A 53,032-nucleotide genomic window follows, 5' to 3' on the forward strand; every position below is an offset into this window, starting at 1 on the left:
TGTATTCCTGTTTCGGGATGCGCTTCATGTCGTTCTTCCTGTCTTTGCGTCGATCGTACGACGACTACGTTGGAAGACGAAATCCGTGGGGCAGCTCAGCCGCGAGTCGAACCGATCTTGCCGTGGATTCTCAAGCCGATGCCGGGTTTGCCACTGGATCTCGAAGCTGTCCCTCAGGCCCGGCGCGTGGGCGAGTTGGTCGGCAAGACGATGACCCGCATCGACATCGAACTCGACGACCCCGAGTATCTCTTCGCGCCGATGGTGCGGGGGGTACCCACATCGGGATGAGGAGCGCTCGGACGGCAGCGTCTGGTGTGCGGGGTTTCTGCGCGGGATCGCGCACGCGTGGGACCGCTGGGGGCCTTTGTGCGATGCGCCCGACATACAGACCCTGCTGTGGCCGGTCCATCAACTCGCCGCCGCGCCCCAGGAGCCCGCGCTCGAGGTCGATCAGAGGTTTCGCCATGCCGTGCCGAACAGGCCGCTGAGCCCGACACAGTGTGAGGCCCTCACCGATGTGCTGCCTCAAACTTTGGAGGCCATTGCCGACCGGATCACCGAGCATGAGGTCAGGAGCGCGATGGCGGCGATGGCGCGCGGGGAGGAGACTCCGGCGTGGCAGGAGGACGCGCCCTGTCCGTGTGGGAGCGGACGAGGCTTTTCGGTGTGCTGCGGCGGGAGCCGGGTGCTGCACTGAAGCGGCCTGGATGCCCGCTGGGAGTAAGCCCGATCCCGCATCACCTGACGACATCGTGGCCATGTGTTTGCAGAATCATGCTCCCGCGTCACAATACCCCCGGGTCCAGGGCCTTCATTGCCCCCCCTCTTACTCATGAGCGAAACCGGTTCGGCTTGAACCGGACGTGTTCGCTCATCCCTATTTCACGTAAGAGGAGTCGGACCATGTACAAGATCAAAGCCATGCCAGAGCGGGTGTGCATCTGCGACCGCTGCGGGCGCGTGATGCGCACGGAAGACCACGACGAGAACCAGGAACGGATTTCCATCGACTTCACGGCCGGCTACGGCAGTGTTTTCGGTGACGGCAATCGGGTCCAGGCCGATCTGTGCCAATACTGCGTCAGGAAAGTACTCGGGCGCTGGCTGCGCGTGACCGAACCCACTCCGCAGACACCCCATCGGGCCTTTCAGCCGCATCAGCACCCGGACTGGCACCGCCGCCGCTTGAGCAGGCCCGGCGTACGCAGCTTCTTGTCGGGGCTTGAAAACGACGGCTGAGAAAGCGCGTTCCAACTTCGCGACCACACCGACCTCTGCCCTGCCGACGATGTGCATGAGGGGGTGTGGTGTTCGATTGTTCGAAGCCCCCCGGCACACACATCCCCGGCCATGATCAGGGGGAGAGACCGTGTGCGCCACGCTCACGCTGGACGACGCGTTGCTGACCACGTTTCTGCTCCTCGGTCCCCGCCCGTGCCGACCCGTTGGTATGGACCGGTCAATCTGTGAGAATGCGACGTCTCTCCCACTTTGCAGTCACCATGGTCACATCCGAGCGAATCCCCAAAGTGATGGCCGAGAAGTTCGCCGCCATCACCGCACTGACTGACGCGTTCTGCGCACAGTACCTCAACGAGGAATATCGTCAGATGATCCACCGCGTCGTCGGTGCGCTCGCCCGCAAGCGTCCTTCGCCGCTGTCGAGCGGCAAGGAGAGCGTCTGGGCGGCGGCGGCCGTGCATGCGGTCGGCCGGGTGAATTTCCTCGACGATGCCTCTCAGACGCCGCACTGCAAGCCGAAGGCCATCTATGCGTTCTTCGGGATCGCCGAGAGCACCGGGCAGAACAAGTCGAAGGCGATCCGGGATGCGCTGAAGATGGGGCCGTTTTCACACGAATGGACCCTACCCAGCCGCCTCGCAGACAACCCGATGGTGTGGATACTGCAGGTCAATGGCCTGATGATGGACATTCGCACCGCGCCGCTCGAACTGCAGCGCCTTGCCTACGAGAAAGGCCTGATTCCCTTCATTCCTGCGGAACAGGGAGAGACGCCCGATTGAGTCAAGTCTCGGCCGACGCCGTGGCGAAAGCGCGCCCCCGTCTGCATCATCGCAAGGCCTTCAGATCAATGCTTCAAGGCCTTTGCGCTCAAGCAGGTTGAGCAGTTTTTGTGATGGACCACTGGGGTGCTTGCCGCCCAACTCCCACTGGCGCACCGCTGACGGACTCGTGTTGAGCAGCGACGCCAGGACGGTCTGGCTGATCTGATAGCGGTCGCGAAGGGACCGAATCTTCTGGGCGTCATAGTCGGGAATCGGGTCCAGACACAACGCGTCGTATTTGCGCATCTTGCGTTGGTCGATAAAGCCCAACCGGCTCAGATCCGCCGCCGTCTCGTGCACAGCCTCCAGGATTCGGCTCTTAGCCTTCGTCTTTGTCGTCATCGCAACCACCGCCGAGATCCGCGTCGATCAGCCCCTGAGCCATCTCGCGTACTGCGCCACACAGGGCCTCGTCAGTCAGTTCTGTCTTTCGCATCCAGCGGCTGAAGTGGCGAGTTTTGAAGACGCGATTCATCGTTGAACTATCACACTTGGTGATGGGTATCAGAAGGCTCTCTGAGCGTCGTCTCAAGCGCGAGTGTGCCCAGCATGCAGGCCATCCCCGCCAGGTGACCCAGCCCGCTACCATTCGGCTCGGTGAGCTGGATACCCAGCCACTTGGCGTAGCTCGACGCCTTGGCGAGTGAGGGTGGGCCGATGCGGCGGATGCGTACGGGAAGCTGAGCCTTGAGCGTGGAAGGAACCCAGGCCGGAGGACGGGCTTGGCCGTCCTGGGTGCGCAGCACGCACTGAAACTCCGACTCCTTGATCCCGAGTTCGCCCAGGAACTGGATATAGCTTGCGAGCGCATCGCCATGCTGGGGCCCGGTGAACACGACATCATGCTTCTGGCGATTGAAGTGCTTCAGGTGAAGTTGCAGGCCAGCACGGCACAACGCCGGTGATTTGCGTGCGAGCACCGCCAGACGCGCTTCGAAACTGGCCAGAAACGCGAGCTCGGCTGGCAAGCGCGGCCGGGGCAGCTTGGGCACGTTCGTGTCCGTGAGCGCAAGCCCCAGCAAGGGGGCATAGACCGGTGCTTGTGCGAGGATCGAGGCCACAGCGGCTGGCGCCATCTGCAACTGCTCGGCAATCTGGGCCTGTGAGAGGTCGGGCAACGCGGCCAGATGCAGGACGGCCCGGACCTTGTCGAGTGCGAGCCAGTGCGCGCTCAGGTGGGGTGGCGGTGCCTTGGGGCGCCCTCGGGGACGCTGGCAGGGGGCAGGCACCATGGGCGCCGTCGGCTCGATGGGTTCCTCGACTAAGGGCGCCGGCAACTGGGGTAGTCGCGCCAGCGTGCGCGCGACCAGTGCCAGTGCAGACGACTCGAGGTAGCGCATCGCCGTGCTCAAGGGCAGACCCGATGCGGCGGCGAGCACAGTGTTGGGCAGCGCACGCAGTTCGCGATCGGTGAGGGCGGCCATCACGATCTCGGTGCCATGGATATAGTGTCCCATCGACACGGTGGGGCTCGAATGCCCGAGCAGCCGCGCGACGGCAAAGCCATACACTCGGCTCGGCGCGCTGACATGGCCGAGCAACAGCAGGCGCGCTCGACGCCCGTTCGCAAGCCAGCGCGCGGTGGCGGGGTGCGCTGCGAAGAATTCCGGGATTTCGGGGGCGTCGGGTGCGCGAAGACGCAGCATCGTCCACGTCGCAAACGCGTGCCGCAAGTGGTGAATGAACAGCAGCCGGTCTCCGGTGGCGCGGCGCAGCGCCGCATAGACACGGTCCGAGATGCCCTCGTAGGACACACTGGTGCGGCCCGTCTTGACGCTCGCCAGGAGCAACGCGGAGCGTGTCACCCCCGATTCGACCGCGGCCGCATCTTCTGCTTGTCGCCTGCGAACCCAGGCTCTCAGCATCGTGCGCTCGCCCGGTGCAAGCAAGGCGTGAGCAGGGAGGATCCGTTTCGAGTTCTCGGTTTTGAGGCGATGGCCGGGATAGTCGCGGACCAGCACCGTGAGGCCGCGGCCGTGCAGGTGGACGTCCTCGATGCGCAGCCCGAAGATCTCCATCGCACGCAGACCCAGCCGAAACGCCATCATCAGGACGAGCTTGGCGATGCGCACGAGGTCGGGTGCAACCCCGCGGGCGAGTTCCTGATCCAGGCACGATTGCGCTGCCCAGTACTCGTCGATGGTGACCAGGTTGGCGTCGACCGGCATCAAATGGGCGTCATCACCGAGCACGAGGTCCAGCCGCTGGATGTGGGGCAAACCATGTTTGCGCACGAGGTAAGCGTGAAACTCGCGCAGGCCCGTCTTGAGTGCGAGCCGGGCCGACTCGATGTCGCACTCGTTGCTGATCTCTGCGTAGAGAGCCTGCAGGTCCTCGAGCGGCATCTGTATCGGATCGGCCGACCCCAGATGAGACAGCAAGCGGCGAAGAGACTCGGTCACCCGGTGACGAACTGTTGATAGGGCCAGCGGCTTACCGGTCGCGCTGTTGCCTTCGACGAGGAACTGGATGAAACCGAGATAGCAACGGGCGAGTGGCTCGTGCGGGTGACGCGCCATCAGGGCAGTGATGGCCGCGAGGGCCGTCGAGTGCTGATCGGTTTCCAGAGCGGCCAGCGCAGGCTCGAGCCACGGATACATGATCGACAGATTCTCTAGCAGGTCCGCGTAGTCGGCGTCTGCGTCTTCGGGTGAGACGTACGCGCTGGATCGCAGCCGCGCCGCGAGTGAGGACTGCGAAGCGCCAAAAATCTGCTGCCAGCTTCGGCGGTGAATCGCATGCGCTGGGAGCGCGCGTGTCATCACGCCGACGTCGAGCGAGGACGCATGAGCCCGCCACCAGGTGCTGGCGGATTCGATCAGGTCCTTGACCCCGGTCGGCTGTCGTTCGCGCGAGAGGCCTTGCGCGGTGAGGAAGCGCCGGATAGCGACCTGAGCCTTCAGAGCAGAGGGTGGCGCTGAAGCCGCCACGCCGGCCTGACGCTCGATGAGGCGGATGAGCAGAAGCGCGGTCAGTGCATCCGGAAACCAGCGCTGCAGATGCAGGTTCCCGAGTCCCTGGTGGGGGAGGTCGAACTCGAGGTAGCAGCGGGGGACGGTGCCGTGGAACCGGCCGCCTTGGCTGATGTGTTCGATCAGCCGGTTGAGCTTGACTGAATCGAGCAGCGCGCCGTGCAAGACCGCCGAAAGGAGGGTTGCGCCCCAGACTTGAAGGGGATCAATCGGGTTGCTACCGAGTGATTCGATCCCGCGATGAAGTGCTTCGCGCCATGCCGCGGTGCGCGCCGCGGCGGCCATGCTCGGTTCAGAAAACGGGCTGGGCGTGCTGGGCAGGGTCGCCGGTAGTCGTGTCTCGCCGACGCTCACCCCCGCAGTTCGCAGATTCCGGATGACCAGATACAGGATGCGAAGCCAGTCGGCCGCCTCAGCGCTTTGCAGCTCTTGTGTGCGGATACGGCTGACAATGCGCGCTTCGAGCGTTCGCGCGCTTGCGAAGTCGGTCGCGGCGGTATCGTCCTGCGACTCGCGACCGCTCAACAGCCGTGCGTGCGGATTCTCGAGTTGCGCGAGGAATCGCTTGAGCCCGGGCATCCGCTGGCGCGTGCGCGGTGAGAGGCTCCGTTCCGTATCCGACCACGCCGTCTCCAGCGTTACATTCAGGTTCATCGACTAACCCCGCCGGTCGAGGTGGTGAAGGAGTCGGCTCTTGATCGGAACGAGCTCGAGCGCCTCGTGCAGGGACTGCAACGCCGGCATCAGCTGGGCGCGATGCAAGCCGTAATCAAAACTGGAGAACCTCCCAAACGGGGACTCGCCGTCGTTGAAGTGCCCCAGGAACGCGTCGATCACTTCGCCGGTGACGCCGCGGGCGAGAAGCTGCGTGCGCAGAAATGCGCGATGGAAGTTGGCCGGCAGTGGCGCGCCACGCGCGGCAAGCTGACCGGCGACCCACGTGGGCGTCAGCGGCGCGAGCCGGCGGCGTTCATCGAGCACGACGAAGGGCTGCCAGTCAGCAGCCTGTTTGCGATCGATCTGCGGCTGCAGCCGCTGGAGCAGGTTATCGACATGGTCGCGGTAGTTCTGCAACTGAAGGCACAGCGACGCATCAACGATTGCCAGCCGTGCGCGGCTGCTGCGTTCGTCATCCTTGTCTGACAGTGCCGCGTCGAATGCATGCACTGCGTCATCTTCGCCCGCGAGAAAGAGCGTATTCGCGCGCGGGCTCGTCAGCGCGCGCATGCTAGTCGAGAGGGCCGAGTAGAGCCATGTGTAGAGGGTGTAACTCGCGTGATACGCAACGAGCAGTGCGCCAAACAGCGGCGTGCGGCGGGAGGTGCGGATCTCGGCGCTGAGGGTCCTGAGCAGGTCATGGACGACCCCGAGCGGTGCGACGAACCGGGCGCCGACCCTCATTCCCTGATCGCTCGTGATGGCCTCAGCGGGCACGCGTGGCAAGGCGGTTGCGGGTGTAATGCCGAGCTGCCGTGCGAGTCGATGACTGGCGCGCCCGTGCAAGCGAATGAGCGTATCGACACGATATTGGGTATAGAACATGCGCGGCTCATCGCTGCGGTCGGTCTCCGCGCAGAGCAGCCACGTGGCAGGGGCATCGGCGCCGAGGCTGCGTAGAAGGGTTGGCAGGGCACGGGCGACGCGCACGGGGGTGAGTCGCTCGAGCCCAGGCGCGCTGAGCAACTGCATCACCGCCTGCTTTGCAGTGCTCGGTTCGATGCCGAACACGCGCTTGTTCGTTCGATGCTCGCTTCCCAGAAAGCGTGTTAGCAGGACGCCGATACCCAAGCAGTCGGGTAGCAACAAACCGGGGGCCAATGGTGGCTCTTGCATCTTGCTCAGTGCCTCGGGCAAATCGGTCTTGTAGCTGGGCCCGATGGCTGGAATCCAGAACCCTCTAGTGAGCACCGCAGGCGCGCCCAGGGCGGCACCGAGCCCTGCTCCTGCGTTGAGAATGAGCGTGGTGTGTTCAGTTCTTAGCGACAGTTGCTCAGAGGGTTCCATCACCTCGAATCGCAACTCCCGCACCCGGCGCAGGGGTTGGCCGAGCGCAAGCATCGTGAGCAGGATCAGCGCGCCGATACACTCAAGCCTTGCTTGGGCCCGGTTTTTTGCGTTTCCGGCCAAGTGACGCTCGACGCGCCGCAATAGAAACCCATGGAGCGTGCGCAGTTCAACCGGGGTGGGTGTCGCATAAAAGAAAGGCAGCGGCTGTGCTTGCATCTCGATTGCAAGCTGCTGTCTGCGCAACTCAGCGAGCTTGGTGCCGATTTCCTGGCTGGCATAAAGCTGAAGCGTCGGCTCAAGGGATTCGGCGGGCGAGAGCCCTGCGGCTTCCAGCGCGCTCGTCTCTTCGTCTTCTTCAAGTCCGATGTCGATAAAAACCGTCGTCGCCTCAAAATGGGCAAAGTCGTCGAGATCTTCATCGAAGTCGGGTGCCTGCTGATGCTGCATAAAGACGCCGGCGACATCAGGCAGATTCACATATCCGGGCCGACGCTGTCGCCCGCCCGTGTTGTAGCGTTCGGAGCGTGCGCGACGGTACAGCCGGAACACGACACCCTGCGTCAACAGGTTGGCGTATCGCGCGAAGTAGCGTTTGAGGGAGCCGAGGTAACGACCGATCCGGTCGGGTTTGCCGTCCGCGCCCTCCCAGGCTGAGAGGTCGATGCCAGCCATGGCTTTCGCATAGTCCTGCGCCGTTTGCACCTCCGGCAGAAGCGACACGACTTGGTCATGCTCAGCCAGGCTCAGTTCGCGAATCGCGAGCCCGACATCCGAGGTGGGGGACGGCGCGATCGGCCATTCGCGCGGGCCGTCGTAGTGTTCGAAGTGCTCGAGTCCGGCGTATCCAGTCCCCGCCCGGGTCTGGTCATAGGTAAAGCGAGCCTGCATGTAACTCGCGAGGGTTTGCAGCTGAAGCTGAAAATACCGGAGCGCGGCGATCGGACGGCGCTCATCCGGTGGGTAGTCGAGCGCTGCATGATGGCAATTCCATAACGCAGCGACGAGGCCGTGACGTGATACGCCGTGACGCAACAGCGGATGGTCGTGCTCGTGCTGGGGTTTGCGGTCCAGGAGCGCCAGTGCGGGGGCTTGGGAGAGCGCGGAGCGTCGCTCGCTGATCCAACGGCACAGCTCGATCCATTGAGGCAATTCGTCCAGCAGCGCGTGCTCCCGAAAAATGCCGGGCAGTGATTGCGCCGATGCGAGCAACGCCCCCACATGCTCGAAAACTTGCGCGTGCGCGACCAAATCAGGGTGGGCATTGATGAGCCAGAGCAGCCGGCGCAGCGCCATCGGATCGAACCCGGCATCGGTACAGGCCGCGATCAGACTCTGGTGCGCTGGGGCCTGGACGGGGGCGCTGAACTTCACAGAGCGGGTTCGCTGTCGGGTTCATCGAACCCCTGTCGCTTCTGTCGCGGCAGGACTGCATCCAGGCTGTAGCCCGTGGCGATGGCAAAGCGCTTGGCGCTGGCAGGGCCGTATGTCTTCGTCTTGGGATCGGTTTCCGCGATCGCAATGAAGCCTGCCTCCGCGATTGCCTGATGCAGGCAATAGAGCTGGTGTGGAAGATGCGGGCGCGTGCGGGCCAGGGCGTGATGGATGATCAGGTCAGCCGCCAGGATCTGGAGCTTTTGCGCCTTACGCAGACGGCCGCTTTTGATCCGGAGCACCACCACGGCATCCTCCGGGCCGTACAGCTGCTGCGCGAGCCAGTACGCACGACCTGCGCCCAGGACATCGTAGCCCTCCTTGCGCCGGATCACGGTCATCGGGTTCATCGCGTAAGCGAGTTCCAGGAGTGCTCGATCGTGATGGCGAACCGCAAAACCGAAGTCCGGAACCACCCAGTGCTGCTCCATGAACGCTGCAAGGTCTGCGTCCAGCCCGAGTATCTCGGCGAAAGGGAGGGTGATGTGCTCCATCGCCGGCAGTGCAGGGGAGGTCGCGCTTGATTGGGTCATATCCGTGAGGCGCCGAGCTGGGACGGTCAGTATGCGGTGTGAGGGGGCTGGCGCCCTCTCGACTACGTTGTCGTGGCCTTGCGCGGCCGCCCTCCAAGCCGTCCGTTGGCGCGCGCCGCGGCCGCCTTGGCTTCCGAGGTCTGGCGTCCCCCGGCTCGCCCTGCTTCTGCGCTCATCCAGCGGCGGGAGCCGAGCATGCCTTCAAGCAGGGCAGGCAGGTAGAGATCGGCATCGAGCTGCGGGAAGTGCAGGCCGAGCCCTGAGGGGCTGATCTCGATTTCGCTCAGCGCTTGCGGTGCAGCCTGGCCGAGGCCCTCGGCCAAGCGAGGCTCGAACGACACCTCCAGCCCGGAGCTCAGCACGATCACGACGCGGCCACGAAGCGCATCAAAATGCGCCTCGGTCGCCACGGGGCCTTTTGCGCGGCGGTCTTGTCCGCGGCGGTTGGCCCGCTCGAATTCGGTCTCAGAAATCGTCATGAAGGTGCTCCCATTCATCACACAGCTTGCCCAACGCCTTCGTCAGGGCGGCGCTGAATTCGCTCAGGTCCTTTCGGGTGAAGCCGAAGTTCTCACGCAGCTCGGGCGGCCCGTCGGGACAACGAAGCTTGAAAACTGCCTCGCATCCACCCCCGATCACATGGACGTGGGCGGGGCGGTGATCGTTCGGATAGATCACAACCCGGGCGCTGGCGAGTCGCAGGATAGTAGGCATTATAGCAATTAACCCAAGCCACTTAGGTTTAATCCCTCGCGTGAGGGTAGGGGTCGTCTAGGTAGGACCATGTTACGTTTACATCTTAACCATATTTTTTGTATTTACTAGGGTTAGATCGTGGCCGGATGGTTTGTCAAATTTCGCCTGATGCCTGACGAAAGCCTTGTAGATACTGAATAAAGCCGATTGTGACCAAGGAAGACCTGGAGGCGCCGGTAGACTGGGCTAGACTCCGAAGGTGACCCATTTCCTTTTGTGCCCGGCGTAACGCACTGGGCCGCTTACTTGCGCCAGTAGTTGTTGGCGGCGGCGACGGTCTGGAAGTTGATCGCAATGACCTGTGAGGCCGCGGTCAGGGCTTCGGCGCTGTTGGCGTACTCGGGGCGCAGTTTGTGCAGCACTTCCGGGTCGGGCTGGGTGTATTTCACGCCGCGGCGGCTCAGGGTGATGGCCAGTTCATAGCCAGCCTGCGGGGTGGGGGTGATCAGTGTTTCAAGCCATTGGTCTGCCATGGTTCGGGCTCCTGTGAGGACGTTCGGGTATCGGGTCGATGCGGCTGCATCTTAGCGGAAAGTGCATTTTTTCCGCTGCACCTATTGCGCTTCTTGCGGGGTGGCCATGAGCTTGTCCGTGTCGAAGTCCTTGTAGCACAGCCGCTTCGGCAGCGCCTGTTGGTTCTCGGGCGGGTAATTTCGTACCCGCGCCCCATGTAGCGCGGAAGATCCAGGCTGGAGATCGTGTTCAGCGCCCGGGTGTCCCGTTTGGCGAGGCCGTCACAGGCATAGTGAGTTCGGACGCGAGCGTGAGCAGCAGCGCTGCGATCACGTTTCGGAGCCTGGGCGTTCCTTGGGGGTGAGAAGGGCTGAGGCCCTGTGCCTGCACCTTCTTCTCGCGCTGAAGAACGGCAGGGGTGTGGCCAGCCTGTTCGCCAATCGGCCGCTCACCGGCGCAGAAAGCGCAGCCAGGCCGCGATGTTGAGCAGCGTCATCAGCGATTGCCCGACGTAGGTCAGCGCGGCGGCCTCGAGGATCTTGCGCGCATGGGGCTGATCCGACGGGTGCAGGTAGCCGCCGCGCTCGAGCATCGGCAGCGCACGGCGGAAGCTGGCGTCGAACTCGGTCGGCAATGTCACCAGATGAACCACCGCAGCCAGGCCCATCGACAGCAGCCCCGCAAGCACGAAGAGTAGCCCGGGGGCGGGGTGACGGGTGAGGACGGTGATGACCGGCACCGCCACCATCATCATTGCGCCCAGGCGCTGGCCCTTGATGGCGAAGCGCACCAGGCGCTCGCGCAGTGCCAGCGGTGCGTAGCCTTCGGCGTGCTGCAGCGCGTGGCCAACCTCATGTGCGGCCACAGTGACGGCGGTCAGCGAGCGCTGGTGATAGGTATGCGCCGACAGGCGGACGGCGCGCGCCTCGGGGTCGTAGTGGTCGCCGGTCTCCGACTCTTCAACGCTGACCTGGGTGAGGCCGTGCTTGTCGAGCAGCAGGCGCGCGAGCACGGCGCCGCTGCCGTAATAGCGGTCGGCGGGCTCGCTGTAGCGCTGCAGCGTGCGCCGCACCCACCAGCCCGGCAGCCAGGCGGCGAGCATCAGGATCGGCACCAGCACGAACAGGATCGGGGACATGGCGGTCTCGGCGAAGTCGTCAGGCGTCTGACCATGTGCCGCCGCGAGCGTTTCGTGCGGGCCGTGCCGGCGCGGCTTGTGGCGCCTCTGCCATGTACGCGCTGGCCCGTGCGGCGAACGCAGCTCAACAGATTGCTGCCACCCGTGCCCCGATCGCCAGCGCCGCGGTCAGCCCCGGCGACTCGATTCCGTACAGGTGCACCAACCCCGGTACGCCATGCGCGGATGGACCGTCGATGCGGAAGTCGGCGTCCGCCTCGCCTGGGCCGACGATCTTCGGCCGCACGCCCGCGTAGGCGGGCTGCAGGCGGCCGTCGGCCAGCCCGGGCCACCAGCTACGGATGGCGGCGTAGAAGCGTTCGGCGCGCGCCGAGTCGACCTGGTAGTCCGGTTGCTCGATCCATTCCACGTCGGGCCCGAAGCGTGCCTGGCCGCCAAGGTCCAGGGTCAGATGCACGCCCAGCCCGCCCGCTTCGGGGACCGGGTAGATCAGGTGCGAGAACGGTGCGCGCCCGACGAGGCTGAAATACACCCCGCGTGCGTAAAAAGCCTGCGGTGCGTGCAGTGCAGCTGGGCCGGCGAGGGTATGGCCGAGCCGTGGTGCGTCCAGTCCGGCGGCGTTGATCACGCAGCGCGCACGCAGTTGCATTGGCGCGCTGCCGCCCACGTCCAGCACGATGCCGGTGCGGTCCGTCCGCCCGCCGCACACCGGGCTGGCCAGCGCCAGCACGGCGCCATGGCGTTCGGCGTCGGCCAGTAGCGCCTGCATCAGACCGTGGCTGTCAACGATGCCGGTGGACGGCGAGAGCAGACCGCCCGCGGCGTCGAGTTCGGGTTCCAGTGTGCGCACGTCTGCGGCGCCCAGCGGACGCAGATCATCCACGCCGTTTGCGCGCGCACGGGCGGCGATGGCTTCGAGCGCGGGCAACTGGGGCACGCGGCTGGCCACCACCAGCTTGCCGAGGCGGCGGTGGGCGATGCCGCGCTCCGCACAGTAGGCATACAGCGCCTTGCGACCGGCTACGCACAGCGTCGCCTTGAGCGAGCCGGGCGGATAGTACAGCCCGGCGTGGATGACCTCGCTGTTGCGCGCGCTGATGCCGCTGCCGAAGGCGGTCTCGCGCTCGAGCACGATCACCTCGCGCCCCGATTCTGCGAGGAACTTCGCGCATGCCAAGCCCACCACGCCGGCGCCGATCACCACCGCATCCACGTGCTCCATCATCTCCTTGCCCCTGCGGTACGGGTGGCCACTGCTCACACCAGGCCCAGCGCGCCCGCGGCGGCACCGACCAGGATCATCCAGATCGGCGCCAGCTTCGTCTTCAGCGTGGCCGCTGCGGTGAGTCCGATCAGCGCCAGCGCCCCGGCACGATGCGCGGGGTCGCCGATGAAAGGCAGCGCCAGCAGCCAGCCGGTGGCGAACACCAATCCCACCGTGACCGGCGCCAGCCCGGCGGTGAAGGCGCGCACCAGCGGTGTGTCGCGGCGCGTGGCGCCCCAGCGGCTCACACCGAGCGACAGCAGGGTCGAGGGCAGCAGGATACCCACCAGCGCCGCCACTGCCCCGGGAATGCCGGCCACCTGAAAACCGAGCACCGGCACGAACAGCACGTTCGGGCCCGGCGCCGCCTGGGCGAGCGCGATCGCGGTGGTGAAGTCGGCCTCGCCCAGCCAGCCGCGCTCCACCACGAGGTAGCGGTGCATCTCGGGCGCGGTCGACATCGCGCCCCCGATCGACAGCAGCGACAGCACCAGGAAGCGCAGGAAGAGTTCAAGCAGATCGGCCGCCGGCAGAGTGCTCACCATGTCCGGTCCTTGGCACGGGCGTGCGTATGGGCTCGCGCGATGCGCCAGCGGGCAAGCCCCCAGGCGGTGAGGCCCAGGCCGATCACGACCCAGGCGAGCGGCAGACGCAGGACCGCGATCGCGACCAGTGTCGTGAGCCCGAGCGCAGAGCACAGCGCCGGGCCGAGCACGTTGCCGCGCAGGGTGACGAGCATCTTCAGCGCCATGGCCAGAATCAGCCCGGCAGCGACGGCCCCCATGCCGCGCAGCGCGCCTGCCACGGCCGGATAGCGGGAGAGCTCCTGGTAGCTGGCAGCGAGCACGAGCACCACCAGCATCGGTGCGAGCAGCATGCCGGAAACCGCAGCCAGCGCACCGCGCCAGCCGAAGTAGCGGTCGCCGATCATCAGCGACAGGTTCACCACGTTGGGGCCGGGCAGCAACTGGGCGACGGCATAGAGTTCGATGAATTCGTGGCGGGTGAGCCAGGCGCGCCGGTCCACCAGCTCGCGCTGTGCAACGGCGAGCACGCCGCCGAAGCCCTGTAGCGCAAGCAGGCTGAAGGCGACGAACAGCGCGGTGAGCGAGGCGGGGCGTGCCAGGGTCGCTGTGGCGTCCGGCATCGCGGGCGTGGCGGCGGACCGGGTGCTGTGCTTCATGTCGCCTCCGTGCGCGCGTGTCGGGGGGCATGCAGCAGTCCAGGGTCCCGCGCCGCCGTGTGGTCCGACAGTGCAACATCGTGGTCCAGCAGGGCGGATGCGCTCGCATGCCAGTGCAGGTGGCCGTCGCCCAGACCATAGTCGGCGACCTTGAACAGCGTGCCGCCGATCTCCGCCGCGACATAGCCCATCAGGCTCAGGTGCGTGATCCGGCAGTGCAGGCGGGGTGTGTCGGCAAGCGGCTCGAAGCGCTGCGCCACCGCGGCCGTGGGCCAAGCATCGGCATACAGGCCGACGGTGACGTGGGGCACGTAGGGGCCCTGCGGGTGCGCAGCCTCGGCATGCAGGCAGCGGCGGAGGGTGGCGAGCGCAGTACCGTCGTCCTCCACGTGCAGGAAGGGCGCCGAGGAGAAGCTCTCCAGTCCGCCGATCTCGATGTCGAAGCCGCCCGGATTGGCCGTTTGCAATGCGGCAAGCTGCGCGGCGATCCGCTCGAAATCGAATTCGTCGTGTGCAGGGCGGCCGGACCTGGCCGGAAAGCCGCACAGCGCGAGCGTGACGTGCGGTTGGCGTGCGTAGCCGTCGAGCAGCAGGCCGGTCAGCGCGTGCTGCGCCGCGGCCACCCGTGCCCGCACTGCAGGGGTGTCCACGTCGAGCGCCCACAGCAGGTAGTGCGACCGGCCGCGTCGCCACGCGTGGAAGTCACGCCGCTCGTTGCGTATGGTGAAAGGCGTGGCGAGAAATTGTCGGCGCAGGAAGGCGGGGTCGGTCATCGGCCAGAATGCCCGGAGCGATGTGTATGCGCGCTCGGGGCAGCTAGAATTAAGACATGAACACGAATCCGATTGTCCCGGAAAACGACCCGGTCCGCATGTCCGACGCAGAGGGTTTCGCGCCGGTGCACAAGCCTTCCACGGTCGAGCGCGTGGCGGTGCGCGGCCTCGAGTATGCGGTGCGCCGCTGGGGGCCGGTGGATGCGCCGCAGCTCTTCCTGCTGCACGGCTGGATGGATTCCTCTCCCACCTTTCAGTTCGTGGTCGATGCGCTGCGCGAGGACTGGCAGATCATTGCCCCCGACTGGCGCGGATTCGGCGGCAGCACCTGGCTCGGGCACAGTTACTGGTTCCCCGACTACTATGCAGACCTCGATGCGCTGCTCGATCACTACTCGCCCGGGCGGCCAGCGCGCCTGGTCGGGCACAGCATGGGTGCGGCCGTGGCCGGGGCGTATGCAGGGCTGCGCCCGCCGCGGGTGGGGCAGCTGGTGATGATGGACTTCCTCGGCCTCAAGCCGCCCCCCGAGGCGGACGCGCCCCTGCTGCTCGGCAAGTGGCTCGACGCGCAGGCCCAGCCGCCGCGCCTGCCCACGCATGCGGACCATGCCGCGTTCGCGCGCCGGCTGTGCGCGGTCAATCCGCGCCTGAGGCCTGAGCGGGCCGAATTCCTCGCCCGCCACGTTGGCCGTGTGGCGGCGGATGGGCGGGTGGAGATGGCTTGTGATCCATGGCACAAGGTGCCTTCGCCCTTCGTGTATCGCATCGAGGACGCCATGGCGTGCTGGCGACAGGTCACCGCGCCGACCTTGATGCTGTTTGCCGGGCAGGGCTACGTTAACGATCGCTTCGGGGATGCGCCTGCCGAGCTTCGCCACCGCCTGGACTGCTTCGCCAAGCACCGGGTCGTCACCATCACCGATGCCGGGCACAACCTGCAGCACGACCAGCCCGAACAGGTGGCGGCCGCGCTGGAGGCCTTTTTGTCGCGCGCCTGAGGCCGGCGCGGCGGGAACGGCGTACCGGCGGCCGCTGTCTGTGCGGTGCGCGCCCTGCATGCTTCCCTTCGGCGCCAGGCTCATTGGAGGATTTTGATGTCGCAGCCCCCGGGTCCCACCCGTTTCGTCGCCAGTCACGCCGCGCACAACGACTGGCGCGTCGCGCTGCAGCGCGCGCTCGATACATTGCTGCACGATGCCCGGGTTGCGACCGTGCACGCCTTCGAGCGCACTGGCGAGACGCTCGAGTTCAGCCTCGGCCTGTGTTACCTCACCGATCATTTCGCGGTGGAGGCCGAGCACATCCTCGCGGCGCTGCAGCACCGCCTGCCGGGTGTGCACTGGGCTGGAACGGTGGGCGTGGGTGTGCTCGCAAGCGGCGCCGAGCATTTTGATGAAGCCGCACTGGCGCTGATGCTTGCGCCCTTGCCGCGGCGTAGCTTCCGCGTTTTTTCGGGGCGCCAGCCCCTGCGCGCCTACAGTGGCGACTTTCATCCGCATACTGCGCTGGTGCATGCCGATGGCCGCACGCCCGACCTGCAGGAGTTGCTCCCCGAGCTGGCCGAACGTACGACGGGAGGCTACCTTTTCGGTGGTCTAACCGCTTCGCGCGGGCGCAGTGTTCAGATCGCCGATGCGGTGTTCGATGGCGGCGGTCTGTCGGGCGTTGCTTTTGCTGCGGAGATCGGCGTGGTGTCGCGCGTGACGCAGGGCTGTCGCCCGATCGGCCCGCGCAGGGTGGTGAGCCGGGTGCAGGACAACCTCGTGCTTTCCCTCGATGGTCGTGCTGCGCTCGACTGCGCCATGGCCGACCTCGGCCTGCCGCCCGACATGGCCTTCGAGCCGGTGGCGCAGGCGCTGGCGAACACGCTTGCCGGGGTGCATCCGGCCGAGGACGACGGGGCGCAGGAAGAGGGGGATTTCGGTGCCGACATGCTCGTGCGTCACATTGTCGGCATGGACCCTGGGGCGGGACTGGTGGCGATCGCAGATGCGGACGCGGTGACGAAGGGGGCTTCGCTGGTGTTCTGCCGGCGTGACCCGCAAACCGCGCTCGCGGATCTGCAGCGCGCTGCACACGAGATCCGTGACGCCTTGGTCGACAGCGGCCGGGTCGCGCTGGGCGCGGTGTATGTAAGCTGTTCCGGCCGCGGCCAGCGCCATTTCGGCGCCCCGGCTGCCGAATCGGGCGTGATTCGCGATGTGCTGGGCGATTTGCCGATGGTGGGTTTCTTCGCCGGCGGTGAGATCGCCCGCAACCGGCTGTATGGTTACACCGGCGTGCTGACGGTATTCACCGCGCCTGCAGGCCGGTCTGGCGCACCAAGGTAGGGCGCCACCAGGCTGCCCACGTTCACCCGCGCCCGCAGCCGCGCGGCGAGCAGATACAGTCCGCCCAGCTTCCGGTGCAGGAACAGCGCGTCGGCTGGTGGGGTGTGCCAGAAGTCGCGCTCCATGCTCAGGGCGAGCCCGGCGTCGCGCAAGCGCAGCGCCAGGTCGCTGGTGCCGAAATCGTAGGGGCCGGCATGGCGCAAGGGTTCGCAGGCGGTGGAGAACAGGTCGATCACCGCTTCGCGCTGGGCGGCGTGGATATTGCCCTGGAAGTAGCCGATGGCCTCCGCCGCCTCGGCCATGGTTGCGCGGTCGCCGCCGATCGTCGCTGCGATCAAGCGGCGATAGGCCTCGACCACCGCTTCAGCGTAGGGCCGGGTGGCGCCGAAGTCGAGCAGCACCAGGCGCCCGCCTTCTGGCTCGAAGCGGTAGTTGGCGAAGTTGGGGTCGGTCTGGATCAGGCGGAATTCGAACAGCTCGCGGAACAGCAGCCCGATCAGGCGGCTTGCCAGGTGGTCGCGCACCGACTGGTCGGCGTCCGTGAGTGACTCCACCGCTACACCGTCCACCCAGCTCATCGCGAGAATGTCGCTGCGGGTCAGTGCGTCGACCGCGCGCGGTAGCACGAAGTCGGTCTCGCCTGCGAGCAGTCGGCCGAAGCGGTGCAGGTTCTCCGCCTCGCGCCGGTAGTCGGCTTCCTCGTGCAGCTGGCGCTTGGCTTCGGTGAGCAGTGGTTCGAGATCGAGCGATCTCGGTAGCAAGCCCGAGACGCGCAGCAAGGTCGCCACGTTGTCCACGTCGCTGTCGATGCTGCGGCGCACGCCCGGATACTGCAGCTTGATCGCCAGTTCCTGACCGTCGTGGGTGCGTGCCCGGTGCACCTGGCCGATCGAGGCCGCTGCGCAGGGGGTGAAGGAGAAGCGCTCGAAGCCTTGCTCCCAGCCCTTGCCCCAGTGCGTTTCAAGCACTTCGACCACCTGGCTCATCGGCATCGTGCGCGCGTCCTCGCGCAGGCGGGCGAGGATCCCGGTGAGCTCGGCCGGAAGCAGACTGCCGGCGTCCATCGACATCAGCTGACCGACCTTCATAGCCGCTCCGCGCAACTGTGCGAGCTGATCTGCGACGCGGCGCGCGTTGGCGGGGGTCAGGACCAGCTCGCGTGCCGTCGGGCGCTTGCCGGCGGCGAGCTGACGGGCCCCTTCGGCGAGCATGCCGCCCGCCACGCCGGTAGCGAGGCTGCCGAGGCGAGCAAGGCGCGATAGCCGGCCGCCGGGTACGGCGGTGCTTCGGGGGGTGGCTTCGGACTCGGTGGCGTTGGGGTTCATGAGGACCTTCATCGTGGGTGGGAGTACAGGGCCAGCTGGGTTCAGTATGGCCACTGCACGAATGCCCCGGCGACCAGCGCGATGCAGGCCACCGTGGTGAGCTGCAGCCGGAGTGGCAGGTACCACGCCGGGAGTCGCGCATGCCGGGCAAGGCGCCTGTCCTGCACATAATGCAGCACGAAGCCTGCCACGAGCAGGATTGCCGCATCGGCGGGCACGAGCAGCAATGCCGGCCAGGCGAGCAGCGAGGGCACCACGCTCCACAGCAGGGTGCGCGTGCGGCGGGTGTCGTCCAGTCCTGGGAGCGTCATGGCGAACCCCCAGTGCAGGGCGCACACGAAGCTGAGGATTACCGCGCCGTACGCGAACAGCGCATCGCTCCAGGTCAGGCCGTGGTTTGGGTCGAGCAGACTGGCGGGGGCCAGTATCACGAAGGGGACCAGGCCGGCATAGCCGAGCCGGTGGGCCGTGCTGCGAAGGGCGTCGGACGGAGCGTTCATGTGCGGTGACCGGTCGGGTTGCGTGGGTGCGGAGGAGGCGGACACGTTCCTGCGCGGAATCGGTTTGACGTGGACGAGGCGGTGACGTGCGCCACTAGATCACCTTCACGCGCCTCGATCGTTGCCGGATGCTAGCCGCGGGGACCTATGTTGTCCAGGACAAAAGGTGTATCTTTGGTGCGAGAAGAGACGATCCCAATCGCGGTCGTCAAATACCGTGGATGTGATCATGAAGCCTCCCTTGCATTACGCCGTGATCGGAGCCGGCATGGCCGGCCTGCGCTGCGCACGGGCACTTGTTGAAGCCGGTGTTCGCGTAACTGTCCTGGACAAGAGTCGTGGCCCATCGGGGCGCATGAGTACCCGCCGTGGTGAGGGCTGGGCCTGTGACCATGGCGCGCAGTACTTCACGGCGCGTGACCCGCTGTTCCAGGCCGAGGTGGCGCGCTGGCGGGCCGCCGGCGTTGCGGATGCCTGGCAGGCGCGGCTGACCGTGCTCGAGGCCGACGGCCGGCGCGCGGGCGGTGGCGACGAGGCTCGCTTCGTCGGCACGCCGCGCATGACGGCCCCGGCGCGCCTGCTGGCCGAAGGTCTGGACCTGCGCCTGCAGGCCACGGTGAATGCGCTGGACCGTTATCCGCACGGCTGGGAGCTCGCCAGCGCTGAGCGCGGGCTGATGCCCGAGGCCTTCGACGGCGTACTGCTCGCCGTGCCCGCGCCGCAGGCAGTACCGCTGCTGGGACCGGTGGTGCCGGCGCTCGCCGAGGTGGCTCGGGCCGCGCGCATGCAGGGCTGCTGGGCGTTGATGGCGCGCTTCGAGGCGCCGCTGGCGCTTGACTTCGACGCGGCCTTCGTCAATCACGGCCCGCTGCGCTGGATCGCGCGCGACAGCAGCAAGCCTGGGCGCGAGGGTCCGGAAACCTGGACGTTGCACGCGAGCGCCGAATGGAGCGAGACCCATCTCGAGGACAGCCCCGAGCAGGTGGCCGCGGCGCTGATCGCGGCCTTCCGCGCGCTCGGCGGCGAGGCGCCTCTGGCGTGGTCGGCGCACCGCTGGCGCTACGCGATCACCGAGTCGGCGGTTGAGGGCGGCTGCGTATGGGCGCCCGAGGACAGTATCGGTCTGTGCGGCGACTGGCTGAACGGCGGCCGCGTGGAAGGCGCCTGGCTGAGCTGCCACGCGCTGGCGCAGCGCGTGCTTGCGAGTGTGCGCGATGGACTTCAGCCTGGTCTGGTTCAAGCGTGATCTGCGCGTCGCCGATCATGGCGCGCTCGCCGCGGCGGCGCGCCAGGGTCCGGTGCTGTGCGTGGTCATCGTCGAGCCCACGCTGTGGGTGCAGCCGGATGCCGCGCGCCAGCACTACGAGTTCATGCTCGAGAGCGCACGCGAGCTGCACGCCGAGCTGCGCCGCGTCGGGGCCGTGCTGCCCGAGCCGTCGCGACTGCAGTTCGTGTCGCTGCCGGTGTCCTTGCAGCCGGGCGAGTGCGCGGCCTGGCCGCAGCAGGGCGCGGTCGTGGCGACGCGCGCGGCCAAGGCGCGCGTGCATGCGCTGCGGGCGGCCGTTCGCGTGGCGGAAGAAATGGGAACGGGTGTGGGACGAGGTGCGGTACTGCTCGGAGCGTTGCCGACGGAGTCGCCCAAGGGCGGAGCTGGGCTGATGGGTTCGGAGCTCGTGATCTTCTGGTTTCGCAACGATCTGCGCCTGGGGGACAACCTGGCGCTGGTCGAGGCGTGTGGGGCGGCTGGGCGGGTGCTGCCGGTGTATTGCCATGACCCGGCGGCCGAGGCGTCGACGCGCTGGGGCTTTGCGCGCCGAGGGCCGCATCGGAGTGCCTTCCTCGCTGCGGCACTGGCGGATCTGGATGAGGCGCTGCGTGCTCGGGGGAGCCGCTTGCTGCAGCTGCGTGGGGTGCCGGGCGCGGTTCTGCCCGCGCTGGCGCGGGCGCTGGGGGCGGAGCGGGTGGTGTGTGAGGCGATCGCCGCGCCGGAGGAAGAGGACGAGGTCGCGGCGCTGCGTGCGGCGGGGCTGCGGGTGAAGACGGTGTGGCAGTCGAGCCTGCTCGATCCGGCGGGGTTGCCGTTTGCGGTGGCGCATCTGCCGAAGGTGTTCACGGCCTTCCGCCAGGTGGTGGAGTCGGCGGGTGTGCTGCCGGCCGCGCCCCTGGCAGCGCCCGAGGCCTTGCCGCCTTGCCCGCCGCTCGCGTCGCTGGACGAGGCGCTCATCGCGGGCTGCGGCGATCGCAGCGAGCCCGTGGTGGAGGCGGGCGCCGAGCGTTTCGAGGAGGCGTCCTTCCCCTGGTGGCAGCCGGCGTTCGCCGGGGGCGAGCGGGCTGCGCTGGCGCATGTGGCGCGCTACTTCGCCGGCGATCTGCCGAGGTACTACAAGGCGACGCGCAACGGGCTGAGCGGGGTCGATTTCTCCAGCAAGCTCTCGCCCTGGCTGGCACTGGGGGCCTTGTCGCCGCGGGTGGCCCTTGCTGCGCTGCGCCGACACGAGGCCGAGCAGGGCGCAAGCGATGGGACCTACTGGCTGTGGTTCGAACTGCTGTGGCGGGACTACTTTCGTTTCCTACACCTTCAGCACGGCCGCAGGCTGTACCGGGCGCGCGGGTTGAACGAGGAGGCGCCGATGCCCGCGCACGACCCGGCGGCGTTCGCGGCGTGGTGCGAGGGGCGCACCGGGCACGCCTTCATCGACGGCGGCATGCGCGAGCTCGCGGCAACCGGCTGGCTGTCGAACCGGATGCGCCAGGTGGTTGCCAGCTACCTGATCTACGACCTGGGCTGCGACTGGCGCGCGGGCGCGGCGTGGTTCGAGGCGCAGCTGGTCGATTACGACGTCTACAGCAACCAGGGCAACTGGCTCTATATCGTCGGCCGCGGCACCGATCCGCGCGGCGGACGGCGCTTCGATCCGGACAAGCAGGCGGCCACATACGACGCCGACGGTGCCTACCGGGCGCGGTGGGCCGAGCCTGATCGGCGTGCTGGCGATTGAACGCGCGCGCCCGTCAGTCGCGAGCGTGCCGCGCGCAAGCCCTTCGATCTTGCCCGGGCCCCGCTCCGCGGCGACGGGCCACGCGTGCCGCCAATTGCGTGGCGGCCCTTTCCGGCGTTCAGCGTGAGCGGAATCCGCGCAAGCGCGAGAGCGCCGCAGGCGGCAGCGCGCCGAGCAGTGCGCCGGCCGACACCACCATGATGCCGACGATGGTGGTGAGGCCGAGCGCCTCGCCCAGGATCAGGAAGGCGCCCACGGCGGTGACGGCGGGCACCAGCGCCAGCATCATCGAGGCCTCGCTCGCGCCCACCTTCTGCACCGCGTAGCTGTAGAAGCCGCCGGCCACCAGCGCGGCGATCACGCCCTGGTACACGCCTTGCAGCGTGATCGCGCCCCAGCTCTGGGCGGCCAGATTGCCCGGCAGCCAGAGCAGATATACCGGCAGGTAGGCGAGCGCCGAGAATGTGGCGATTCCCAGCATCCCGTATTGCGGCTTGACCTGCCAGCGCCGCATCAGCAGGCCGAACACCGCCCAGCACAGCGCGGCAGCGAGGAAAAGCAGGTCGCCGACCCATTCACTTCCGTGCGCGGGCGCGAGCAGGCTCTCGAAGCCGATCAGCAGCAGGCCGGCGGTCGACAGCAACAGCGCGATAACGGTGGGGCGGGCGATGCGAAAGCCGCTCGTCACCGCCATGATCACGATGGTCCAGAACGGGATGCCACCATTGACGAACACCCCGGCGTGCGCGCTCGGCGCGAACGCGAAGCCGGAATAGACCAGGATGCCGTAGCCCAGCCCGGCCACCGCCGCGAGCACCATGTGGCGCGGCCAGTCCCGGCGCGGCACGAAATACAGGTAGAGCGGGAGCGCGATTGCGCCCGATACGCCGAAGCGCAGCGCGGCGATGTCGAAGGGCGTGAAGCTGGCGGTGGCGCCGAAGCGCGACACGATGTTGAAGCCGGACCAGAACACCACCACGGCGAGCGCGGCGAGCAGGCCGCGGACGGCGTCGGCGTGGGAGGGGTGGTTGTGGGGCAATTTGGGTCCGTGGAGCGTCGGGGGTGCGACTGTAACCGTTCGTTCGCCGGCAGCACAGTGCGTATCGGCGCTGACAGGGTGTGATCGGGCTGAGAGGGGCCTGTGGCCGGCGTGGCCTGGATGGTCAGAGCATCAGAATCGGCAGCCTTCTCACCGCCTTGATCAGGATCTTGTAGATGTCCAGGTCGAAGGTCGGGCGGCCGGACTCCAGAATGCTGGCGAGCATGGCTTCGTCGGTGGCGGTGCCGAGCCAGCGCCAGCCGTCGATGACGTGGAGTGCCTCGCCCTCGCGCAGGCCGATCGGGCCGGGCCAGGTCCAGTGCTCGACCTTGAGCGTGTGCAGGGCCTCGATCAGGCGCAGGGCGTGGGCCTGGGGGGATTCGCCGCCGTGGCAGGCACCGCGGCAGCGCTTCAACTGGAAGCCGAAGCAGCGCGCGCCCTGGGGTTTTTTTTCCAGGCCGAGCAGGGGTGGGCACAGGGCGTGGTCGCGCGCGAGGGCGCGCAGGCGGTTTGTCGCCTCGCGGCGGGTGCGGAAGAAGCCGTAGAGGTCGTCGCGGCGGCCGAAGTCGAGGTCGGCGGCGTGCACCAGCTCGAGCCGCCAGTCGCCGACGATGTCGGTGGCGAGGCGCCAGGTGCACAGCTCGCGGTTGCGGCGCAGCTGGCGGTTGTGGGTGGGCTGCAGGCGCTTGATGAGGCGGGCTTCCTCCAGCAGCGCGCCGATCTCGCCAGCGGTCTCGATCCACTCGATGTGGCGCACCTGCTGGGAGAGGCTCAGCTCGCGGTCGCTCTGGTGGTCGGCAGCGAAGTGCGACAGCACGCGGCTGCGCAGACGGGTGCTCTTGCCGATGTAGAGCGGCAGCTCGCCATCGGTCTCGCCGCCGCGTTCGCCGTAGAACAGATACACGCCGGGCGTTTCGGGCAGGCCGGCGATCTGTTCGGGGTCGAGGTGGGGCGGCAGGCTGGGGTGGCCGTGGTCGAAGCACGCGTTGTGGGCGACGAAAAGGCGGCCGTCGAGGCGGTTGAAGACCTCGTCGGCGATGTCGGCAAAGCGCGGCGCCGCCGGTGGTCTCGATGTCGACGAAGGCGAGGCCGCCGGGCGTATGGCAGGGAAAGGCGTTCAAGGTACGCGGGAGGAAGGCGCTGTGGGCACGGGCTTGCCGTTGCCATTCCGGCGGGGCGCGGTCGATCCGGCCGCGCTGCGGGTACTACTTCAGCGCACGCCGAAACCGGCGTCCTCGATGGCCTGGTGGATGTCGGACTCGGACACGAGGGCGCCGTGCTCGATGCTTGCGGCGCCGGTGTCGAGCGCGATCTCGAGATAGCCGATGCCGGGCAGGTCCTGGATGGCGTTGGTCACGAGGCGAAGGCACTGCTCGTCGCGCATGCCGGTGATGGTGAGGGTGGTGGTCTGCATGGTGCGAATCCGACTGTGAGGAATGAACTGGGTTCCCCACATCTTGTCTGTGGCGGTCGGCGGCGGCAAGGCCGCCGACAGGCCGCCTGGGGGTCAGGCTGACGTGCCTGCCGCCGAATCCGCGGTGTGGTGCGCGAGTTGGCGTCGATACAGATCGGCGAGGCGTGCGGCCATCATCTGGTCGCCCCACTCGGCGGCGTGGAGGCGCGCTGCGGCGGCGAGCTGTCTGCGCAGCCGGAGGTCGGCGAGCACCGCTTCGACTTCGGCTGCGAAGCCTGCCGGGTGATCGGGCGCGGTCCGTGTGCCGCGTTGGGGGGAGAGGATGTCGGTGGTGCCCATCGAGGCCAGCGCCACCACCGGCAGCCCCGCAGCCATCGCTTCGAGCAGGACCAGGCCCTGGGTTTCGGTGCGCGAGGCGAACACGAACACGTCGGCAGCGGCGTAGCAGTCGGGCAGCCGCTTGCGGCGCTCGAGATAGCCGACAAAGCGCACCGTGCGTGCGAGCCCGTCGCGCAGCACGCGCTGTTGCAGGCTTGGCGCGGCCGGGCCTTCGCCGGCGATGACGAGCACGAAGCCCGGGTGCCGGGCGCGGAGCAGGGCGGCAACTTCAAGCAGGAAGCCGATGTTCTTCTCGTGCGCGACGCGTCCGATGTAGAGCGCCATCGGGGCGTGCTCGGGGATGTCGTACAGACGGCGGAAGTGAAGCCCGTCGCCGGCAGCGAAATCGCGCACCGGAACGCCCGTGGGCAGGATCTCCATCGGCGTATGAACGCCGTAGCCGGCGAGCCGCTCGTGCATCGCGGTAGAAGGCACGACCACGCTGTCGACCGCGTTGCACTGGGCGCGGGACACGCGCCGTGCCAGCGCGCGCAAGGCGCCAGCGGGCAGGAAGGGGGCGTAGTGGTGCAGGTACTCCTCGAAGAAGGTGTGATAGGTCAGCAGCACCGGGCGGGCGTGGGCACGTGCGGCGCGCAGGCCGGCGCGGTGGGCGGCAAAGGGGGTCTGGATGTGCACAAGATCGCAGCCGGCTGCCTCGCGCAGCGCGGCCTTGTGCATTGCGCCAGCGCGAACCAGCCGGTCTTCCGGGTCGAAGGGCAGGCGCAGGCCGGGGATGCGCACGATCCCCGGGGCTTCGGCTTCGTTGCCGTAGCGTGGCGCGATCAGGCGCACCTCGACGCCGAAGGCGGAAAGGGCGTTGCGGAAGGTCGCGATCGACGTGGAGACGCCATTCACCCGCGGAAAGAAGACGTCGGAAATCATCAATACCCGGATCATGAGTGCAGCATGCGCGGCACGTGTTACCGGGCAGTGAATTGCACAGGGTGTGATCTCGTCGACACGGTTCGCGGCGTATCGGTGCGACAATGGAATTTTTAATGCCCGGGTCGTGGCGGGCCGGCCGTTGCCACCGGGTTCCGGGCCACACCGCACCTTCTGTCCGTCAAATGAATCACCCAGAATCCATCGACTCCCTTGTCGACGAGCGTCTCCCCTTCCCCTACGCGAAGGAAGTGCGCGTCGGCAACGTCATCTGTCGTGACCTGCTCGAATGCAGCCCGGATGTTCCGCTGCACGAGGCCGCGCGTCGCATGAGCGAGCGCCGTGTCGGCTCCATCCTGGTGGTCGAAGGCGACGCCGTGCTGGGAATCTGGACCGAGCGCGATGCGCTTGCGGTGGATTTCGACGACCCCGAGACCTTCGAGCTCGCCGTGGGCGCGGTCATGAACGCTCCGGTGCGCACGGTATCCGAGGCGGTGCCGCTGCATGATCTCGCGGTGCGCTTTCGTGAGGAGCACCTGCGCCATCTGCTGGTGGTGGATGAGGACGGGCGCCGCATCGGCATCGTTTCGCAGTCCGACGTGGTGCTGAACCAGGGCATCGAGCACTACCTGAAGCTGCGCCGGATCGACTCCCTGCTCAAGGGCAGGCTCAGCGCGCTGCCGGCCTCTGCCGGCCTGGGAGAGGCGGCGCGCTGCATGCGCGAGGCCGGGCTCGATGCGGTGGCGGTGGATTTTGGCGAGCAGGCCGGCGATAGTGCCGAGGGGCGGTATGGCATCCTCACCGAGCGCGACGTGACCCGCCTCGTCGCGAGCCGCGTGAGCGATTGTCCGCTGGGTGAGCTTGCCACCCGGCCTCTGGTGGTCTGCGCCGACACCGAAAGCCTGTACCGGGTGCGTGCCCGGCTCGCCGAACGGCGCATCCGGCATATCGGCGTGCTCGGTGCCGATGGCGCGCTGATTGACCTGATCAGCTTCAAGGATATTCTCAGTGGCATGGAGCTGGCGTACGTGCACGAGCTGCAGCACGCGCTGCGCGCACGCGACCAGGCGCTGAGCAGCTCCCAGCGCAACCTGTATCTGGCAGAGAAAGTCATCGAAAGCTCGCTCGAGGGCATTCTGGTGACCGACGCGGACGCCCGCATCCTGTCGGTGAACCCCGCCTTCACGCGCATGACCGGGTATACCGCGGAAGAGGTCATCGGGCTCAACCCCTCGCTGCTGAACTCTGGCCGACAGAGCCCCGCCTTCTATGCGCGCATGTGGGAGAGCCTGCTGCAGGAGGGCCAGTGGCAGGGCGAGGTGTGGAACCGGCGCAAGAGTGGCGAGGTAAGCCCGCAGTTGCTGCACATCACCGCGATCCGCGACCGAGAGGGGCAGCTGACGCACTACGCCGCGCTGTTCACCGACATCAGCCGGCTCAAGGAGACCGAGGCGCGCATCCGCGACCTGGCCTATTACGACCCGCTCACCGGCTTGCCCAACCGCCGCCTGCTCGAAGACCGCCTGCAGGTGGAACTGGCGCATGCCGCGCGGTTGCGCTGCCGGCTGGCGGTGATGTTCGTGGACCTCGACCGCTTCAAGCGTATCAACGACAGCCTTGGCCACGAAGTCGGCGACCGGCTGCTGGTCGAGATCTCGCAGCGCCTGCGCGGCAGTCTGCGCGAGGATGATACGGTGGCGCGCATGGGGGGGGACGAGTTCCTCGTCATTCTCAACAACCTCGCCGGGCCGGACGAGGCCGCGATGATGGCGCGCCGGCTGGTGGGCGCCCTGCGTCGCCCGGTCCAGATCGAGGGCCGTGAGCTTGTGGTAACGACCAGCCTGGGGATCAGCATCTACCCGGACGATTCGCAGGATGCCAACACCCTCATCAAGTACGCGGACGTTGCGATGTACCGCGCCAAGGATGAGGGGCGCAACAGCTTCCAGCTCTTCGAGCCGGCGATGAATGCGCGCAGTCTGGAGCACCTCGCGCTCGAGACCGCCTTGCACCGTGCGCTACCACGCAACGAGTTGCTGCTGCATTTCCAGCCGCTGGTGGAGCCGGCCACGGGCAGGCCGGAGGCGGTAGAGGCGCTGCTGCGCTGGCAGCACCCCGACCTGGACCTGGTGTCGCCCGCCGATTTCATTCCGCTCGCCGAAGACACCGGGCTGATCGTGCCGATCGGCGAATGGGTGTTGCGCAACGCGTGTGAGCGTCACCGCGAATGGCGCGAGTCCGGCGGCGGATCGCTGCGCATGATGGTCAACATCTCGGCGCGCCAGTTTCGTGATGAGGGGTTCGTGGCGATGGTGGGCAGCGTCATCGCCGAAACCGGCATGCCGCCGGAGTGCCTGACCCTCGAGCTGACCGAGAGCATGCTGATGGATGCCACTGACCGTGCGATCGCCCGCCTGGAGCAGCTGCGTGCGCTGGGCGTGGGGTTGGCGATCGACGATTTCGGCACCGGCTATTCTTCCCTGGCCTACCTCAAGCGCTTCCCGATCGACGAGCTCAAGATCGACCGCCTGTTCGTGCGCGGCATCGATCGCAACACCCGGGATGCCGCGCTGGTGTCGGCGATCATCTCTCTGGGGCACAGCCTGGGGCTGCGGGTGGTGGCCGAAGGCGTGGAGACGCCCGGTCATCTGAAGGTGCTGCAGAACGAGGGCTGCGATCTCGCGCAGGGCTTCCACTTCAGCCGGCCGCTGCCGTGGGCGCAGTTCGTGGAGGATTTTGGCGGGTCGGCCTGAGCGAGGTTCGCAGCCGGATCAAGGCCTCGCACCGCGTCCGCCCGCCGCGCTTCGCCCTGCGTGCAGCTTCAGCGCGAGGAGCGGGTGTGGAACGCGCGCCTTGCCTCGTGCACGCGCGCATCCTCGGCCTCCAGGCGCCGCCACGCCGCATGCACCGCGTCCCGGCCGTAGTGGCGCTCCAGCCTGCGTACGGTGAAGTGGCCACGGCTCACGTCCTGGAAGTGGTCCATGAACATCAGGTTGATCGTCGCTCCGGCTGCTGCACCGATGCCCGGCACCAGCATGCCGGCCGCTTTCTGCGTGAGCTGTACCTTGTAGCGCGCAGCCACCATGGTGATCAGCCGCGCCAGCGCGGGCGCCCCCTCGCTGCTCAGCCCCTTCTGCGCGAAATGGCGTGCCGCTTCCGACACCGTGCCCGCCAGCGCTGCCCGTACCGCGTAGTAACCCGATTCGGCAGCGTCGTCGCTGCTTGCGTTGCCGCCGAGCGCAAACACCTCGAGTGCGGCCAGCCGCACCCGCGCATCGGAGATGTCCTCGCCCTCGCCACGCGCGATGTCCAGGATGGCCCGCATGATGAGCACCGTCGACAGCGGGATCTCCACGGTCAGCCCGGCCACGCCGAAGGCGCCGCCGCCTGCGCCGCTCACCGAGCCGAGCAACTTGTGCAGCCGCGGAGAGGCCTCTCTGGGCGCGGGCTGCAGCGTGCGCGCAGCAGTGTCCATCGCCTTCATCAGCGCGTCGTGTGCGAGCGCGCCGACCTTGCCGCGCCAGCTCGCCGGAAGTCGGGCCATGCCCTTTTCGAGCGGGCTGCCGATGAAGCTCGACAGCCGCGCGGCCAGGCTGGGCCGTTCCAGCAGCGCCCTCGCCTCGGCCAGCGCGCGCAGATCGGTGTCGGTGAGAAGGGAGGAATTATTCATTGCGCTGCGGTTCCAGTCGGTGTGCTGCGTGGTCAGACGCACGCAAGCCGCGCGGCGTTCCCCGTGGTCAGGACGGTTTGCCCGTCTCGAGCGACTGCAGAACGGCTGCGCCCAGCACCGCGGCCGACTGCGCGCCCGAGACCGCCATGCGACGGTTGAGGATGAAGAAGGGCACGCCCTCGATCCCCTGCTTGCGTGCGCCGGCCGCCATGCGTTCGACGGCTTCGATGCTACCGCGACCGTCCAGCCACTCGCGAACCGTCTCGCTGCGCTCACCGCAACTGGCTGCGGCAATCCCGGCCAGCGTGTCGCGATCGCCGATGTCGCGGCCTTCCTGGAAGTGGGCGGCAAACAGCGCATGTGCCAGCGTCCGGATGCGCTCGGGCTTCTGCCCCTGGGCCTGGGCGCGGTACATCAGGCGGTGTGCGTCCAGAGTGTTCGGACGCAGTGTGATGCGCTCGAAGGCGTAGTGCAGCCCGTCGGCCGAAGCGGCTTCACGCACCTTGTCGAGCGCCGCTTCGGTCTTGATCGGCCCGCCGAACTTGCTTTCGAGGAATTCGCGATACGGCTCGCCTGTGGCGGGGGTGTCCGGGTTGAGGAAGAAAGGCAGCCAGTTCACCCTGGGCTCGAGGTCGGGGCGGGATGCCTTCAGTTCCTCCAGCGCACGGTCGAGCCTGACCTTGGCAAGAAAGCACCAGGGGCAGACGAAGTCGGAAACGAGGTCGATGTTCAGGATCATGAAGGGCTCCCGGATTTCAGGGGGGCTCCATCGCATGTGCCCCCGGTTACAGGAAGCGGGCGATGAAGCAGGGCTGGGTCGGATCGGCGTCCGCGGGCAGCGGCAGCCAGACACGACGGCCGCTGCCGGGAACGCGGTCGATGGCTCCACCGTCTGCAGCGAGCAGGCGTGCGAGCGGCTGCGCGAAGTTGCCGGCGGGTTGAACGAACTCGAGCCGGTCGCCTACGCCGAAGCCGTTCTTCACCTCGACTTCGGCCAGACCGCGCGCGGCATCGAAGCCGACCACCTCACCCACCAGCAGGCTGCGGCCGGACTCGGAGTGGCCGCGCAGGTAGTTCTGGTGCTCAGGGGTCGCGTGGCGCTGGTAGAAACCGTCGGTATAGCCGCGGCTCGCCAGGCCTTCGAGCTCGCCAAGCAGGCGTGGATCGAAGGGGCGACCGGCGGCTGCATCCTCGATCGCACGACGGTAACCCTGGGCGGCGCGGGCGACGTAGTAGGGGCTCTTGGTGCGGCCTTCGATCTTCAGCGAATCGACGCCGATCTCCACTAGGCGTTGCACGTGCTCGATCGCCCGCAGGTCCCTGGAGTTCAGAATATAGGTGCCATGCTCGTCTTCCTCGATCGGCATCAACTCGCCCGGGCGGGTGCCTTCCTCCAGCAGCCACACCTTGCTGCCACCGATGTGGCGCGGCCCGCCACCCAAGGCGAGGTTCGTCGCGGTGTGCTGCCGGTCGCGGGTTGCCGTGCCGACCGCGCCAGCTGCCTTCGGGTTGCCGATCGGCGCGCTGCCGCAGGCCTGTACGTCGCCTGCGCCATCTTCCCCGGCTTCATGCAGCGTGTAGTCCCAGCGGCAGGAGTTGGTGCAACTGCCCTGGTTCGGGTCACGATGATTGAAGTAGCCCGACAGCAGGCAGCGCCCGGAGTAGGCGATGCACAGCGCGCCATGCACGAAGACCTCCAGCTCCATGTCCGGGCAGGCGTCGCGGATCTCGGCGACCTCGTCGAGCGAGAGTTCGCGCGACAGGATCACACGCTTGACCCCCACCGACTGCCAGAAGCGCACAGACGCGTGGTTGGTGGTGTTGGCCTGCACCGACAGATGGATCGGCACCTCCGGCCACCGCTCGCGCACCATCATGATCAGTCCCGGGTCGGCCATGATCAGCGCGTCGGGCTGCATCGCGATCACCGGTGCCATGTCCTCCTCGAAGGTGCGCAGCTTGGCGTTGTGCGGGTAGATGTTGGCGACCAGGTAGAACAGCTTGCCGGCGGCGTGGGCCTCATCAATGCCCGCGGCGAGTGTTTCGAGCTGACCGAAACTGTTGTTGCGCACGCGCAGCGAATAGCGCGGCTGTCCGGCGTAGACCGCATCCGCGCCGTAGGCGAAGGCGGTGCGCATCATGTCCAGGGTCCCGGCGGGGGCGAGCAGTTCGGGGTGGCGCGGAGGTTTGGGCAGGGCGGGCATCGGGCGGCTGGAGCGGGCAAAACGGCATTCTACCCGTGCTGCCACGGATGGCCCGCGCGGCGGCGGGCTCAATCCGTCGGCTTCGGCCAGGCGGGCAGGCGCAGATCGAGCGCGACGGCGAGCAGGCGCGAGCCAGTCGCCGCGCCAATGCCGGAAAGGGTGGAAATCGGCAGCGGCAGGCCGACCGTGTCCAGGGCGATGAACACGCCGCATCCGAACAGCGCACACAGCGCATAGGGGCGGTGGTCGCTGTAGACCTTGGGGACTTCGTTGCACAGCACGTCGCGCGACACGCCGCCGAAGATCGCGGTGATCACGCCCATCATCATCGCCACCAGCACCGGCATGTCTGCGGCCAGCGCGATGGTGGCACCGGAGATCGCGAACAGCCCCAGGCCGCAGGCGTCGGCGAATTCCATCAGGTGGCCGCCGAACTTGTGGCGCAAGGTCTTCAGCCACAGCGGGGTGGTCAGGACCATGGCGAGCACCAGCCACAGGTATTCCTGGCTCTGGATCCAGAAGAAGGGCCGGCGATCGAGCAGGATGTCGCGTACCGTGCCGCCGCCGAAGGCGCTGACGAAGGCGACCGAAAACACGCCGACGATGTCCATGCGCTTGCGCGTGGCCTCGATCAGGCCGGACATGGCGAAGGCGATGGTGCCGCCGACTTCGATGGCGATGAGGAAGGGGTGCAGGTTCATGGACGCTTCACGCAGATGCGGGGCTGGTCATGTCTGCATGCTAGCGCGGCTGGGCGCCGCCGTGCTTGTTCCGTCTCGTCCCAGCCAATGCAGCATTCCCTGTGCCGCAGCCACGCCGGTGGCGAAGCAGGCCGTCAGCAGGTAGCCGCCGGTGGGGGCTTCCCAGTCCAGCATCTCGCCGGCGACGAAGACCCCGGGGCAGGCCTGCAGCATCAGGTGCGCGTCGAGCGTCTCGAAGCGCACTCCGCCCGCGGTGCTGATCGCCTCGTCGATCGGGCGGGTGGCGATCAGGCACAGCGGCAGGGCCTTGATGCCCACGGCCAGCCGTGCGGGGTCGTCGAAATCCGACTTCGCCAGGCATTCGCGCAGCAGGCCCGCCTTGACCCCCTTGATGCCGACCTGGCTTTGCAGATGGCTCGCCATGGAGCGACTGCCGCGCGGACGCCCGAGTTCGGCGGCGAGGCGTTCCGGACTGCGCCCGGGGGCTAGGTCAAGATGCAGCGTGGCGGCGCCGAGCGCGCGAAGAGTGTCGCGCAGGGGCGCAGACAAGGCGTAGATCAGCCCGCCCTCGATACCGGTCGCGGAGATCAGGCACTCGCCGGCGCGCTCGTGCACCGTTCCGCCCGCGTCCGTGCAGCGTGCGGTCACGGATTTCAGCGGTTGACCACGGAAGCGCTCGCCGAAATGCGCGCTCCAGCCTGGGCCGGCCGCGCCGGCGACGTCGAAGCCGCAGTTTGCCGGCAGCAGCTCTGCGACGTCCGCTCCGGCGCCGCGCAGTACCGGCACCCAGGCTCCGTCCGAGCCCAGCCTGGCCCAGCTTCCACCGCCCAGTGCCAACAGCACGGCGTCGGCTTCGACGATGCGTTCGCCGGTGGGCGTGGAAAAACGCAGCCGCTGGTCGGCGGCCGGCCCGGCCCAGCCCAGCCAGCGATGCCGCACCGCGAAGGCGACGCCGTGCGAGCGCAGATGGGCGAGCCAGGCGCGCAGCAGCGGTGCAGCCTTCATTTCGGTCGGAAAAACGCGCCCCGAACTGCCGATGAAGGTGTCGATGCCCAATCCGCGGGCCCAGATGCGCAGCGCGTCCGGGCCGAAGCGTTCGAGCATGGGCGCGATCAGCGCCTGCCGCGCGCCATAGCGCGACACGAATTTTTCCAGCGCCTCGCCATGGGTGAGGTTGAGCCCGCCGCGCCCGGCAAGGAGGAACTTGCGGCCGACCGAAGGCATGGCGTCGAAGACCGTGACGGCGAGGCCGGCCTGGGCGAGCGTCTCTGCCGCGATCAGCCCGGCCGGGCCGCCGCCGATGACGGCGACGTGCGGGCACGGGGCGAGCCCGCCGCAATGCGGGCGGACCTGCGGTCGGTCGCCGTCGGGTCGGTCAGGGCTCGACATGGGAACGTGGGGCGCGGACGGAACGGGGGGATCAGGCAAAGTGGCGATGGAAGCCCACAGGCACCGGCGCCTTCTGGCGGGCTGCGTAGTCGAAGAATACGATCCCGGTTTTGCCGCGCGCGACTTCACGCCCACTGTCGGCCTCCGACATGCGCCAGGCCAGGTCGCAGCCGTGGGCGTGGAAGTCCGTTGCGGCGAGCTCGATGCGCATCACTTCGCCATGGAAGGCTTCGGAGCGGTACTGCACGGCGGCATCGGCGACGATGATGCCGTAGCCTTCCACGTCCATTTCCGAATAGCCCAGGGACTTCAGGAAGCGCGCCCGCGCTTCCGACACCACGCCGAGCAGTTGCACATGGTCGAGGTGAGCCTGGTAGTTGATGTGCGAGATCAGCAGCGGGACCTCGGTGGCGAAGGGAAACTGTGCGGGCAGTTCGATACGGATGCGGGCCATGTCGGGCGGAGGCGTGAACGGAAAGAGGCCCGAGCGTACTGGTCCGGGCCTCTCGGGGGCAAGCGCCGCGCGCGGGCGCGACCTTTGCGCGGGGGTCAGGCCTGCGGCGGAATGCGCAGCACCTGCCCGGGGTAGATCTTGTCCGGGTGGCTGAGCATCGGCTTGTTGGCCTCGAAGATCACCATGTACTGGTTGGCGTTGCCATAGAACTTCTTCGCGATCGCCGAAAGCGTGTCGCCGCGCACCACGGTGTGGAACTGCGCTTCGGGCTCGGGGCGGGCAACCGACATGCGGTTTTCCACTTCGGCTACGCCGGCCACGTTGCCCGCGGCCAGCATGATCTTCTCGCGTGTCGCCTGGTCCGGAGCGGTGCCGGTGATCGTGACCAGCGACTGCGTCGCATCGAAGCTCACGCCCAGGTCGGCAGGTGCGAGCTTGAGCGCAAGGATGTAGTTGTGGATGGCCTCGGCTGCCTTTGCATTGGCAGCAGCGGGGTCGGTTGCGGGGGTTGCGGCACTGGCCGTGCCGGTGCCGAAGAGTTTTTCACCGGCTTCCTTGATGAACGCGAACAGACCCATTTGATTCTCCTGTGCTGGGGATATGCAAGATTGAGGATAACCCCCCAGCAGGGTGAAGATCCATCCAGCGCAGCATCCGCTCGCCCCGAAATGGTGCGCGCTCATCCATATTGGCTAATTCGTGCCTGTTTGATGCAGATCATGCACTGTATTGGTGGGTTTGATGCATAATTATGGCCAATCATTGCGATGGCTTCGGGTTATACCGAGGCCATCGCGTGCGCGTGTCCGTTAGTTTTCTCGTGTCCAACCAATCCATGGGTCCAACATCATGAAATATCAGTCCCTCGAGGAGTTTCTGGCCTACGTCGAACAGCGCAACCCTGGCCAGCCCGAGTTCTTGCAGGCGGTCAGCGAGGTCATGGAGAGCCTGTGGCCCTTCATTTCGGCCAACAAACGCTATGCCGAGCACTCCCTCCTCGACCGACTGATCGAGCCCGAGCGCGTGATCATGTTCCGCGTCTCGTGGGTGGATGACAAGGGTGACGTGCAGGTCAATCGCGGCTATCGCATCCAGCACAGTTCGGCCATCGGCCCGTACAAGGGCGGCCTGCGCTTCCATCCTTCGGTGAACCTGTCGATCCTGAAGTTCCTTGCCTTCGAGCAGACCTTCAAGAACGCGCTCACCACCCTGCCCATGGGCGGTGGCAAGGGTGGCTCGGACTTCGATCCCAAGGGCCGCAGCCCGGGTGAAGTCATGCGCTTCTGCCAGGCTTTCATCAGCGAGCTGTATCGCCACGTGGGGCCGGACACCGATGTGCCGGCGGGCGATATCGGCGTGGGCGGCCGCGAGGTCGGCTTCATGGCCGGCATGATGAAGAAGCTGTCGAACAATGCCGCCTGCGTGTTTACCGGCAAGGGTCTGTCCTTCGGCGGTTCGCTGATCCGCCCCGAATCCACCGGGTATGGCACCGTCTATTTCGCCGACGCCATGCTCCGTCACGCTGGCCGCGACATCAAGGATATGCGTGTTTCGGTGTCTGGCTCGGGTAACGTCGCCCAGTACGCGATCGAGAAACTGATGGAACTCGGCGCCAAGCCGATCACCTGCTCCGATTCGAGCGGCACCGTGATCGACGAGGCGGGCTTCACCCCCGAGAAGCTGGCGATCCTCATGGAGATCAAGAACCACTACTACGGCCGCGTGGCCGAGTATGCCGAGCGCGTCGGCGCTCGCTTCGAGCCGGGCGTTCGCCCCTGGCACGTGCCGGTGCAGGTCGCCCTGCCGTGCGCGACCCAGAACGAGCTCGACGGCAACGATGCCGCCACCCTGGTCAAGAACGGCGTCGTCGCCGTGGCCGAGGGCGCCAACATGCCGAGCACCATGGAAGCCGTGAAGATCTTCGAGCACAACGGCGTGCTGTATGCGCCGGGCAAGGCCTCCAACGCCGGTGGCGTGGCCACCTCGGGTCTGGAGATGAGCCAGAACGCGATGCGCATGTCGTGGACCCGCGACGAGGTCGACGCCCGCCTGAAGGAGATCATGCTCGGCATCCATGCCGCCTGCCTGAAGTATGGCGAGCGTGAGGACGGTAGCGTGAGCTACTCCGATGGCGCCAACGTGGCCGGCTTCGTGAAGGTCGCCGACGCGATGCTCGCCCAAGGCGTGGTCTGATCGAACGTCGGCTTCAGGTCGGCAACGGTGAGAGCGGGCTTGCCCGCGAAGCGGCTCCTGATCGGACGCTGCTTTGCGGGCAAGCCCGCTCCCGCGTTCACGCGCCGGACGTGTCCGCTCATCGGATAAACTCCGGGCCGAATCCACCTCTACAGGAGCTCTCCCGATGATCCAGGCCACCATCGTCCCGGTCACCCCCTTCCAGCAGAACTGCAGCATCCTGTGGTGCGATCGCACGAAGAAGGCGGCGGTGGTCGACCCGGGCGGCGACATCGACCGCATCCTTGCTGCGATCGACAAGCTCGGGGTCAGCGTGGAGAAGATCCTGATTACCCATGGTCACATCGATCACGCAGGGGGAACGGTCAAGCTTGCGCGCGAACTCCGCGTGCCGGTCGAGGGGCCGCAGGAGGAGGATCGCTTCTGGATTGAAGGCATGCCGCAGCAGAGCCAGATGTTCGGCTTTCCCGACGTCGAATCCTTCGAGCCCGACCGCTGGCTGCATGATGGCGACACGGTCACCGTCGGCGAGGAGACGCTGAAGGTCATCCATACGCCCGGGCACACGCCGGGGCATGTCGTCTTCGTACACGAGGGCGCCCGTTTGGCCATCGTCGGCGATGTGCTGTTCGCTGGTTCGATCGGTCGCACGGACTTCCCGCGTGGCGACCACCAGACGCTGATCCGCTCGATCCGCGAGAAGCTTTTCCCGCTCGGCGACGACATCACCTTCATCCCCGGGCACGGGCCCACCTCGACCTTCGGCGAAGAGCGCGACAGCAATCCCTTCGTCGGCGCCTACGGCTGAGCGCTGCCGCTCACGGCCGGCCGCGGGCGATGGGGGCGCGCGCATGCCCAGCCCGATTGTTCCCAGTCCAATTCCGGCGCAATATTCCCGTGTTGTGTGCGCCGTGGAAGCGCCCCGGTGCGCCTGGACAGGGAGAGTACGATGAGCAAGGACAAGAAGGGCCATCCGTGGCGGTTTTTCCGTTCGGGCGGTTTCGATCAGGTGCGTATCGAGACGGCGGACGACCTTCGCCACCTTGGCGAGCTCGACCAGAAGCTGTGGTCGGCGCTGGCCTGTCCCACTTCTGGGCTGGAGTTCGACTCCCGCACGCTGCAGTTGCTCGACGCCGACGGTGATGGCCGCATCCGTGTGCCCGAGATTGTCGCAGCGGCGAACTGGGTATGCGCAGTGCTGCGGGAGCCCGAGGTACTGTTCCGTGGCGTCGACGGCCTGCCACTGGCTGCGATTGACCCCGACCACCCGGAGGGCGCCCGCCTGCTCGCGACCGCGAGGAAGGTGCTGGCCTACCTCGACAAGGCGGATGCGGAGCAGATCGCGGTCTCCGATCTGACCGACACGAGCCGGCTGTTCGCTCCCGATCATCTCAACGGCGATGGCATCGTGCCCGCCGAACTCACCACCGACGCTACCCTCGTCAGGGCCATCGGCCTGATCATCGACGGCTTCGGCTCGGCTGACGACCGTAGCGGCAAGCCCGGCGTCGATGCAGAGCGCGTCAATGCCTTCTTCGCTGCGGCGCAGGCCTTGTCCGACTGGCAGGCGCAGGCCGAGGCAGACGCGGCGACCCTGTTGCCGCTCGGCGCGGACACCGGGGCCGCTGCCGCGGTTTTCGAGGCGGTGCGTGACAAGGTCGAGGATTATTTCACCCGCTGCCGTCTCGCCGCTTTCGATGAGCGCGCGGTGACGGCGCTCAACCCGGCCGATGCGACCTACGCGAGCCTTGCCGTGCAGGCGCTCGATGCCAGTGCCGAAGGCGTCGCGGCCCTACCGCTGGCCATGGTCGGGCCGGGACGCGCGCTGCCCCTCGAGACGGGCCTGAACCCCGCCTGGGAGGCGGGCATCGCCCGCCTGCGCGATACCGTGGTGCAGCCGGTTTTCGGCGTGCGCGAGTCGCTGTCTTGGAGCGAATGGCAGGCGCTCTCCCGGCGCTTCGACGCCTACCGCGCCTGGATGGCCGCAAAGCCCGCCAACCCGCTTGCGGCGATGGAGATCGCAGAGTTGCGCGTGCTGCTCGACAGCGGCGTGCGCGCTGCACTCGATGCGCTGATCCAGCAGGACCTCGGCGCCGAAACCGCTGCCGCCCAGGTCGACGCGCTCGAGCGTCTGGTGCGCTACAACCGCGACCTGGTGCAGTTGCTGCGCAACTTCGTGACCCTCAGCGATTTCTATGGAACGCGCGAGAAGGCGATCTTCCAGGCCGGTACGCTGTATCTCGACCAGCGCAGCTGCGAGCTCTGCCTGCGCGTAACCGACATGGGTCGGCATGCGGCGCTCGCACCCCTGTCCGGCACCTACCTGGTCTATTGCGACTGCGTCCGCCAGGGCGAGGCCCCGATGACCATCGTCGCCGCGCTCACCGGGGGCGATGCCGACGAGATGATGGTGCCGGGGCGCAACGGCGTGTTCTATGACCGCCAGGGGCGCGACTGGAATGCCAGTGTGGTCAAGGTGGTCGAGGCTCCGATCAGCGTGCGCCAGGCCTTCTGGTCGCCTTACAAGCGCATCGGTCGCATGATCGGCGAGCAGATCCAGAAGTTCGCCGCGGCGCGCGAGAAGGCCGTGGACGAGCGCGCTGCGGCGGGCGTTGCCGGAGCCGGCGCCAAGGTCGAGGCACCTCCGGCTCCGGCCCCCGCTCCGGCCTTCGACATCGCCAAATTTGCGGGGATCTTCGCCGCCATCGGCCTTGCGCTCGGCGCACTGGGCACGGCGCTTGCGGCCGTGGTGTCCGGCTTCCTGTCGCTGCCTGCGTGGCAGATGCCGCTGGTCGTCGTCGGCATCGTGCTGCTGATCTCCGGTCCGTCGATGCTGCTCGCCTGGCTCAAGCTTCGCCAGCGCAACCTCGGTCCGCTGCTCGATGCCAACGGTTGGGCAGTGAACACCCGTGCGCGCATCAACATCCCCTTCGGTGCTGCCTTGACTGGGGTGGCCGCACTGCCCGCAGGGGCCTCGCGTTCTTTGTCCGACCCCTATGCGGAGAAGGGCTCTCCCTGGGGCACCTGGATCTTCCTGCTCATCGTCGTGGCTGCTGTCGTGGCCGCGTGGCAGCAGGGTCTGCTGGCGCGCTTCCTGGGCTGAACGGCTCCCCGGTGGCATGGGGCTTCTGCCGACCAGGATCGGCTATGCTTCGGCCCCATGCTCGCCTTCATCCAGGTCCTCACCAGTGGAATCGCGATCGGCTGTGTCTACGGCCTGGTCGCGCTTTCCTTCGTGCTGATCTATAAGGCGACCGAGACTGTCAGCTTCATGCAGGGCGACCTGCTGATGCTCGGGGCCTTTGCTGCGCTGGCGCTCCACCTGGGCCTGGGGTGGCCCTTGTGGCTCGCTGCGCCCGTCGCGGTGGCTGCCGCCGGAGCGCTGGGGGCAGCGCTGGAGCGCCTTGCCCTGCGCCGCGCGATCGGGCAGCCGCATCTGGTCGCAGTGTTGCTCACTTTCGGCCTGGGGATGATGATGCGCGGCGGTGTGGCCTCGGTGCCGGCCGCAGCGCAGGATACCTATCGCCTGCCCTTTGCCGCGGATACGGTCGCGTTTGGCCCGCTCGTGCTGGCTTCCAGCCACCTCTGGGTCGTGGGCGCTACATTTCTCCTCGCAGGCGCGCTTGCGGCTTTCTTCCATCACACGCGCACCGGGCGCGTGCTGCGTGCCTGCTCCGAGGATGCTCGTACCGCGGCGCTGCTCGGCTGGCCGGTGGCACGCATGCACACGCTGGCCTGGGCGCTGGGTGCCGCGGTGGCGGCGGTCGCCGGACTGCTGCTTGCGCCGGTGACCTTCGTGCACCTGAACATGGGGTTCATCGCGCTCAAGGCGTTCCCCGCCGCAGTGCTGGGCGGACTCACCAGCCTGCCTGGGGCGCTGCTGGGCGGCGTGTTCCTGGGCGTGGTCGAGGCGGTCGCCGGTCTGGTGCTGCCGGAAGGCGTCAAGGACATGGTGCCGTATGCGCTGCTGTTGCTCGCGCTGCTGCTGTTTCCGCAAGGGCTGGGTGCTGGGCGTGCGGCCCGCGCCAGCGTGTGAGACCGAGGGTGCGGGGCGCACTGCTTCCTGCTTCATGCCGGCGCATGGATGTGCGTGACGTGGCGCGTGCGGCGCTGCCGTGGGCCCTGGTGGCCCTGGTGGCGGGGTTGGCGCTCGGTGTCGACTACGCGCTAGGCAAGGCCACCCTGGTGCTGACCTATGCGATCGCAGGCCTGGGTGTGGTGATCGTGGTTGGCCAGGCGGGGCAGATCGCGCTCGGTCAGGCAGCTCTGGTAGCGCTGGGTGCCTACACCCAGGCGGTGCTGGTGCGTCATGGCGTGCCGGCCCTGCTGGCGGTGCCGGCGGCGGTGCTGGCCGGGGCGCTGGGCGGCGTCCTCGCGAGCCTGCCTGCGCGCCGCCTCGGCGGGCTCTATTTCGGCATGAGCACGCTCGCCTTCGCGCTCATCGTCGAGGAGGGCCTCGCTCGCTGGGAGTCGGTTACCCATGGTGCGGCGGGCATGGCGGTCGCGGCCTTCGGTATCTTCGGCTGGCAAGCTACTACGACAGCGGCGCAGGCGCTGGTGAGCCTGGCTGCGCTGTTGCTGGCGCTGCTGGCCTGCCGACGCCTGCTGGATCTGCATCATGGTCGGGCGTGGCGGGCGGTGCGCGACGATGAGGCGGCAGCAGCGGCCTGTGGCATTTCGCCCGCAGCGACCAAGATGCAGGCCTTTCTGGTCGGCGGTGCGCTGTCGGGGTTGGCAGGCGCGCTGTACGCGCACTGGATCGGCTTCATCAGTCCGGAGCAGTTCGGCCTGGTGTTCTCCTTCGAGCTGCTGATGCTCGCCTTCATCGGTGGTGCGCGCCGGCTGGCAGGCGCAGTGTGGGGGGCGCTGGTGATCGTCGCCATTCCACCGACCATCGCGCTGCTGCGCGATCTGCTGCCGGGAGAGTGGGCGCGTACGGCGGGGCTCGAGACGGTGGCCTTCGGCGCGGTGATCGTCGCCGTGGTGCTGCTGCGCCCGGCCGGTCTCGCCGGGAAGGATTGAGCGCGGCGCTTGAATTTTGCGTTGCAGCAGACGATAGTTAGAACTTCCCTGCAACGCCCTTTCCGGAGCCCGAACGCGATGAGTGCCTGGAGTTGTCCCCACGATCTGAACGGAATCTGCCAGCGGGTACGCGGCGCGATCTGCGAACCCGGCATGCGCGGCTGCGAACTCGAAGGCAAGGTGCGTTTCGCGCGCGAGGAACTGAACCAGCCGAGAAAGCCGGTGAAGGCGCCTGCTGCCGATGTCCGGCCCGAGCGCACGCAGGCCAGCAAGGCCGTGCCCGCGCCGCGCCGCCGTCTGCCCTTCTGAGCGCGGCGTGCGCACCGGTACTTCGCCCCACTTGGCCTCAGCCCGTCTCCACTTGCCTCCAATTGCATCCACTCGCCGCAGCTTCCGGAGCCCGTCCTTCATGAGCCTCCTGCGCCGCCTCGCGCTTCCGCTCTTCGCCAGCCTTTCCATGCTGAGCTCGGCCCCGGCCGTCGCAAGCGACGAAGACATCGTCGTCGGCACCATTTCCGACCTCTCGGGCCCGATTGCCATGCTCGGTGTGCCGGTGCGTGACGGCATGCTGATGCGCTTCGACGAGGTCAATGCCGCGGGCGGCGTGCACGGCCGGCGCATCCGGCTGGCGGTCGAGGATGCCGGCTACGACCCCAAGCGCGCAGTGCTCGCCGCGCGCAAGCTGGTGCAGCACGACCGGGCCTTCGCCTTCATCGCCAACATGGGCACGCCCGTGGTGATGGCCACGATGCCGATCATCGTCGATGCGGGCCGTCTGCACCTGTTCCCGTTCTCGCCGCACCGGGCGACCTACGAGCCGCTGCATCCGCTCAAGTTCCAGAACTTCGCGCCCTACTACGATTACATGAAGGCCGCGACCGCGCACATGGTGCGCGAGAAAGGCTATGCGCGCGCCTGCCTGCTGTACCAGGACGACGACTACGGTCTCGAGGTCATGAAGGGCGTGGAAGCCGGGCTGAAGCAGCAGGGGCGCGAACTGGTCGAGCGCACCAGTTACAAGCGCGGCGCGACCGACCTCTCCAGCCAGATCGCGCGACTGCGTGCAGCGCGATGTGAGTTCGTGGTGCTCGCCACCGTGGTACGCGAGACGGTGGCCGCGATGGCCGAGGCACGCAAGATCGGCTGGGAGGTGGACATGCTGGTCACCGCCTCGGGCTATTCGGCGCAGACCCACGAACTGGGCGGCGACGCGGTGGAGGGGCTGTACGGTGTTTCGGTTCTGCCTCACCCTTACGCCGAAGGCGCCCGCCCCGAGCTTGCCGACTGGATCACGCGCTATCGCGCACGCTTCAACGCCGAGCCCAATGTGTGGAGCGTGATGGGCTATACCCTGGCCGACCTCTTCGTGCGTACCGCCTCGGCCACCGGACCCGCGCTCACGCAGGAAGCCTTCGCGCGCACGCTGGAGCGCATCACCTTCCCGCCTGACTTCTTCGGCAGCCCGGCATACCGCTTCAGTGCGGAAGACCACCTCGGTAATCGCCATGGTCGTCTTGCGCAGATTCGAGGTGGGCGCTGGGTTCCCGTCACCGACTATCTGGAATGATCCGGTGAACGCGCCCGCCACCGTCACCGTTGCCTTCACGGGGGCTTCCGGTCTGCCGTACGGGGTGCGCCTCGTCGAGTGCCTGCTGCAGGCCGGCTGCAAGGTGTGGCTGCTGTATTCGCAAGTGGCACAGATCGTCGCGCGCCAGGAGATGGACTGGCAACTGCCTGCGCGCCCGGCCGAGGTCGAGGCCGAGCTGTCCGCGCGCTTCCATGCCGCGCCGGGCCAGTTGAGGGTGTTCGGCCGCGAGGAGTGGTTTGCCCCGCCGGCCTCCGGTTCCAACCCGCCGGACGCCATGGTGGTCTGTCCGTGTACGATGGGCACGCTGGCCTCGATCGCCAATGGTCTGAGCCAGAACCTCATCGAGCGTGCCGCCGACGTGGTCATCAAGGAAGGCCGCAAGCTGGTGCTGGTGCCGCGCGAGACGCCGTATTCGGCCATCCATCTGCAGAACATGCTCGAACTTGCCCGCCTGGGCGTGTGCATCCTGCCGCCCAACCCGGGTTTTTACCACCACCCGCAGACGGTGCAGGATCTGATCGATTTCGTCGTCGCGCGCATCCTCGACCAGCTCGGCGTGCAGCATGCGCTGATGGCTCGCTGGGGCGAGGCGCGCATCGGGCCGGTACAGGCGTGCTGAGCCTGGCGCTGCGGCGCCACTGGAGAACACCATGAGCGAGGTCTGCGAGCGACTGCCCCTCTTTCCCCTCAAGACCGTGCTTTTTCCTGGTGGCGTGTTGCCGCTGCGCGTCTTCGAGCCGCGTTACATGGACATGGTGACGGGCTGCATGCGTGAGGGCGGCAGCTTCGGCGTGTGTCTGATCGCCGCTGGCGAGGAGGTGGGCGAGACGGCGGTCCCGCACCCGGTGGGTACCGAGGCGTGTATCGAGGCCTGGGACATGGAGCAGGCCGGTGTGCTGAGCCTGGTCACGCGTGGCGGGCGGCGTTTCCGTGTCGAAGATCACGAAGTCGAGCGCGATGGCTTGTTGGTGGCGCGCGTGCGCTGGCTGGATGAGACGCCTTCCGGGGGCGTTCCCGAGGCGCAGGCCGAGGTGCTGCCGCTGCTGCGCGCGATCGTGGCCGAACTCGGCGAACGCCTGCCGCCTCCGCACCGCTTCGACGATCTGGCCTGGGTGGGCGCGCGCTATGTGGAGTTGCTGCCGATTCCGCTGCTCGCCAAGCAGAAGCTCCTGGAACTGGATGATCCCCTGAGTCGTCTGGAGATCGTGCAGCAGTTCCTGCGCGAGCACGGCCTGCTTTCGAACACCGCCTGAGGGCGTTTGGCCGGCGTCATCCCAGCGTGAACAAACCGGGCGCGGAGAGGGCGTCTACGATGCGCCTTACTGGCGCGGGCAGCGCGGCGCCCTCTCGAGCGTCCAGCGCCAGCCATTGCAGCGCTGCTGCGTCGGCGCACAGGGGGGGCCGAGTTGCGGAGCGGATCAGGACGGGCTGCAATTCGAGCACGAAATGCGTGAAGGCATGGGTGAACGGGGTGAGGGGCGAGGGCTGCGCCCGCTCGAGCCCGAAGCGTGCCATCGCCCAGGCGCTGATATCGTCTGTGGTGTCCGGTATTTCCGGTAGCGCGAGCAAGCCGCCCCAGATGCCGGCAGGAGGTCGGCGTTCCAGCAGCACGGCGTTCTCGTGCAGGATCACCGCGTAGCGCGCGCTGCGCCGTGGTACTGCTTTCTTCGGGCGCGGGGCGGGCAGTGTGGCTACGCGGTCTTCCCGATAGGCCACGCAGTCGCGCTGGAACGGGCAGTGCGCGCAGGCCGGGCGGCTGCGTGTGCATACCGTGGCACCGAGATCCATCTGCGCCTGGATGTAGCGGCCGATGTCGCGCTCGGGCAGCAAGGACTCGGCCAGGGCCCACAGGCGCTCTTCGACCGCACGTTCGCCCGGAAAACCGTCCACGCCGAAGAGGCGGCACAGCACGCGCTTGACGTTGCCATCGAGGATGGCGACACGCTCGCCGAAGGCGAAGGCGGCGATGGCGGCTGCGGTAGAGCGCCCAACCCCGGGAAGGGTGGCGATCGTGGCGGCCCTGTGCGGGAATTGGCCGGCGTGGTCGGCCATGATCATGCATGCGGCACGGTGCAGGTTGCGCGCGCGGGCGTAGTAGCCCAGCCCGCTCCAGAGCGCCATGACGTCCTCGACCGGCGCCACCGCCAGGCTGCCTACGTCGGGAAAGCGTGCGAGGAAGCGCTCGTAATACGGGATCACCGTCTCCACTCGCGTCTGCTGCAGCATGATCTCGGACAGCCAGATGCGGTATGGGTCGCGACCGTGCTGCCAGGGCAGGTCATGGCGACCGTGCGTGCGCTGCCAGGCGCACAGGCGGTGGGCGAAGTCGTTCAGGCGAGGGATATTCATGCGTGACCTGCGGTGGATCGGTGATGGGGTTCTCGACGCTGCACCCCCGGGCAGGGATAATCACGCGTTCTCCAACATTCCAACGACGCGCTTCCGACGTGTCGGCCATTCCCCATGACCCAACAGCATCCTGCGGACGAGGACTTCTCGCGCCGCTTCCGTAACGCGCTCGGCATGTTTGCCACCGGGATCACCGTGGTGACCACACGTGGCCCGGGTGGAGAGCCGATCGGCCTTACGGTCAACTCCTTCAATTCGGTATCGCTCGACCCGGCGCTGGTCGTCTGGAGCCTGTCGAACAGCCTGCCCAGCAAGCCTGTGTTCGAAGCCTGCGAATACTACGCGATCAATGTGCTTGCGGAGGACCAGGCAGAGCTCTCGCAACGCTTCGCCAGCCGGCTCGACGACAAGTTCGACGGTCTGGCGTTTGACGAGGGCGTCGGCGGTGTGCCGCTGCTGCGGGGGTGCTGCGCCCGCTTCGAATGTCGCAACACCGTCCGCCACCCGGGGGGGGACCATCTGGTCTTCATCAGCGAGGTGCTCGGTTTCGAGCGTCACGAGCGCGCGCCGCTGATCTATTTCGGCGGCACCTATCGGCGCTTGGCTGCCTGAGGGCGGCGCGGGCCGGTTTCACTTGCGCTTGCGCGCCGTGTTCTTGTCGACGAGCTCGATCTCGAAATCGCGCGCCGGGTCCAGCGCCAGCGCCAGCATCGACAGGCGCAGGCGCACGCCTTCTTCGTCCTCCGGCTTCTCGCGGGGCGTCAGGGCTTCGCGGCAGAAGGGGCCGTCGGGGTGGAAGTTCCACGCTTCGGGCGGCACCATCGCGCAGTCCGTGATCGCGCCATCTTCCACCTTCACCCAGCACAGCAGCACACCGCGCGCACCACTTACCCGTGCCAGGCCGATACCTGGCCCCGGCGCGCTGACGTCGCTCAGTGGGGCGACCTCGTCGCTTTCGGGGTGGCGCATCCGGCTGGCGCAGTCGGCCAGGTCGATTGCGCGCGCGAACAGGCGCGCCGAAACTCGGTGGCCGCGGTCGAGCAGCAGCTTGACCAGCTGCGAGGCTGCATGTCGGGCAAGCGCGCCGGTTTCGGCGGGTGAGCCCCCGTGGGTGGGGCGACGGACGAACTCCTCCGTCGGCCAATGTCCGGCACTGGCTGTCCAGGCTGCGGCGCTCAGTGTGCCGAGCAGCGGAACGGTGCTTTCTTTCGCGGGCGTCGCCGCGCCCAGGCTGATCAGCGCGGCCATCACCGAGCTCAGGCTGCCGCCGGCCTCCAGGCGGTCGAGAAACTCGCCGATGCCGTGCGGCATGCGGATGCGGGTGAAGAAACCGGCGAGCAGTTCGCGCGCCACCAGATCGAGCACGTCCCCGCCCAGCGCCATCGCGTTTTCGGCGTCGGCGCAATGCATCAGGCGGCGGTGAAATTCGGTGTAACGGTTGTGGCGCGGCTCGAAACCGAGCCGCGCCGGCCACGCCAGCAGCAGGCGGTGCAGATGCGCATCGATCACCTCAGCGGCGAGCCAGCGCTCGGTGGCAAGGGCTTCCTCGCGCCCCGGCGCAGGCTGCCCGAGCGCAGCGGCACAGGCCAGGCGAACCGCGGTAGCGTGCGCGCGCGGGCTGATGGGCGCGTGCGCCTGCGCATGCTCGACAGCAGCTTCCGGGGTCATGCCGATCAATGAGCGCCCCATCCAGGCCACCTCCGGGAGTGTGACCCGTACGGACGCCACGACGCCCTGGCGATGGGTCGCAAGGATGTGAATGCGGTCGCTTGCCATGGCGGCTGGGGTGTTCATTGTCTGTTTTCGCTCGGAGGGCGCGGATAGCCGAAAGGATACCCCCATGACGACCCGATCGGTGACGCCGATTGCTGCATAGCAGCAATAAAAAATACGCCACACTCATGTCGAATGTCACGGCAGAACATCGTGAAATGCCCCAGAATCCGCGACGGTGCTAGAATCCGGCGAGTAGATCGGACTACCCAAAATCCCACTCACACCAATCGAGGAAAAGCATGAACAAAGGTGAATTCGTCGAAGCCCTGGCTGACCGTCTGGATGTTTCCCGCGCACAGGCCGACCGTGCGCTGTCGGGCGTGCTGGACATCATCGCCGAGCAACTGGGCAGGGGCGAGAAGGTTGCCTTCACCGGCTTTGGCTCTTTCGAGGTCTCCAAGCGCGCCGCCCGCACGGGTCGCAACCCGCAGACCGGCGCCACGATCGAGATCGCCGCATCCAGCGTGCCGAAGTTCACCGCTGGTGCAACGCTCAAGGCCGCGGTCAACAAGTAAGCGCATTCCGGACGTTCCGGGGGCGACTCCGGCTGGGCGGGCCATACTTCGGGTATCGGCCCGCTTTTTCGTTCACGGCTGCCCCGAAGCGCTCCCCGATTTCCCTTGCCGGGCAAGGCCTTGTTGGCGCTTCGCGGTAAAGATTTCTGCACCTTGGCTGGAAAAGCCGCTATACTTGCCGTGTTGTGCAATGCAGCAAAGGGCCGTATCCATTCCGCTGCGGATGAGGACATCCGCTGAAAACCGGCCCAAGGGACTGTAACCACAGCCCCATCGCCCCCGACCTCCCGTCGCCGGTTTCTCCTGAAACCGAGCGTTCCATGCGTTCTTCAGATCGTCTGGCTGCGTGACAACCGGTTGGTGCCGATGCGCGGTCCTTCTCCGACGCCGTCGCAGATCGACCGGCCACGCCCGTCGCGTCCGTCATGCAGCGCTTGCCGCTGCGATACCGTAGCCGGTTTCCACCGGTACGGCGCGATGCCTTTGCGATCCGTCTCCCACGGATCCCGATCCGTCCCACCGCTTGCCGGTGCGGACAGCAAGACAGGAAGAACCATGACTTTCCAAAGCCTCGGCCTTGCCGACGAACTCCTCAAGGCCGTCGAGCAGACCGGTTACACCACCCCGACTCCGGTTCAGCTCCAGGCCATTCCGGCAGCGATCGCGGGCCGTGACCTGCTCGTTTCCAGCCATACCGGCAGCGGCAAGACCGCCGCCTTCACCCTGCCTGCCCTGCAGCGGATCGTCGGCCGTCGTCCGACACCGGGCAGCGGCCCGCGCGTGCTGGTGCTGACGCCCACGCGCGAGCTCGCCCAGCAGGTCGAGAAGGCGGTGCAGACCTACGGCAAGGCGATGCGTTGGCTCAACACCGCCTGCCTTGTCGGCGGTGCGCCGATGTTTGCGCAGGTCAAGCAGCTCCAGCGGCAGTGCGATGTCGTCGTCGCTACGCCGGGCCGCCTCCTCGACCACCTCAACCGGCGCAAGATCAAGCTCTCGGACGTCGAGGTGCTGATCCTGGATGAAGCCGACCGCATGCTCGACATGGGCTTCGCTGAGGACATCGACGCCATCGTTGCCGCGACCCCGGGCAAGCGTCAGACCCTGCTGTTCTCGGCCACGCTCGATGGTGTGGTTGGCAGCATGGCCTCCCGCATGACGCGTGATCCACAGCGTATCGAGATCGAAGTCGCCAAGGAAGACCGCGGCCAGATCGAGCAGCGACTGATGTTCGCCGACGATCTCGGCCACAAGAACCGCTTGCTCCACGCCCTGCTCGGTGAGGACGGGATGAACCAGGCGGTGGTATTCACCGCCACCAAGCGCAGTGCTGATGAACTGTCGCTTTCCCTGCAGGAAAAGGGCATCGCTGCCGCCGCCTTGCACGGTGACATGCACCAGACCCAGCGCAACCGCACCCTCGACCGCCTGCGCCAGGGCCGCATCGGCGTGCTGGTGGCGACCGATGTCGCCGCGCGCGGCATCGACGTCGCCGGTATCAGCCACGTCATCAACTTCGACCCGCCGCGCCAGGCCGAGGACTACGTGCACCGCATCGGCCGCACCGGCCGTGCCGGTCGCGACGGTATCGCAATCACGCTGTCCGGTCCGCGCGAAACGGGTCTGATCCGCGCCATCGAGCGCTTCACGGGCGGCCGCCTCGAAGTGCACACCATCGCCGGCATGGAGCCCTCGCCGCGCAAGCCGTCCGGCCCGCGTCCGGGCGGCAATGGCGGCCGTCGCTTCGGCAGTGGCGGTGGCTACGGTCGTCCGGGTGGCAACGGTGGCCGCGGCTTCGGGCGCGACGGCCACCCCTCGCGCAACGAGCGCAGCCACGGCGGTCGCTCGGACCGCGGCGCGCGCGGCTGATCGGGCCTGCTGCCCTGGGCCCCGGCTGGACCGGGGCTCAGGCAGCGAGCATCAGCGCACCGGCGCCCGCAACGAGGGTGCCGGCCGCGCGCTGGACCGCACGCCCCAGCGGCGTTTCGGGCATCCAGCGTGCGATGGCATAGCCGGCCGCATGCAGCAGCGCGGTAGCGAGCAGGAAGCCGACCGCGTACGCCATGAGCGTCGCTTCTCCCATCTCCGCATGGTGTGCGTTGCCGTGAAACAGCGCGAATGCGGTCATCAGCGACACCCCCGCTGCCAGCGGCAGACGGGCAGCGAGCGCGATCAGCAGGCCGAAGACGAGCACCGAGGCGGCAATCCCGGCCTCCATACCCGGGAGCTCGGCCCCAGCGGCCCCCATGACTGCACCGATCAGCATCGCCAGCATGAAACCGGCGGGTAGCATCCAGCGGCTTGCGTCGCGCTGCCGCGCGGCATACACGCCTACGGCGAGCATCGCCAGCAGGTGGTCGAATCCGCCCAACGGATGAGTGAAGCCCGTGAAGAAACTGGCCGGATGATGCCCCGGATGGGCGAGCGCTGCGCTCGATGCGCCGATGAGGGCGGCGGCAGTGATTGCGAAACGGATCTTCATGCGGGTTCTCCTGGACTGTGGTTTGGTTGCGTCGGCATCAGGTAGCAGTCAGCATTCCCTGACGCTCGATGAAGTCGATGATCTCGGCGAGGCCCTGACCGGTTTTCTGATTCGAAAAGACAAAGGGGCGAGCGCCGCGCATCTTTCGCGCGTCGCGGTCCATGACCTCGAGCGAGGCACCCACCAGCGGTGCCAGATCGATCTTGTTGATCACCAGCAGATCGCTGCGGGTGATGCCGGGGCCACCCTTGCGCGGAATCTTGTCGCCGGCGGAGACGTCGATGACGTAGATCGTGAGGTCCGACAGCTCGGGCGAGAAGGTCGCCGCCAGGTTGTCGCCGCCGGACTCGACGAAGATGATGTCCAGCCCCGGGAAGCGCGTGTTGAGCCGGTCGACCGCCTCGAGGTTGATCGAGGCGTCCTCGCGGATCGCGGTGTGCGGGCAGCCGCCGGTCTCGACGCCGATGATGCGCTCGGGCGCCAGCGCCTCGCTGCGCACCAGGAACTGGGCGTCCTCCGGCCTCAGCCGTCATTCACCAGCGGTGCCCTGTGCGGCCGCAATCCGACGGTTACCCGTCGCTCAGGCGCTCGGGTGAGGCGAGCGTCAGCTTCGCCATCGAGCGAACGAGAACTACCGACCCGTTTCAGTCACCGGCGCTGCAGGGAAGCGGTCGTGCAGCGTGACTGGCGGGGCCAAGTCGGATGCGCCGTCTTGGCAAATTTTGCCAAGCCAGCTAATCTGCGCCCATGAGCACGATGAACATTTCCTTGCCCGACAGTCTGAAATCCTTCGTGGATGAGCAGGTGGGCGAACGGGGCTATAGCACCAGCAGCGAATACGTTCGCGAACTGATCCGTAAGGATCAGGATCGTCAGCGCTTGCGTCGAGTGCTGCTGGCCGGCGCAGCCGCTGCGCCGGCATCGCCGGCTGATTCCGCTTACTTCGAAGGTCTGCGTGACCGGGTACGTAAGGCTGCCAAGCCGGTTTCTCACGGGTGAAGGTCAAACCCGTCGTTCCGCGTGATCAGGCCAACCAGGACGTCGACGACGCGATAGCCTACTACCTCGAAGAGGCTTCCTCATCTGTTGCGCTCGGCTTCATCGACGCACTGGAACAGAGCTATACCCACATCGCCCACTATCCTGGCACGGGCTCGCCGCGCTATGGGCATGAGTTGGACCTTCCTGGCCTGCGCGCCTGGACGCTGTCGCCCTACCCCTACCTCGTCTTCTACGTCGAACGACCGGACCACATCGATGTCTGGCGCGTACTCCACGGCCAGCGCGACATTCCCGTCTGGATGCAGGACCCTGACGCCTTCGCCTGACGCAATCGCTCGGCCCTCCAAGGGCAAGTTCTCACGGTCCGCTTACCGGAGCTCCATTCCAGTGGCAGGTCCTAGCCGGCAGTGTGAGTTTCCGGACTTCGCTGACAGCGGACCTTGGCCTGCTTGGCGCGCGTATCGAATGTCAGCTTCTTGGCGCGGCCTCGTACTCACGCTTACGGCCAAGAGCGGCCGGTCGCCACCTGATCCGGATAGCGGCCATCCCGGGAAGGCGGTATGCTTTATGTCCATGTGCTACATCAGCCGCAACAGCTAGTCCTGTAATCAATGCACGCTTCACTTTAAGAATGGAAAACTCAAGCAAATGGCGTACACAACTCGCTTCCGACATTATCCGTGATGGGCTGGCAGTTGAACTAGTTGCAAGAAATGGTGAAGTCGTAGCAGAGGTTTTTCGCTGTGATGCAAACCATACCGTTTCGGTCAGTATTTTTGTGGAGGCATTACCTTTGCTAGCCATGGAAATACTGCTCGCACAAGCCAAAGAGCGACTTGATCCATTTGAAGATGGCGTTCCACTCTGTCACGCATTTGGAAATTTATAACCACTCACTGAATCGGGACGCTTGCCGTACCCACTGAGATTTTCTTAAGGAATTACAATGATGAGTTACATTATGCGAATGCTAATTCTTGCACTGATCTGTCCAGGATTTGCTTACGCACAGCCAACTTCAGAGGCTTTATCAACAGTGAAAACACTGTTGGAGGCCGTGCGCACGGGGGAGGCGATAACAGTCGTTAATCTCACTCACCCGAAAGTCCACGAGTTGGCTGGCGGGCGCGAAAAAATGCTCTCGCTCTTAACAGAAACGTTTCGATCCGCGAAGGCTGCTGGCCACAAACTCGACAAAGTGGTCATTGGAAAACCTTCAGCGCTCGGACGTGATGGAGAACAGGTTTTCCTCTTTGTGCCATATATTGGGGTGTCGAGTAACAAAGAGCGCTCTACAACCATTGAAGCTTTCTACCTCGGCATCTCAGCGGACTCTGGACAGACCTGGAGGTTTGTAGATGGCTCGCGAATGGATCAAAATAACATTAAGTTATTTATTCCTTCATATTCTGGCACCCCTCCATTGCCGAGAACGAAACACACGATCGAGCAGAATTGAGGCCGAACCTTGTACTCAAGTGCCACGTCAAAAGTGCGCTTTGGACGCCCACTCTGCTCCACATGGAATGACGGCTTTGCCCGAAGTTCAACGACAACAATGGGTCGTCAGCACTCGGCGACGAACGGCTGCTTCCGGGAAGCGAAACTTCAACGACAACTTTCCGGCGACGAACTCGAAGAGACGTCAGTCGCATAGCGACCCACAGCGGACGTTCGCTGAGGTGAATGCTCAGTGGCTCGTTGCCGAGGGAACCCGCCATTTGCGTGCGACACTTCGGCATCCGCCGTTCTGTGGTCTTACGTGGTCTTGTGATTGAACGTAACGGCATTAACTGTCCCACTGTCTCGCCTAGCCCGATCGAATATGGATGCCCCTTTTCGGGCGAGTGTGCCTTGGCCTAAAGTAGCGATCACTGAAGGAATCGGAGACCAGCCCGCTTCATTCCTCCATATCTCTAGTTGGGCGAAATCGCAATCCTCATGGCACTCTACGCACAGCAAGTTTCCGGGTCCTACGCCAAGCGATATATTCCTCGGCCGTCTTGGCATGTTCGCCTGATTACAGGCCTCGCAGCAATAGGTCACGTTACCGACTTCTTCACGACTACCTTTGGCTATTGGGGTCATGCGATCCAGGGGGGGGGCCTTCCACCAAGAGGGTTTCTGTAGATCTCTGTCCGTGTACCAGGGCCATCGCACTCGAATGACATGGCCTTTCTGAAATTTGCCGAAAAAGTGGTTCACGTTCAATAGGTTATGCAGCCATCTTGTGAACCCTCTCAA

At 66.8% G+C, this 53,032-nt stretch carries 54 protein-coding genes and 3 pseudogenes; 27 read left to right on the forward strand and 30 right to left on the reverse strand.

All coding sequences use genetic code 11. The features are described 5' to 3' along the window. The first annotated feature begins 117 nt into the window (after window positions 1-117). The 4 genes from ACPT9U_RS13150 to ACPT9U_RS13165 all read left to right on the forward strand — a co-directional run bounded on the left by ACPT9U_RS13150 (window position 118) and on the right by ACPT9U_RS13165 (window position 2,027). The gene (locus ACPT9U_RS13150) at window positions 118-291 is read left to right on the forward strand and encodes a hypothetical protein (protein WP_435751266.1); all 174 of its coding nucleotides are present in this window, start codon (window positions 118-120) and stop codon (window positions 289-291) included. Between the two features lie 37 nt (window positions 292-328). Beyond that, the gene (locus ACPT9U_RS13155) at window positions 329-700 is read left to right on the forward strand and encodes a YecA family protein (protein ID WP_435751306.1); all 372 of its coding nucleotides are present in this window, start codon (window positions 329-331) and stop codon (window positions 698-700) included. A gap of 206 nt (window positions 701-906) precedes the next feature. Further along, window positions 907-1,242, forward strand: a complete 336-nt coding sequence (locus ACPT9U_RS13160; protein ID WP_435751267.1) for a hypothetical protein — start codon at window positions 907-909, stop codon at window positions 1,240-1,242. 263 nt (window positions 1,243-1,505) lie between these two features. Next, complete coding sequence (locus ACPT9U_RS13165) at window positions 1,506-2,027, forward strand: DUF6398 domain-containing protein (RefSeq protein ID WP_435751268.1); 522 nt, start codon at window positions 1,506-1,508, stop codon at window positions 2,025-2,027. A 60-nt stretch (window positions 2,028-2,087) separates the two neighbouring features. On the opposite strand, the gene ACPT9U_RS13170 is transcribed toward ACPT9U_RS13165, so the two are convergent. The 13 genes from ACPT9U_RS13170 to ACPT9U_RS13230 all read right to left on the reverse strand — a co-directional run bounded on the left by ACPT9U_RS13170 (window position 2,088) and on the right by ACPT9U_RS13230 (window position 14,579). After that, complete coding sequence (locus ACPT9U_RS13170) at window positions 2,088-2,411, reverse strand: helix-turn-helix domain-containing protein (protein WP_075146749.1); 324 nt, start codon at window positions 2,409-2,411, stop codon at window positions 2,088-2,090. Further along, window positions 2,389-2,544, reverse strand: a complete 156-nt coding sequence (locus ACPT9U_RS13175) for a type II toxin-antitoxin system RelE/ParE family toxin (protein ID WP_198158975.1) — start codon at window positions 2,542-2,544, stop codon at window positions 2,389-2,391. The genes ACPT9U_RS13170 and ACPT9U_RS13175 overlap by 23 nt, the downstream gene beginning before the upstream one ends. Before the next feature lie 10 nt (window positions 2,545-2,554). Further along, window positions 2,555-5,695 carry a tyrosine-type recombinase/integrase gene (locus tag ACPT9U_RS13180; RefSeq protein ID WP_435751269.1) on the reverse strand — a complete coding sequence of 1,047 codons (3,141 nt, stop codon included), beginning with the start codon at window positions 5,693-5,695 and terminating at the stop codon, window positions 2,555-2,557. Window positions 5,696-5,698: 3 nt separating this feature from the next. After that, window positions 5,699-8,419 (reverse strand): hypothetical protein, encoded by a 2,721-nt coding sequence (locus ACPT9U_RS13185; protein WP_435751270.1) that lies wholly within the window; start codon window positions 8,417-8,419, stop codon window positions 5,699-5,701. Continuing rightward, on the reverse strand, window positions 8,416-8,973 hold the full coding sequence (locus ACPT9U_RS13190; RefSeq protein WP_435751271.1) for a hypothetical protein: 558 nt from the start codon (window positions 8,971-8,973) through the stop codon (window positions 8,416-8,418). The genes ACPT9U_RS13185 and ACPT9U_RS13190 overlap by 4 nt, the downstream gene beginning before the upstream one ends. Before the next feature lie 101 nt (window positions 8,974-9,074). Further along, window positions 9,075-9,491 (reverse strand): DUF2442 domain-containing protein, encoded by a 417-nt coding sequence (locus tag ACPT9U_RS13195; protein WP_075146753.1) that lies wholly within the window; start codon window positions 9,489-9,491, stop codon window positions 9,075-9,077. After that, window positions 9,478-9,726, reverse strand: coding sequence for a DUF4160 domain-containing protein (locus ACPT9U_RS13200; protein ID WP_075146754.1), 249 nt, complete (start codon window positions 9,724-9,726; stop codon window positions 9,478-9,480). Before ACPT9U_RS13200 ends, ACPT9U_RS13195 begins: the two co-directional genes overlap by 14 nt. Window positions 9,727-10,010: 284 nt before the next feature. After that, entirely contained in the window at window positions 10,011-10,241 is a 231-nt protein-coding gene (locus ACPT9U_RS13205; RefSeq protein ID WP_435751273.1) for a hexameric tyrosine-coordinated heme protein, read from the reverse strand. A 428-nt stretch (window positions 10,242-10,669) separates the two neighbouring features. Next, on the reverse strand, window positions 10,670-11,359 hold the full coding sequence (locus ACPT9U_RS13210; RefSeq protein WP_435751274.1) for a zinc metallopeptidase: 690 nt from the start codon (window positions 11,357-11,359) through the stop codon (window positions 10,670-10,672). Window positions 11,360-11,483: 124 nt separating this feature from the next. Beyond that, entirely contained in the window at window positions 11,484-12,581 is a 1,098-nt protein-coding gene (locus ACPT9U_RS13215) for an NAD(P)/FAD-dependent oxidoreductase (protein WP_435751307.1), read from the reverse strand. A gap of 35 nt (window positions 12,582-12,616) precedes the next feature. Further along, on the reverse strand, window positions 12,617-13,165 hold the full coding sequence (locus tag ACPT9U_RS13220) for a chromate transporter (RefSeq protein WP_418364621.1): 549 nt from the start codon (window positions 13,163-13,165) through the stop codon (window positions 12,617-12,619). Beyond that, window positions 13,162-13,770: a chromate transporter gene (locus ACPT9U_RS13225; protein WP_435751308.1), complete on the reverse strand. Its 609-nt coding sequence runs from the start codon at window positions 13,768-13,770 to the stop codon at window positions 13,162-13,164. The genes ACPT9U_RS13220 and ACPT9U_RS13225 overlap by 4 nt, the downstream gene beginning before the upstream one ends. A 32-nt stretch (window positions 13,771-13,802) precedes the next feature. After that, the gene (locus ACPT9U_RS13230) at window positions 13,803-14,579 is read right to left on the reverse strand and encodes a 2'-5' RNA ligase family protein (RefSeq protein WP_435751275.1); all 777 of its coding nucleotides are present in this window, start codon (window positions 14,577-14,579) and stop codon (window positions 13,803-13,805) included. A 98-nt stretch (window positions 14,580-14,677) separates the two neighbouring features. Between ACPT9U_RS13230 and ACPT9U_RS13235 the strand changes: the two genes are divergently transcribed. Then, window positions 14,678-15,577, forward strand: coding sequence for an alpha/beta fold hydrolase (locus ACPT9U_RS13235; protein WP_435751309.1), 900 nt, complete (start codon window positions 14,678-14,680; stop codon window positions 15,575-15,577). Between the two features lie 96 nt (window positions 15,578-15,673). Continuing rightward, window positions 15,674-16,909: an FIST signal transduction protein gene (locus tag ACPT9U_RS13240; RefSeq protein WP_435751276.1), complete on the forward strand. Its 1,236-nt coding sequence runs from the start codon at window positions 15,674-15,676 to the stop codon at window positions 16,907-16,909. Here the strand turns inward: ACPT9U_RS13240 and ACPT9U_RS13245 are convergent. Together ACPT9U_RS13245 and ACPT9U_RS13250 are read right to left on the reverse strand one after the other, a co-directional pair. Further along, complete coding sequence (locus tag ACPT9U_RS13245) at window positions 16,849-18,234, reverse strand: ABC1 kinase family protein (RefSeq protein WP_435751277.1); 1,386 nt, start codon at window positions 18,232-18,234, stop codon at window positions 16,849-16,851. The genes ACPT9U_RS13240 and ACPT9U_RS13245 overlap by 61 nt on opposite strands. Window positions 18,235-18,275: 41 nt before the next feature. Beyond that, entirely contained in the window at window positions 18,276-18,734 is a 459-nt protein-coding gene (locus ACPT9U_RS13250) for a DUF3429 domain-containing protein (RefSeq protein WP_418364421.1), read from the reverse strand. Between the two features lie 229 nt (window positions 18,735-18,963). Here ACPT9U_RS13250 and ACPT9U_RS13255 point away from each other — a divergent pair, with 229 nt between their 5' ends. The 4 genes and pseudogenes from ACPT9U_RS13255 to ACPT9U_RS13270 all read left to right on the forward strand — a co-directional run bounded on the left by ACPT9U_RS13255 (window position 18,964) and on the right by ACPT9U_RS13270 (window position 21,733). Continuing rightward, window positions 18,964-19,980, forward strand: coding sequence for an NAD(P)/FAD-dependent oxidoreductase (locus ACPT9U_RS13255; protein WP_435751278.1), 1,017 nt, complete (start codon window positions 18,964-18,966; stop codon window positions 19,978-19,980). Then, window positions 19,949-20,098: pseudogene (locus ACPT9U_RS13260) on the forward strand (deoxyribodipyrimidine photo-lyase); the annotation flags it as partial. The gene ACPT9U_RS13255 and the pseudogene ACPT9U_RS13260, both read left to right, overlap by 32 nt. A gap of 181 nt (window positions 20,099-20,279) precedes the next feature. Next, window positions 20,280-20,393: a DUF2256 domain-containing protein gene (locus tag ACPT9U_RS13265; RefSeq protein ID WP_418364624.1), complete on the forward strand. Its 114-nt coding sequence runs from the start codon at window positions 20,280-20,282 to the stop codon at window positions 20,391-20,393. Next, window positions 20,393-21,733, forward strand: a complete 1,341-nt coding sequence (locus ACPT9U_RS13270) for a DASH family cryptochrome (RefSeq protein ID WP_418364625.1) — start codon at window positions 20,393-20,395, stop codon at window positions 21,731-21,733. Before ACPT9U_RS13265 ends, ACPT9U_RS13270 begins: the two co-directional genes overlap by 1 nt. A gap of 118 nt (window positions 21,734-21,851) precedes the next feature. Here ACPT9U_RS13270 and ACPT9U_RS13275 read toward each other — a convergent pair whose 3' ends face one another. From ACPT9U_RS13275 to ACPT9U_RS13290, 4 genes are all read right to left on the reverse strand, one after another. Beyond that, window positions 21,852-22,772 (reverse strand): DMT family transporter, encoded by a 921-nt coding sequence (locus ACPT9U_RS13275; RefSeq protein WP_418364423.1) that lies wholly within the window; start codon window positions 22,770-22,772, stop codon window positions 21,852-21,854. Window positions 22,773-22,896: 124 nt separating this feature from the next. After that, window positions 22,897-23,676, reverse strand: a complete 780-nt coding sequence (locus ACPT9U_RS13280) for a hypothetical protein (RefSeq protein ID WP_435751280.1) — start codon at window positions 23,674-23,676, stop codon at window positions 22,897-22,899. 306 nt (window positions 23,677-23,982) lie between these two features. Then, window positions 23,983-24,186, reverse strand: a complete 204-nt coding sequence (locus ACPT9U_RS13285) for a heavy-metal-associated domain-containing protein (RefSeq protein ID WP_418364425.1) — start codon at window positions 24,184-24,186, stop codon at window positions 23,983-23,985. 93 nt (window positions 24,187-24,279) lie between these two features. Continuing rightward, a complete protein-coding gene (locus tag ACPT9U_RS13290; RefSeq protein ID WP_435751281.1) occupies window positions 24,280-25,461 on the reverse strand; it encodes a glycosyltransferase in 1,182 nt (393 codons plus the stop codon). Window positions 25,462-25,631: 170 nt separating this feature from the next. On the opposite strand from ACPT9U_RS13290, the gene ACPT9U_RS13295 reads away from it, so the two are divergent. Beyond that, the gene (locus tag ACPT9U_RS13295) at window positions 25,632-28,199 is read left to right on the forward strand and encodes an EAL domain-containing protein (protein WP_435751282.1); all 2,568 of its coding nucleotides are present in this window, start codon (window positions 25,632-25,634) and stop codon (window positions 28,197-28,199) included. 68 nt (window positions 28,200-28,267) lie between these two features. Here the strand turns inward: ACPT9U_RS13295 and ACPT9U_RS13300 are convergent, their stop codons facing one another. From ACPT9U_RS13300 to lysM, 7 genes are all read right to left on the reverse strand, one after another. Continuing rightward, window positions 28,268-29,116, reverse strand: a complete 849-nt coding sequence (locus tag ACPT9U_RS13300; protein WP_435751283.1) for an EcsC family protein — start codon at window positions 29,114-29,116, stop codon at window positions 28,268-28,270. Window positions 29,117-29,183: 67 nt separating this feature from the next. Continuing rightward, window positions 29,184-29,855: a DsbA family oxidoreductase gene (locus ACPT9U_RS13305; RefSeq protein ID WP_435751284.1), complete on the reverse strand. Its 672-nt coding sequence runs from the start codon at window positions 29,853-29,855 to the stop codon at window positions 29,184-29,186. A gap of 46 nt (window positions 29,856-29,901) precedes the next feature. Further along, window positions 29,902-31,320: a tRNA 5-hydroxyuridine modification protein YegQ gene (gene yegQ / locus ACPT9U_RS13310; RefSeq protein ID WP_435751285.1), complete on the reverse strand. Its 1,419-nt coding sequence runs from the start codon at window positions 31,318-31,320 to the stop codon at window positions 29,902-29,904. 68 nt (window positions 31,321-31,388) lie between these two features. Beyond that, on the reverse strand, window positions 31,389-32,021 hold the full coding sequence (locus ACPT9U_RS13315; RefSeq protein ID WP_435751286.1) for a trimeric intracellular cation channel family protein: 633 nt from the start codon (window positions 32,019-32,021) through the stop codon (window positions 31,389-31,391). Window positions 32,022-32,048: 27 nt separating this feature from the next. Then, window positions 32,049-33,410: a TIGR03862 family flavoprotein gene (locus ACPT9U_RS13320; RefSeq protein ID WP_435751287.1), complete on the reverse strand. Its 1,362-nt coding sequence runs from the start codon at window positions 33,408-33,410 to the stop codon at window positions 32,049-32,051. 31 nt (window positions 33,411-33,441) lie between these two features. Continuing rightward, window positions 33,442-33,864 (reverse strand): acyl-CoA thioesterase, encoded by a 423-nt coding sequence (locus tag ACPT9U_RS13325; protein WP_435751288.1) that lies wholly within the window; start codon window positions 33,862-33,864, stop codon window positions 33,442-33,444. A 95-nt stretch (window positions 33,865-33,959) separates the two neighbouring features. Continuing rightward, window positions 33,960-34,442, reverse strand: coding sequence for a peptidoglycan-binding protein LysM (gene lysM, locus ACPT9U_RS13330; RefSeq protein WP_435751289.1), 483 nt, complete (start codon window positions 34,440-34,442; stop codon window positions 33,960-33,962). A gap of 271 nt (window positions 34,443-34,713) precedes the next feature. On the opposite strand from lysM, the gene gdhA reads away from it, so the two are divergent. The 9 genes from gdhA (at window position 34,714) to ACPT9U_RS13375 (ending at window position 43,920) form a co-directional block, all read left to right on the forward strand. Beyond that, window positions 34,714-36,057 (forward strand): NADP-specific glutamate dehydrogenase, encoded by a 1,344-nt coding sequence (gdhA, locus tag ACPT9U_RS13335; protein ID WP_418364435.1) that lies wholly within the window; start codon window positions 34,714-34,716, stop codon window positions 36,055-36,057. 166 nt (window positions 36,058-36,223) lie between these two features. Then, window positions 36,224-36,865 (forward strand): MBL fold metallo-hydrolase, encoded by a 642-nt coding sequence (locus ACPT9U_RS13340; RefSeq protein WP_418364436.1) that lies wholly within the window; start codon window positions 36,224-36,226, stop codon window positions 36,863-36,865. A gap of 141 nt (window positions 36,866-37,006) precedes the next feature. Next, window positions 37,007-39,160 (forward strand): hypothetical protein, encoded by a 2,154-nt coding sequence (locus ACPT9U_RS13345; RefSeq protein WP_435751290.1) that lies wholly within the window; start codon window positions 37,007-37,009, stop codon window positions 39,158-39,160. Window positions 39,161-39,217: 57 nt separating this feature from the next. Beyond that, window positions 39,218-40,093: a branched-chain amino acid ABC transporter permease gene (locus ACPT9U_RS13350; protein WP_435751291.1), complete on the forward strand. Its 876-nt coding sequence runs from the start codon at window positions 39,218-39,220 to the stop codon at window positions 40,091-40,093. 44 nt (window positions 40,094-40,137) lie between these two features. Then, a complete protein-coding gene (locus ACPT9U_RS13355) occupies window positions 40,138-41,079 on the forward strand; it encodes a branched-chain amino acid ABC transporter permease (RefSeq protein ID WP_435751292.1) in 942 nt (313 codons plus the stop codon). Window positions 41,080-41,157: 78 nt separating this feature from the next. After that, a complete protein-coding gene (locus tag ACPT9U_RS13360; protein ID WP_435751293.1) occupies window positions 41,158-41,388 on the forward strand; it encodes a hypothetical protein in 231 nt (76 codons plus the stop codon). Window positions 41,389-41,488: 100 nt separating this feature from the next. Further along, window positions 41,489-42,646: an ABC transporter substrate-binding protein gene (locus ACPT9U_RS13365; protein ID WP_435751294.1), complete on the forward strand. Its 1,158-nt coding sequence runs from the start codon at window positions 41,489-41,491 to the stop codon at window positions 42,644-42,646. A 4-nt stretch (window positions 42,647-42,650) separates the two neighbouring features. Next, window positions 42,651-43,286: a flavin prenyltransferase UbiX gene (locus ACPT9U_RS13370; RefSeq protein WP_435751296.1), complete on the forward strand. Its 636-nt coding sequence runs from the start codon at window positions 42,651-42,653 to the stop codon at window positions 43,284-43,286. 31 nt (window positions 43,287-43,317) lie between these two features. Further along, window positions 43,318-43,920: an LON peptidase substrate-binding domain-containing protein gene (locus ACPT9U_RS13375; protein ID WP_435751297.1), complete on the forward strand. Its 603-nt coding sequence runs from the start codon at window positions 43,318-43,320 to the stop codon at window positions 43,918-43,920. 16 nt (window positions 43,921-43,936) lie between these two features. Here the strand turns inward: ACPT9U_RS13375 and mutY are convergent, their stop codons facing one another. Then, on the reverse strand, window positions 43,937-45,001 hold the full coding sequence (gene mutY / locus ACPT9U_RS13380; RefSeq protein ID WP_435751310.1) for an A/G-specific adenine glycosylase: 1,065 nt from the start codon (window positions 44,999-45,001) through the stop codon (window positions 43,937-43,939). Window positions 45,002-45,130: 129 nt separating this feature from the next. Between mutY and ACPT9U_RS13385 the strand changes: the two genes are divergently transcribed. Then, the gene (locus tag ACPT9U_RS13385; protein WP_435751299.1) at window positions 45,131-45,628 is read left to right on the forward strand and encodes a flavin reductase family protein; all 498 of its coding nucleotides are present in this window, start codon (window positions 45,131-45,133) and stop codon (window positions 45,626-45,628) included. Window positions 45,629-45,646: 18 nt separating this feature from the next. Here the strand turns inward: ACPT9U_RS13385 and ACPT9U_RS13390 are convergent, their stop codons facing one another. Then, window positions 45,647-46,810 carry a hypothetical protein gene (locus ACPT9U_RS13390; protein ID WP_435751300.1) on the reverse strand — a complete coding sequence of 388 codons (1,164 nt, stop codon included), beginning with the start codon at window positions 46,808-46,810 and terminating at the stop codon, window positions 45,647-45,649. 218 nt (window positions 46,811-47,028) lie between these two features. Between ACPT9U_RS13390 and ACPT9U_RS13395 the strand changes: the two are divergent. Both ACPT9U_RS13395 and ACPT9U_RS13400 read left to right on the forward strand, forming a co-directional pair. Continuing rightward, a pseudogene (locus tag ACPT9U_RS13395) lies at window positions 47,029-47,307 on the forward strand (HU family DNA-binding protein); the annotation flags it as partial. A 555-nt stretch (window positions 47,308-47,862) separates the two neighbouring features. Then, entirely contained in the window at window positions 47,863-49,173 is a 1,311-nt protein-coding gene (locus tag ACPT9U_RS13400; RefSeq protein ID WP_435751301.1) for a DEAD/DEAH box helicase, read from the forward strand. Window positions 49,174-49,210: 37 nt separating this feature from the next. On the opposite strand, the gene ACPT9U_RS13405 is transcribed toward ACPT9U_RS13400, so the two are convergent. Together ACPT9U_RS13405 and ureG are read right to left on the reverse strand one after the other, a co-directional pair. Continuing rightward, window positions 49,211-49,786 (reverse strand): HupE/UreJ family protein, encoded by a 576-nt coding sequence (locus tag ACPT9U_RS13405; RefSeq protein WP_435751302.1) that lies wholly within the window; start codon window positions 49,784-49,786, stop codon window positions 49,211-49,213. A gap of 37 nt (window positions 49,787-49,823) precedes the next feature. Then, window positions 49,824-50,303, reverse strand: a pseudogene (ureG, locus tag ACPT9U_RS13410) (urease accessory protein UreG); the annotation flags it as partial. A gap of 230 nt (window positions 50,304-50,533) precedes the next feature. Between ureG and ACPT9U_RS13415 the strand changes: the two are divergent. From ACPT9U_RS13415 to ACPT9U_RS13430, 4 genes are all read left to right on the forward strand, one after another. Then, window positions 50,534-50,785, forward strand: coding sequence for a ribbon-helix-helix domain-containing protein (locus tag ACPT9U_RS13415; RefSeq protein WP_277831586.1), 252 nt, complete (start codon window positions 50,534-50,536; stop codon window positions 50,783-50,785). After that, on the forward strand, window positions 50,782-51,114 hold the full coding sequence (locus ACPT9U_RS13420) for a type II toxin-antitoxin system RelE/ParE family toxin (protein WP_435751303.1): 333 nt from the start codon (window positions 50,782-50,784) through the stop codon (window positions 51,112-51,114). Before ACPT9U_RS13415 ends, ACPT9U_RS13420 begins: the two co-directional genes overlap by 4 nt. Window positions 51,115-51,419: 305 nt before the next feature. Next, window positions 51,420-51,677 carry a hypothetical protein gene (locus ACPT9U_RS13425; RefSeq protein WP_435751304.1) on the forward strand — a complete coding sequence of 86 codons (258 nt, stop codon included), beginning with the start codon at window positions 51,420-51,422 and terminating at the stop codon, window positions 51,675-51,677. Window positions 51,678-51,734: 57 nt separating this feature from the next. Beyond that, on the forward strand, window positions 51,735-52,247 hold the full coding sequence (locus ACPT9U_RS13430; protein WP_435751305.1) for a hypothetical protein: 513 nt from the start codon (window positions 51,735-51,737) through the stop codon (window positions 52,245-52,247). Window positions 52,248-53,032: the final 785 nt, after the last annotated feature.

The sequence above is a fragment of the Thauera sp. AutoDN2 genome, assembly GCF_051280715.1.
Lineage (GTDB): Bacteria > Pseudomonadota > Gammaproteobacteria > Burkholderiales > Rhodocyclaceae > Thauera.

Coding starts and splice junctions, on each gene's coding strand:
- ACPT9U_RS13340 (WP_418364436.1), top strand. CDS start 36,224: ATGATCCAGGCCACCATCGTCCCGGTCACCCCCTTCCAGCAGAACTGC.
- ACPT9U_RS13225 (WP_435751308.1), bottom strand. CDS start 13,770: ATGCCGGACGCCACAGCGACCCTGGCACGCCCCGCCTCGCTCACCGCG.
- ACPT9U_RS13245 (WP_435751277.1), bottom strand. CDS start 18,234: ATGAACCCCAACGCCACCGAGTCCGAAGCCACCCCCCGAAGCACCGCC.
- gdhA (WP_418364435.1), top strand. CDS start 34,714: ATGAAATATCAGTCCCTCGAGGAGTTTCTGGCCTACGTCGAACAGCGC.
- ACPT9U_RS13215 (WP_435751307.1), bottom strand. CDS start 12,581: ATGGAGCACGTGGATGCGGTGGTGATCGGCGCCGGCGTGGTGGGCTTG.
- ACPT9U_RS13190 (WP_435751271.1), bottom strand. CDS start 8,973: ATGGAGCACATCACCCTCCCTTTCGCCGAGATACTCGGGCTGGACGCA.
- ACPT9U_RS13235 (WP_435751309.1), top strand. CDS start 14,678: ATGTCCGACGCAGAGGGTTTCGCGCCGGTGCACAAGCCTTCCACGGTC.
- ACPT9U_RS13230 (WP_435751275.1), bottom strand. CDS start 14,579: ATGACCGACCCCGCCTTCCTGCGCCGACAATTTCTCGCCACGCCTTTC.
- ACPT9U_RS13355 (WP_435751292.1), top strand. CDS start 40,138: ATGGATGTGCGTGACGTGGCGCGTGCGGCGCTGCCGTGGGCCCTGGTG.
- ACPT9U_RS13180 (WP_435751269.1), bottom strand. CDS start 5,695: ATGAACCTGAATGTAACGCTGGAGACGGCGTGGTCGGATACGGAACGG.
- ACPT9U_RS13415 (WP_277831586.1), top strand. CDS start 50,534: ATGAGCACGATGAACATTTCCTTGCCCGACAGTCTGAAATCCTTCGTG.
- ACPT9U_RS13320 (WP_435751287.1), bottom strand. CDS start 33,410: ATGTCGAGCCCTGACCGACCCGACGGCGACCGACCGCAGGTCCGCCCG.
- ACPT9U_RS13300 (WP_435751283.1), bottom strand. CDS start 29,116: ATGAATAATTCCTCCCTTCTCACCGACACCGATCTGCGCGCGCTGGCC.
- ACPT9U_RS13160 (WP_435751267.1), top strand. CDS start 907: ATGTACAAGATCAAAGCCATGCCAGAGCGGGTGTGCATCTGCGACCGC.
- ACPT9U_RS13205 (WP_435751273.1), bottom strand. CDS start 10,241: ATGGCAGACCAATGGCTTGAAACACTGATCACCCCCACCCCGCAGGCT.
- ACPT9U_RS13400 (WP_435751301.1), top strand. CDS start 47,863: ATGACTTTCCAAAGCCTCGGCCTTGCCGACGAACTCCTCAAGGCCGTC.
- ACPT9U_RS13405 (WP_435751302.1), bottom strand. CDS start 49,786: ATGAAGATCCGTTTCGCAATCACTGCCGCCGCCCTCATCGGCGCATCG.
- ACPT9U_RS13175 (WP_198158975.1), bottom strand. CDS start 2,544: ATGAATCGCGTCTTCAAAACTCGCCACTTCAGCCGCTGGATGCGAAAG.
- ACPT9U_RS13290 (WP_435751281.1), bottom strand. CDS start 25,461: ATGATCCGGGTATTGATGATTTCCGACGTCTTCTTTCCGCGGGTGAAT.
- ACPT9U_RS13200 (WP_075146754.1), bottom strand. CDS start 9,726: ATGCCTACTATCCTGCGACTCGCCAGCGCCCGGGTTGTGATCTATCCG.
- ACPT9U_RS13425 (WP_435751304.1), top strand. CDS start 51,420: ATGGAAAACTCAAGCAAATGGCGTACACAACTCGCTTCCGACATTATC.
- yegQ (WP_435751285.1), bottom strand. CDS start 31,320: ATGCCCGCCCTGCCCAAACCTCCGCGCCACCCCGAACTGCTCGCCCCC.
- ACPT9U_RS13345 (WP_435751290.1), top strand. CDS start 37,007: ATGAGCAAGGACAAGAAGGGCCATCCGTGGCGGTTTTTCCGTTCGGGC.
- ACPT9U_RS13240 (WP_435751276.1), top strand. CDS start 15,674: ATGTCGCAGCCCCCGGGTCCCACCCGTTTCGTCGCCAGTCACGCCGCG.
- ACPT9U_RS13430 (WP_435751305.1), top strand. CDS start 51,735: ATGATGAGTTACATTATGCGAATGCTAATTCTTGCACTGATCTGTCCA.
- ACPT9U_RS13285 (WP_418364425.1), bottom strand. CDS start 24,186: ATGCAGACCACCACCCTCACCATCACCGGCATGCGCGACGAGCAGTGC.
- ACPT9U_RS13360 (WP_435751293.1), top strand. CDS start 41,158: ATGAGTGCCTGGAGTTGTCCCCACGATCTGAACGGAATCTGCCAGCGG.
- ACPT9U_RS13250 (WP_418364421.1), bottom strand. CDS start 18,734: ATGAACGCTCCGTCCGACGCCCTTCGCAGCACGGCCCACCGGCTCGGC.
- ACPT9U_RS13265 (WP_418364624.1), top strand. CDS start 20,280: ATGCGCTGCGGGCGGCCGTTCGCGTGGCGGAAGAAATGGGAACGGGTG.
- ACPT9U_RS13390 (WP_435751300.1), bottom strand. CDS start 46,810: ATGAACACCCCAGCCGCCATGGCAAGCGACCGCATTCACATCCTTGCG.
- ACPT9U_RS13305 (WP_435751284.1), bottom strand. CDS start 29,855: ATGATCCTGAACATCGACCTCGTTTCCGACTTCGTCTGCCCCTGGTGC.
- ACPT9U_RS13255 (WP_435751278.1), top strand. CDS start 18,964: ATGAAGCCTCCCTTGCATTACGCCGTGATCGGAGCCGGCATGGCCGGC.
- ACPT9U_RS13350 (WP_435751291.1), top strand. CDS start 39,218: ATGCTCGCCTTCATCCAGGTCCTCACCAGTGGAATCGCGATCGGCTGT.
- ACPT9U_RS13210 (WP_435751274.1), bottom strand. CDS start 11,359: ATGTCCCCGATCCTGTTCGTGCTGGTGCCGATCCTGATGCTCGCCGCC.
- ACPT9U_RS13170 (WP_075146749.1), bottom strand. CDS start 2,411: ATGACGACAAAGACGAAGGCTAAGAGCCGAATCCTGGAGGCTGTGCAC.
- ACPT9U_RS13325 (WP_435751288.1), bottom strand. CDS start 33,864: ATGGCCCGCATCCGTATCGAACTGCCCGCACAGTTTCCCTTCGCCACC.
- ACPT9U_RS13375 (WP_435751297.1), top strand. CDS start 43,318: ATGAGCGAGGTCTGCGAGCGACTGCCCCTCTTTCCCCTCAAGACCGTG.
- ACPT9U_RS13165 (WP_435751268.1), top strand. CDS start 1,506: ATGGTCACATCCGAGCGAATCCCCAAAGTGATGGCCGAGAAGTTCGCC.
- lysM (WP_435751289.1), bottom strand. CDS start 34,442: ATGGGTCTGTTCGCGTTCATCAAGGAAGCCGGTGAAAAACTCTTCGGC.
- ACPT9U_RS13315 (WP_435751286.1), bottom strand. CDS start 32,021: ATGAACCTGCACCCCTTCCTCATCGCCATCGAAGTCGGCGGCACCATC.
- ACPT9U_RS13365 (WP_435751294.1), top strand. CDS start 41,489: ATGAGCCTCCTGCGCCGCCTCGCGCTTCCGCTCTTCGCCAGCCTTTCC.
- ACPT9U_RS13270 (WP_418364625.1), top strand. CDS start 20,393: ATGGGTTCGGAGCTCGTGATCTTCTGGTTTCGCAACGATCTGCGCCTG.
- ACPT9U_RS13195 (WP_075146753.1), bottom strand. CDS start 9,491: ATGACGATTTCTGAGACCGAATTCGAGCGGGCCAACCGCCGCGGACAA.
- ACPT9U_RS13385 (WP_435751299.1), top strand. CDS start 45,131: ATGACCCAACAGCATCCTGCGGACGAGGACTTCTCGCGCCGCTTCCGT.
- ACPT9U_RS13295 (WP_435751282.1), top strand. CDS start 25,632: ATGAATCACCCAGAATCCATCGACTCCCTTGTCGACGAGCGTCTCCCC.